Origin of the sequence: Fibrobacter sp. UBA7003 (assembly GCA_002449765.1) — a bacterium.
Lineage (GTDB): Bacteria > Fibrobacterota > Fibrobacteria > Fibrobacterales > Fibrobacteraceae > Fibrobacter.
In genome coordinates this window covers 346,029-403,699 of record DJXN01000002.1, presented here as the reverse complement: position 1 = coordinate 403,699, position 57,671 = coordinate 346,029, and the positions used below count along the sequence as shown (strand labels likewise).

Below are 57,671 nucleotides of genomic sequence, written 5' to 3'. Positions count from 1 at the left end.
CACCTGGGGCTGAACTATAAATAATCCTTACAAAAGATATATAATATTTAGGGCAAAAGAGGATTTACTATGAAAAATTTTGTTGCCTTGTGTGTTTGTGCCTTTGCGCTGCTTGCTTGTGAATCGGATGAGCCGCAGAAGGCCGATAAGCAGGCGGTCGAGGCTCAGGCTTCAGTCCGGGAAAATACGGCCCAGCCGCAGAATTCCGCAGTGGATACGACAACCGACATGCAAGTTTTTGCTTACATCCTGGGCTCGGTCTACGGGTTGCCGTCGTACATGAATACGCCCCAGCGGGTCGGCGCAATGCTTGAACTCGATGCTATGATTCAGGGAATCGCCGACAACGAGAGGGCTCTGAAGGATTCAAGTTGGAAACTCCAGCTTTCGGCGGAAGAACAAAATGCGGTCAACAAGCACTACGACAAGGTGGCAAAGGAACGCAGGGAGGCGGGTGAAAACGCGTCGCCGATTGCTATTGCAGGGCCGATCACGGGCAAGAAGGTTGTCCTTGCGGACACGGCGTCCATGATAGTCAAGTATTCCTACACGCAGGGCGTGACAATCGATATTCTCTTTGATGGGATGAGAAAAAATTTCGGTGAGGATTTCGAGGCGAGATTCTTTATCCAGGGCGTGCGTGAATCCATCTACGGGATGATGGATTCGTCTTTCAAGAAGGCTTTTACGGATGAGAGGCTCAACGCGGTAAACACGAAGTACAAGGCCCGCATGGAAAAAATTCGCGAAGAACAGCGCCGTCGGTAAGATTTTTGTATTATATTTTCGCAAAACTTTAAAGGAGTAATATGAAAAACATGAAAATTCTCGTCATGGCTCTGGCTGCGGCCTTGTGCACGTCCGCCTATGCCGATACCTATTATGTTAGCAAGGAAACCGGTTCCAATCGCAAGGACGGCCTTTCTGCCGACAAGCCGATGAAGAACCTCCAGAAGGCGCTCGATGCCGCTCCGGCTGGTTCTACCATCCTCGTTGCCGAGGGTAACTACTTCGGTACGCTCGACTGCGGCAATATCCTTGTCACCAAGCCGGTGACTATCGTTGGCGGTTATTCCACCGATTTCAAGACCCGCGACGTGCTCAAGTACAAGACCCTGATCGAACCCACTGCCGAGTCCAACGGAACGGCAAAGGGCAATGGCACCATGCAGATCAAGCTGGACGGAGGCAAGGTCGTCATTGACGGTCTCCTGTTCAACCGCGGCAACTCCATCGCCTATAACGGTGACAAGGATCCGAACCGTGCGGGCAAGCCTGAAGGCGTGGAAAGCGGTATGATGCAGCCGATCGGGGCTGCCGGTGTCGGTGGTCCGGACCTGACCGGCCGCGTCCTCACGACCGAGACTTCCGAAATCTACCTCGACAACCCGACCGTCGACTTGGTCATCAAGAACTGCGCCTTCGTGAACGCTCCCAACTACGCTATCCGCGGCATGTTCAAGGGGACGGCCGAAATTTCGAACAACATATTCGTTGCGCTCCGTATGGCAGGTCTTGAACTCCGTGGTTCCAGCGCCAAGGAAAATGCCGTTGTCAAGTTCCATCACAACACCCTGCTCTTTGCATGGTCTCGTCTCAAGGACCAGGGCGACATGGGCTACGGATACCGCTACATGCCGGGTCTCAACGCCTACATCGACCACAACATTATCGGTTGCACCATCATGGCCGCCCTTGATCGTGGCCATGTCGATAGCGACAAGAAGAAGGAAGCTGCCCGCGTGACGACCGCGACCAACAACATCTTCTTCCTGAACAAGCAGGCCGACCTCATGATTCCGGGCGGTGGACAGTTCATGCGTATCTGGGCCAAGGACTTCGAGGATGTGGAACAGCTCGCCGAGGTCGAAGGCAACAAGACTCTCAAGGATCCGTCCGTGTTCAAGGGCAAGCTTGACGAAGCCTACCTGAACGGCTTCCTCAACGCAAGCTACAAGGAAAAGACCGATTACGATCCGAATTCTCCGGCGAACACCTTCCGTGCTGCGATGGGCATGAACATGGTCGGCAAGATGGAATCTTCCGCCACGATGTTCATGAACCGCTATCCGTTTGCGAAGGCGCTCGAACTGTTCGGTGCCGTGGAAGGCACTGGCGCCCAGGTTCCCAAGAACTAGAACTGCGACGGCATCCCGTCCGGTTTGAATGTGTCCCCGATTCGTTCGGGGGCTTTTTTTTATATTTGTTCCGTTAAAAACCAAAGGTTCAACTATGGAAATCCCTGAATCCTCGAATTTTGTACAGGACATCATCGTCAACGACCTCAAGACGGGCAAGCGCACCAAGGTGCATACCCGTTTCCCGCCCGAACCCAACGGCTACATCCACATCGGGCACGCCAAGTCCATCTGCCTGAATTTCGGTACCGCCATCAAGTACAAGGATTTCGGCGGCATCACGAACCTGCGCTTTGACGACACGAACCCCTCCAAGGAAGACGTGGAATACGTGGACTCCATCCGCGAAGATGTGAAGTGGCTCGGTTTTGAATGGAAGGGCGGCGAATACTTTGCCAGCGACTACTACGACCAGATTTACGCTTTTGCCGAAAAGCTTATCGAGATGGGCAAGGCCTACGTGGAAGACCTGACTCGCGACGAGATGCAGGAATACCGCGGCAACGATGCCGGCAAGCCCAGCCGCCCGAGCCCTTACCGCGACCGCAGCATCGAAGAGAACATGAAGCTCTTCCGCGAAATGCGCGACGGCAAGTACGCCGATGGCGAGAAGTGCCTCCGTGCGAAGGTGGACCTCGCTAGCCCGAACATGAACATGCGTGACCCGGTCATCTACCGCATCAAGCACTGCACCCACCACCGCACCGGCGACAAGTGGTGCATCTACCCGATGTACGACTTTGCCCACCCGCTCAGCGACTGGATCGAAGGCATCACGCACTCCATCTGTACGCTGGAATTCGAGGCGCACCGCCCGCTGTACGACTGGTTCCTGATTGAACTTGGCCTCGACAACCGCCCGCAGCAGATTGAATTTGCCCGCCTGAACCTGACCTACACCATGATGAGCAAGCGCAAGCTCTTGGAACTGGTGGAAACGAAGGCCGTGATGGGTTGGAACGACCCGCGCATGCCGACGGTTTGCGGTTACCGCCGCCGTGGCTTTACGCCCAGTTCCATCCGCGAGTTCTGCGACCGCATTGGCGTGTCGAAGGCCGACTCCATGGTCGACGTGAACCTCTTGTACTTCTGCATCCGCGAAGAACTGAACAAGACGGCGAACCGCGTGATGGCGGTTATCGACCCGGTGAAGCTCGTGATTGACAACTGGGAAGACGGCAAGGTCGAGATGATCAAGGTGGAAAACAACCCGAACGATCCCGCTGCCGGTACCCGCGAAGTCCCCTTCGGTAAGGAACTCTACATCGAGGCCGACGACTTCATGGAAGAACCGCCCAAGAAGTACTTCCGCCTCAAGCCGGATGGCGAAGTCCGCCTGAAGGGCGCCTACTTCGTGACCTGCAAGAGCGTCGAGAAGGACGCCAACGGCAAGGTGACGGTGATTCACTGCGAATACGACCCGCAGAGCAAGGGTGGCGAGACTCCCGATGGCCGCAAGGTCAAGGGCACCATCCACTGGGTTTCTGCGGCCCATGCCGTGGACGCCGAAGTGCGCCTGATTAACAACCTCTTCACGCTCGAAGATCCGGCTGCGGTTCCCGAGGGCGAAGACTGGCACGACTACCTGAACCCGGAATCCATGGTGATCAAGCAGGCCAAGGTGGAACCGAGCCTCGCAAACGCGAAGCTGGAAGACCGTTTCCAGTTCATGCGCCAGGGCTACTTCTGCCTCGATAGCGAAGATTCCAAGCCGGGCCACCTGGTGTTCAACCGCACGGTGGATCTGAAGGATTCCTTCGCTAAACAAGTGAAGTAATTCGCCGATAAACTTCGCAATACTGTGTCACGCGAACTCTCGCTGTATGTCAATACAGCTTCGATTCGCGTTCCTTGTCTTGCTCGTTTCTAGGCGAATTACAGTTTGATTGATTACAATGTTTTTAATAAATTAAAGGGTGGCTTTTGTGTCACCTTTATCATTTTTTATATATACTTACAGTATGAAATTCAAGACACTTCTCATTTTCTGCATGTCTGCCGCAGTCGCCTTTGCGGAAGACGACAACCCCTTGAAGCGCGCAATGGAAACTTTGAACGCCTCCAAGATTGCCTATTCCGTGAAGGAACTCAAGAAACCCTTCCCGGAACCGGACCGCAGCAACTTGCTGAACATGCCCGCCTACCGCAGGTTTGTGGATGGAGGTTACAAGGTGACCGCCTTCGAGTTCAAGGGTGACGTGAAGAAGGCTTTAGACAAGGCGGAGGACCTCTTTTCCAAGAAGGAATACGCGAAGGCCCGCGATGCCTACAAGCGCGTGTTGCTGCTTGACCCGAATGCGACCATCGTGATGGCCTACATCGCGCAGACCTTCGGTATAGAGCAGAACTGGGACATGGCTGAGTCCTGGTACAAGAAGGCGATTGAGGCGAACTACATCGATTACCTTGCGCACTGGCTGCTTGCCGACGTTTACCGCAACAAGGGCGACAGGAAAAGGGCCCTCGAGGAGATTTCTATAGCGAAGGTGCTGAACCGTAATAACCCGCGGCTCGAATCCCTGCGCCAGAAAATCTATGCGGCCAACGGGCTCGATTCAAGCCACTGGGCGTTCAACCCGCAGGCACGTGTCCTCCAGACACCCGATGGTTCCGTGGTGGTGGAGGCCGATACCCTCTGGATGTATTACGCGTTTATCGAGGCCGCGTGGAAGTTCGAACCCGAGTACAAGAAGCGTGCCGAGGCAAACAAGGACATGGGCGAGGCGATGATCAAGGAATGCCTTGCCGGCCTGTTGCCGAAAATTGATGAACGCAAGGCGAATTCAAAGACTCTTACCCGCCTGAACAAGGCCCTTTCGGCAGGGAAGATCAATTCCTTTATCATGTACGAAATCATTCTTCCGAATAAACCCTCGCTGGCGTACTACCTTGATAAAAAGCAGATAGAAGCCCTCGGGGATTACGTCATCTGGTCAAATCAGAAATAACTGGCGGAATTCCTTAGTCTTTTACACAACGGATGTAGTTTCCTCGATCCTTTAATTCGATTCCAACTTTCGCTATCTGGGTGTAGTGATGGAATTCCAACACATGCCCGTAATACACGCCATCTTCTGTGGGACTCCAGTAGTTGACGATTATCCCGTCAGAGATGAAAATCCCGTTTTCCTCTAGGTACCCGTCAGGAGATGCATTGAACCCGTACAAATTCGTTCCATTAGAACTGTTTCCCTCGTGATTGATTGCCCAACCTTCGGTGGATTTGAGGGCGGTTACGGCATTTTCTGCGCCGCCAACGGCTTCAATTAGCGTGTTGAATTCGCTATTATCGGGAAGGTGCCAACCGTCGGGGCATATGCCCTGTGCCGGATATTTGGGGGAGCACTTGTGCATCCAACCGCACCCGGTTTTTGCGGTGTCCATTGCGGCTGACCACAGGTAAATGCGCCCGAACTTTTCGCAGTTTTCAGGAACATTGTCAAAGCAGTAGTTCCCGTAACTTAGGGAGTCTATCTTGTAGTCGTAATTCAAGTTCTCGGCCATCCACATCTGACTCTTTATGCCTACGGTCTTGTAGGTTTTCCCGTCCCTCTTGTCTGTAAGCGTACCGAAGTTCAGGTGCTCGAAATCGAATGCCCAGCCATCATCGGTACACTTGTAGTAGGAATACTGATTCTCGAGTAGAACGTTTTCGTTTTTCAGGTAACTCACGCACCCCTTGTTCCACTTGATTTCTTCCTTTGTTGCCTGGCGAAGCGTGTCCTTGTCAAATACGTACTTGCTCCCGGAAATCGGTCCCGTCAGTATTGCGCCATCCTTGCTATTTTTCGGTTTCCATTCCAGAGTATCTTTCTCGACATTTGTGGCGAGTCTCCATTTGGAGTCGCCCACGCAGGTAAAGCGTTCCTTGGACTTGGCTGTGTCGGCGTATGTCTTGGCGAAAAATCTGGAATCACTGTTCGTAACTCTCTTTACGGTTCCTTTGGGAATGCTGTCGCTACCGCATGCGCCGAGCCCGTTTTCGATGCTCCAGTACTGGCGAATGATTTTGGCGAATGTTGCGTTTGATTTCATAAGGGTTGTGTCGGTTGCGTCAAAATCTCGGGCCCAGTCGGCTATGGTGGCTAGTTTTTTGGCGTCGTTCCATTTTCCATCTTCGCGAAAGTCCGTGGAAAAGTCGGTTAAAAGAATGCTTAAGTCGGATTCGTTTCGTTCTCCCTGCAACAATACAGATACGGCCAGCAATGCCGCATCGGCATCTGTTTTGCCGGTTACGTCAAGTTTTTCGGACTTGTCGAATTTTTCTGCATCGATATGGAAAGTCTTGAATATTTCGGATTGCGCAATTGCCTTGGCGGAATCGACACTCATCTTTTTCTGCGTAACAAGATATTGTATACGGTCGTACTCCAAATGTGTCAGGAGGTTTATGTTTGCGGTTCTATCTTTGGAAATGTCTACAAGACTCTTTAACTTTATCGTGGAAACAGTCCCCTTTCCCGTGATTTCGTTCTTGTACCGTCCATCGGCAAGGAGCATGGCGTATTGGCATTCCAAGTCGATATCTGAAAACTTGAAACGACCGTCATCGGATTCGATGGTTGTGATGTAATTCCCCTTTGTCTGTTTTAGTGTCTTGCCGTCGGTTAGTTCGTACAGGTAAACGGAAGAACCTTTTTGGAAGGGACCCTTCTGCGCAAAGCCTGTCAGCGAATCGATAGATACGGGAATCTTGTCGGAACGCCCTACGTAGAACGTGATGGAATCCGAACCACAGATAATTCGGGCGTTGATTTCGTCAATCTTTGTGATGGAACAGCCTGCACCGTCCTTACCGTCTTTGCCGTCGCGACCGTTGTACACGACGCCGACGGAATCCTCGCCACATAGGATTTTTAATCCGGTCTTGTTTTGCAGGGGTTCTGCCGTGCAACTCTTGCCATCCTTGCCGTCGGAGCCGTCTTTCCCATTCAGTAGAGTGGCGACGGAATCACCGTCACACAGGACCTTTACGCCCGATTCATCGGCGAGGGACTCCATTGAGCAACCTTCAAGTTCTTCGTCCTCTGGCGGAAAATATACATTTGGATCATCGGAGGTGGCGTTTCCGCAGGCGAAAAGCCCGAGCGAACTGATTATGCCGAATGCGGCAAGGATTCTTTGTGAAGTCATATAGGCCCTGCATTCTGTTTTACGGTAATATACATTTAAAGAAAGCAGGTGTGTATATGTTTTCGTTCTTGAACCAGCTATGTATGGGGCATATCACATAAAAAAGGGCATCCTTGCGCTGAAGATGCCCGTGCCATTAATCCGCGATCTCCGCGTTTTGCCTATTATTTGTATGCTAACAAGGATTATGCGAGCATGAGTAAGAACGTGAAACTCTTCGGTTGTTACGTTCGCTGCATAAAGGACTGATTGCCGGTCTGCTATCGAGAGAATGTGGAGAATAAGGTGGCCTTGCGCCGCCTTTTTTTGTTTCGTACTGCTCAAGGGAAAAATGAGAACATTTTGTAAAAAGTGAGAACATTCTTTATTAAATAATGGTAAAATTTTATTTAAAAACAATATATTTTATTGTAAAGATGTTATATTTTTTCCTAAAAATTGAGAACATTGTAAATGATCTCAGGGATGGATGTTATGGTGAATTGGGTAGAAAAGGCCAGGATGCTGGCCGTGGCAGCCGTCTTGACGATGGGAACGGCTCATGCCGAAAAGACGGTCGTTTTCTTTACGCCGTGGTCGAACACAAACGCGGTACTGTTCGTGGGGGGCGATTCCGTAGCCACGATGACGCCTCTCGAAAATTACTGCGGCTGGTTCAAGGCGACGGTGGATGCGCCTGCCGAGGGCTTCGGGGTCTACTTCAAGCAGACTGTCGGCCTCAACTACGTGGGTGCGGAGGGCATGGTTGCCGAGGAACCTTCGGTATCTAGCGAGATGATGCTGGATTCCGTTGCCGCCCTCTCCGATACGGTTTGGGTGCAGGGGTACAAGGCTGATGTTCCCGCGCTGTTTTCCGGTTACCCCGGCGTGCTTGGCGACTGCCCGCTCAAGAAGATTCCCGTGACCGTCTACGACTGGCTGCACGGTACCGATGGCGATGGCGACGGAAGCGGAAAAAACGGTGACCCCGCAAACGGCGTCAGCGCGGACTTCGGTTCGGGCGGGTGCTCCGGCAAGGACAAGGCTATTACGGGTATGGTCGAATACAGGCTCGGTGCGAACGGGGTTCCCGTGCGTGCGGACCCCTTCCCGGAAAAGTGCAAGATTACGGAGCATCTTGACAGCTGGTTCCTGCCCGAGGTTGTCGCCAAGGACAGTGCGGGCAACGAATACACGAACATGACCTGCCGCGACCTGTATGTATCTATGGACGACGAGGGTTTCTGGCTTGCGGAAGTTTCGAAGGACCAGATATCGAAAGGGAACGAGGCCAATTCGGACGGTATGTTCCTGCTGGACGATTTCGAGTTTCTCGACGATGCGGAGAAGGTTCCGAACCCTTACTACGACCAACTGAAGGGAACGAAGATAGGCAAGCACAACTTCGGGTATGCCGCAAAAATACAGGCGACGTTCGAGTATGTCCCGGGCCAGTACTTCGACTTTTACGGCGACGACGACGTGTGGGTGTTTATCGACAATCGCCTTGCGGTGGATATCGGCGGGCAGCATGGCCAGGTGGCGGGTGCTGTAGATCTCGATACCATCGGGCAGAATACCGGCGACATGCTTGTTCCGGGAAAGACGTACGACTTCCATATCTTTTACGTGGAGCGCCATACCGGTTCGTCTAATTTCCGCATGCGCACTTCTATTGACTTGCAGGTCGAGGCGTCGCTGTTCCTGACTTCGGACAGGCGCGGCTCTGGAATGAGTTACGAGGTATGGCAGATCAACAAGAAGAGCAAACTTTCCTGCAATTTCGACGCGAATTCTGCCGAGCGCGATACGACCGGTGGCGCGTCGACCTTCAAGCTTACCGGCGGTAACCTCGCGGGGCCCGAGATACTCGGGGTCGGTACCCATTACGAGGGAATCAAGATTACGAGCGATTCCACGTTCTCGATAGATTCTGCAGCGATTGTTTCGAACTACGCGCTTGCTCCCGGGCACTACTTCCTGGAAATTACCCTGAAGGCTGACCCGAGCCAGGTGACGAAGGTGGAGATTACCGTGCCGTCCTATTCCGTGCCGAGCGTCGCGTTCGCGAAGGAAGACTGGACTGTCCTCGGTACGCAGGTCTCTGGCGATACGGCGCAGATTGGCCCCTGGGCGTATGCGACTTACCAGGTGAATATCACGTTCTTCGAGGAATGGGCCGTCGTCAACAATTACAACCGCAAGATAAACCTATCGTTCTCGAATGCGGCGATAGATATCCTGGATGCGCCGGGCGGAAAGAAAATCAGCGCGGTGAACCTGGACGAGGATGGGCGTGCGACATTCTACGTACATGCGAATGCTCCCGTGTCCGGAGCCGTGCTCACGGCGAAGGGCGCCGCGGCGGGCGTTTCGGTATGGACCGACCTGAAGTTTGCCGAACCTCCCGCACCGCGTGTGGAGAAGGCTATTGCGATGGACCGGAACGGGGACGGGCGTGCCGACAGCCTGTACGTTCACTTTGAGCGCGCAGTCAATGGCAAGAGCCGTCTGGATTCTATCCAGCTGACCTTCGGTGAAACGTTCGTGGCGACGTCGAAATTCAAGATTGTGAACGATACCGACATCGTGCTTACTGCCGAAGACCTTGGCGCGGAATGTACCGGGAAGGTTTGCGGTTTTGGTAGTAGGCAGTTTACCGGAGATGCGTCGGGAATCTATTCTGGAAGCCTGAACAACTGGTTTACCTACGAAAATGAGGGTGAGGTCAGCAACTTCTTTATCGAGAACGAGCAGGTCGCCGACGGAGTCGGGCCCATCGTGCTTTCGGCCTCGAAAAAGATAAGCAAGGACGGGAGCAGGCTTATAGACATTACCTTCAGCGAGGCGATTTCTGAAGAGTCCCGGCACCTGTTTACTGAGATTTTTGAATACACCTGCATGCGCTCGGGGATAAACGAGAAGCCCGAAAGGCCTCTGCAGCAGGGCGGAACGGGAGCGCGCATGACGCTCATCTATACTTCGGGCGGGAACGGGGCTGTACTGCCGACGGATGGTGACCTGGTGAGGTTCGCGCCCAAGGGCGGTGCGCAGGACCTTGCCGGGAATGTACCGCATAGGGACAATCCGTGGGTTGCCATTACGGGCGACCAGGAACTCGGTGTAGAGAATCCGGGCGTAGTCTCGCTGGGAGAAGACCCTTATGGCATTGTCAGGAACGACACGATTACGCAGGTGAAGCTTGTTACGGACATAAGCCAGGACGTCCAGCAGATAGCGGATTCGCTCGGCGTGCAGGGCTCGCTTGTCGATTTTGATATCGCGAAGATTATGGTAGAGCAGACGAAGGATGCCGTCGAGAAGTTCGATGCCTTCGTGAAGTCTCGCGTCGGGAGCGAAACTGATTACGACACGACGATGGTCGGCATCAGCGAGCAGGAAGCCTTGACGCAGTTGTTCAACGACATTCGCGTGAACCTGGTGGATACCTCGTACGGTTTTAGCGAGCAGGCCATTAACGGGATTTTGGACGGTTCCATTACCGAGGACAACTACAGGTCCGTTGTCGGCGAGGGCGACCTGGAGCTCTTCGCGAAAATGGCGGAGGCGAATATCGAGGCGAGCCGCGATACGGTAATCACCATAGGGAATGTCCAGACCGTGACGCAGGCCGACCTCTTTGACGCCATCCGTAGCGGCAAGCTGGATGCGGAACTTGCGGAAGCGGGCGTTGCGCATGAACTTGTCGATGCCGTAAAGGCGGGCGAGGTGACCGAATTCAATCTCGAGGAATACCGTAGCGGCGAAAGGACGATTGTATCTGACGATGCCGTGGAACTGCACTACCGCACGTTCTATTACAGTCAGTTCGGCGAGTACGTGGGCGGAACGTCCAATACGATAAGGTGCTCCGACAAGGGCGTGTACGGCGAAGAGGGCTGCCTCAAGAACAAGGGAAATATCTTCCTTGCATGGAACATGCGTTCCAATAGCGGCCGCCTGGTCGGCACAGGCGTCTACATCTCGCGCCTAGAAATAAAAATTGTCGTGAACGGTAAAAATACACTTCACCAAGTTCACGACAATTTCTGGGGCGTGCGCCGCGGTAAAAACATTAGCGGCTTAGCATCTTCCCGTTGAGCGTTGCAATCCAGTGCTGGTTCTGGGCCTTTTCCGGCACCTTCAGGGTCGTTACCCCTTTCTTGATTCTGGTCTTGAACAGCGTGACGCCGTTCAGGTCGATGAGCGCGAAGGTTCCGCCCAGATCGGTCTGGATTTCAATCTTGTCGCCGTTCACGTTGAAGAAGTTGGTCGGCGAGAGCCTACTGAAATCGTCCAGGGCATCGGGAGGGGGCTCGACTTTGGATATGGTATCCTGCGGCCAGTCGGGAACGTGGATTATGGGCTCGGTCACGATGGGCTGTGCAGGTTCGGTAAATCCGAGCTGCTGGTCCATCCACTTCATGCGTTCCTTCATCTTCTTGCGGAGGTGCTCGAACTCGCCGTCCCAGGTGTCGGCATTGTAGCCGCCCATGGGCATGTTCATGCCCCACATGCCTTGCTGACCACCGCCCTGGTTGCAGTATTTCATCGGCTGCGGGTCACTGTCACCCTGTCCACTGGATTGCCCGAGGTTCGGCCAACGCTTGAAGTTTCTGTCGGCCGCTTTGGTCAGGTACGTCTTCATGGAGTCGAGATACACGTCCATGGTCTTGGAGTGCCATACGCCGCTGCGGAGTTCCGCCCAGCGCTTCTTGAGTTCGCTCTGGTAATGACTGTCTTTCCACATGCCAAGCAGCCAGTTGGGGATCTTGAGCCCGCTCATGCCCGTTTTCATGGTACTTTCGATTTGCCAGCCGGTGGTTCCGGAACTTCCCATTCCGCCACCGCCCATGCCGCCACCGCCCCACATGTTCCAGTTGAAGCCGTTGTTGCCGCCGTTGTTGTTGCCGCCGTTTTCGGGCTGGCTTCCGTTGCTCATGGCGAGGTTAAAGTCCCAAGCCGGGCCAAGCGTCACCTTGCCGCCCTTGCTATCCTTGGGTTTGTGCAAGAAGAAGCTGCACCAGTAGGAGTCGGAGTTGTTGGTCACTTCTTCGTGCAGCACGTAGTCGAGCGCGGAAGTCATGTCCACATAGTTTTCGTACCCGCTACCGTTCTTGCCGTTCTTGAACAGGTTTTCGAGATCTTCCAGGTACTTTTTCAAGTAGGCCTGTTGCTGTTGCTGGAGGTTCTCCTTTTTGGGATAGTGCATGATGACGTTCAGACCGTCGGCGGTCTTGAAGCCTTCCTTGTTGATGTCTTCGTTGCCCATGCCGCCGGTATTGGTGCCGGTCTTGTCGAATGCCCAGATGTAGCCGCCGGTCACGTCGTCGCCGCTAATGTCGGTTTCTTTGAGCTTGCTTACATTCACGCGATATTTGCCGCGCTTGATTTTTTCGATGAGCACGTACACGCCGCGGTACACGCCGTTGATGTAGAGGTCAAAGTGCTTGGTACGGGGGCTGTAGTGGCCTGCCTGCCTAAAGAGCCAGTGGGCGAGCGCATTGCGCATCAGGCTTTTGTCCACGTAGGGGCCGTGGAAAACCCAGTCGTCGGCAGGGGGCAGCCCGAACATGCTCACGTCCATGCCTTCGCCTTTTTCGTCGCGGACTTCCACGCTGTAGCCGGGCTTGGGGAACTTGGCCGAGGATTGCCCGCGGACCTTGATGCCGATATTGTAGTGCGTGCCCTTGGCGCTGTCGGCTACGTTGTTCGTTGCCGCGTCCAGCACGCTCATCGTGGCGGGTATTTTCTCGGTGACGTTCTGGTCTAGACACTTGTTCTTGGTGTCGATGAATACGATTGGCAAATCGTAGGTCTGCGCGAAAGCGGCTGTCGCTATGCAGAAGAACAGTGCGGATGTGATTTTTTTACTGGACATGGGTGACTCCTTAACCATACCACCATAAAATAAATGTCGGAGATGTTTATATAATGTTAAATGTGTTTTACGTGTTGTTTTCGCTTACAACTTAATTTTTTGCTAAAAAACGATAATTTCATGTTTTTTTGCAACGTCACGATGGTTTCGAACATCAAAAAGTTGTAATTTGAAAAACAGAGGAGGTACTTTATGTTCCGTTTTTTGCGAAAACAGCCGAAAACGATCCGTGGAATCCTGATCCTAGCATCGGCGCTGCTATTCCTGCCGTCCCAGGGACTGGCGCAGGAATTTACGCCGTCGGAGCTGGATACGCTAGTTGCAAACATCGCTTTATACCCGGACCCGCTTCTGGTGCAGGTACTTGCTGCTTCCACATACGGAGATCAGATTGCCCCTGCGAATTCGTGGGCACAATCGCATCGTCACCTTTCAGGGAAGGATCTTTCAAACGCAATGGCGTGGGCGAAACTGCCCTACGATGCTAGCGTGCAGGCCCTGATTCCCTTCCCGTCTGTTCTTGCCATGATGGCGAAGTATCCGGCCTGGACCGACCAGCTCGGTGATGCGGTCTTCATGCAAAAAGACGACGTGATGTCTGCTATCCAGCGTTTGCGTCGTTCGGCCGCGAAGTACGGACACTTGAAGAGTGATGACCGAGTAAAGGTCTCGAAAGGAGACAACATAACGATTCTGCCGGTCCGTACGGAGTATGTTTACGTGCCTGTGTATAATCCGCATTACGTATACTACCGCTATTATGATGGCTACACGCGCATCACGTATGCACCGGGCATCTGGATAGGTGGTTTTACCTACTGGGGATGGGGCTCTTGCTGGTTCGATTGGGGGCCGCGCGTCATCTACGTGCGCGATACCCGTTGGCACGCGCCCAGGCGTCATTACCATCACCATCGCCATTACGCGCCTCCTCCGCGCAAGCCGCACCATGTTGGCCCGAACCTTGGCGATGGCCACCGCAACCCGCCTCCGCAGCCTAGGCATTCGCAGCCGAAGCAGTTGCGCAAGGACCCGCCTCCTCCGCCACCTTCTAGGACAAAGGCGGAACCCGCATCGGGCAATGTTCGCGTATACCCGCACAGGAGCCAGGAGGAAGAAGAACCTCGCAGGCTAGAAGACAGGCCCCGCTCCAGGGATGAACGCCGGGATGACCGCTCGTCGTTCGGAAGGGATGTACCGTCTCAGTCGGGAACTTCTTATCCGCCTCCGCGTAGGTCCGATGACGACGACCGCCGCGGAGGAAGCGTTGGCCATGGTTCTGGCATCAAGCCGTTCAACCGTCGCTAGAATGCGTTCAGGATTGTCTTGATTGCATCGGCTGGGTCTTTTCCGCTAAGGCTAGGGAACAGGTCGAGAACCTGCTGATGCGTTTCGGGGTAAGTTCCTGTTTGTATAAAGGACATCCCATAGAGAATGAAGAGAATTTCTTCGAAGGTTTCCTTTTGGGAAACCTTTTTTGCAGGTCCCTTTTGCAACTGTTCAAGGATGTTGCGGAGCTTGTGTTCGCATTCAGACTTGAGCGCATCCTTGCGGGGTTCAAATCCGTCGAGAGGCTTGATTCCGCAGAGGGGGGCGTTCCTGTTTGCGATGTGCAGGTATTCAAGCGCATTCGTATCGAGCGTGCGAACGATTTCAGCGGGGCTGTAGAAGTGTCCGAACTCAATGTTGTCCCTGCGGGCGCGTTTGTCATGAACGTGAATTTTGGCAACTTCCTCGGAAGAGTTGTCCTTGAGGATAAAGTTCACCGTCCAGGGCTTTGCGAGCGCGTCGAAGCCTTCCGTAAGGCACTTGCCGGAGATGAAGGCCGAAATGAGGTTGTCTCCAAACGTGTCCTCGAAAATTTTTGGCCACTGTGAATTCTCGACCTCGCGGACGCTGAGCAGTTTTTTCATGTTGTCGAAGAATCCGAACCTTCGCCCCTTGCTCCCGAATGCGATAAGCAGGCCGAAAACGGCCGCGATGAATATCCATCCGCGTATGGTTAAGCCTTCTTCGGAGGGTTGTTCCTGCATGTCGATGTCGAACTTTTTTCCGGTGCTGTCGCTGATGGCGAAAGTGAGCCACCCGGCAAGTGAAAGGATGCCGTCGCCGTAGTGTTCCATGCGAAAGGAGGGGACAAGGAGATCCTGTTCTGCCTTCCGGATGGAGACTCTGTCAAGAATTTCGCTTGCGGTTCCCTTGGTCACGACCAGTTTTCGTCTTTGCTTCTGGACGACAAAAATAAGGACCTCGCCCTTGACGCCTGCATCTGCTTGCCATTTGTCTGCAATATCTGAAGCGTATTGAGCGACATCCCTCTCTCCGGTGTCGTCTAGAAGGACCGCATCGATGCTGATGCCGGTTTCTTTTGCAACTTCATCCGAGAGACGGTCAAAAAATTCAAGCTGCTGGGCGGAAACCAGGCGGTTCTCGTCGTAAACGTGGCTCTTTTCGGGACGGGTGGGAAGCCCGAACGTAGCGGAATAAAAAACGAGAAAAAACGCAGAGAGTATTTTGGCGTGCGGAATCACCTATTCGACATCCATCAGGATGAATTTCCGGGTGACGTTCACTTTCTTGGTGTCCGCCTTTCCCTTGAGCATATTGCGGATAAAACTATAGACGCTCTGCGAGTCGGGGAATTCTGCAGGATCGGCGTAGACGATCATGTCGATGGTCTTTGCCGTCATCACGTTCACGTTCACCCGCTTGAAGGACTTTTTGAGCCCGGAGGCGATGTCGTCATGGAGGTCTTCGATCTGTTCTTCGTCGAAATCCCCTTTGAGGTTCATGACAATCTTGTATTGCGTTCCCTGGTTGAGGTCCTGCTGCCAGTAGGCGAGAATCTTCTTTTCGAGTAGGGGCATGCCGCGTTTAGCCGCGTCATGGAGACAGGTCTTGATCGTCGTCTGGTCGGAAGCGCCGCAGTCGGGATCCTGAATGGTTTCGCTGCCGAGAAGCCTTGCCGTGGAGGATTCGTAGGCGTTCAGTTCCACGGTGATGGATTTCATTTTTGCATTTCCGGCGAACTTGATGTAGACATCGGCACCGAGGGAGAGGCTGGCGAGATACGACAGGTCTTCGTCCGTTTCTGCAATGTCGTTTTGCATCTGGACCAGGTTGTCGAGATCGGCTTGGCCTTCAAGGGATTTTACGTCGTATTTCTTCTTGGTGAGGTATTCGTTGATGGATTCCATCAAGGCACGGGCGAAGGGGTTGTTCTGCACGACCTGGAATTCGGGAATCCCGTTTCCGTTGTGGGCGGGAGTGACGAGGATGGTCGGTTGCGGCAGCTCTGCTGTTGCGTCTTGCTCGGGGGCCGCCTGTTCGACAATCTCGACCGATTGTACCTGGGGCTCGGTTTCGGGGGCGTCTCCTCCGGCGCAGGCCACGAGGATGAACGGAATTGAGAGCAGGATAGAGGTATATCGCATAAAAACCGCCTATTTAGATTTTTTTCTGTTATTTTTACAAAAAAAATCAGAGATTACTATTCCAAAATATAGTATCTCGAAAAAATGTTTGTTTTTTTCTTTAAAAATGTTTCCTTTTTTTGATTTGCATATATACATTTAGACTTGAAGATGTAAAGAGGTGTGCTTTTTGATTTTGTGTTTGGAGTATTGTTATGAAGGAAAAATGGATTTGGTTGCCGGACTGGGCTTCGGACCTGTCCCTCTGGGAAGATGATTTGACGGATGCCTGCGCATCTGCCTCCCATACCTTTGTGCCTTACGAGAAAATGTCTCAGTCCCTCGAAGACGTCTATGCGATAGATGGGCTCTCGAAGGCCGACATGGTAGTTGGCTGGGGAATGGCTTGCCTCCTGCTCATGCTGGGTGCGTCGAAGCGCCCGAAAGGACAAAACTGGATTTTTCTTTCGCCCTACGCGGACTTTTGTGATGACGATGGCCCCTGGAATTCGGAAAACCTGCTGTTCAAGTCCCGCGAAATTTTCCAGACCCCGGATGTGGTTCTCGATGCCTTCAAGGAACAGTTTGGCGAGGAGTATAGCGAATGGCCCGACGAATGGGCCGATGCTGCGCGGAAAATGGACGCGGCAAGCCTCTCGGAGGGGTTAAAGTTCCTTGCTTCCCATCGGATTGAATGTCCGGTTGCAAGTGGTGAAGGTATCCAGGTCCTCTATGGTCGCATGGACCAGGACGTGACGCCCTCCATGACGCTCAAGCTAAGGGAACTTTTGCCGGGCGCGACATTCAAGGAGCGGCCCAAGTCGGGCCATTGGCCTCCGATGATGCTATTCTAGTTTTCTGTTCGACCCCGGTCTTTTTTTTGCTTCGCTAAATACTATATTAGCGGAGCGTTTTTAGTGTTTTTAGCGGAGCTTTTTGCGGAGCTTCCTTAATTGTCTGGAGATTTTGATGGCGCGCATTGTTGACGAAGAAGTTTTGGACAGGGAGCTGAATCCGGAGCAGGCGGCTGCCGCAAAGAAGATCGATGGCCCGATGCTTATTCTGGCTGGTGCAGGTTCGGGAAAGACCCGCGCTATAACCTACAAGATTGCGCATCTTGTGTCACGCCACCATGTTGAGCCGGGTCGCGTTCTTGCGGTGACGTTCACGAACAAGGCTGCCCGCGAGATGACCGGGCGTATCCAGAAGCTGCTCGATTGCGATATGCGGTTCCCTTGGATGGGGACGTTCCATTCGGTTTGCCTTCGATTGCTGAAACGTTGCCTGAACATGGAAGCGGTGCTCAGGGCTTTTGGTGGAAAGTGGTATGATGCAAATTTTTCTATCTACGATGACGACGACCAGAAGCGCATCCTGAAGCAGATTCTCAAGGAAGACCTGGGGGACGAATGTGATGCCGCCGAAATCAAGCGTGTGCATGGTGCGATTTCGCGCTACAAGAATACGGTGCTCTATGTGGGCGGCTGTGCAGAACTGCAAACTCCGGATGTGGCGCTCTCACGGGCCGAATTCGCAGATGAGGAACGCTACGCCCGCTATTATGCCGAATACCAGAAACGTCTCCTGGAATCGAATGCGATGGATTTCGACGACCTGCTGTTCAATACGGTTCTCATGCTCCAGAGAGTTTCGAACCTGGCTGAACAGCTCCAGTCGCATTTTGATTTTGTGGTGGTGGACGAATACCAGGATACGAACGATGTGCAGTATGAACTCTTGAAGTTGCTGATTAATGACCAGCGTAACGTGACCGTGGTCGGCGATGACGACCAGAGCATTTACGGTTGGCGTGGCGCGAATATCAAGATTATCCGCAACTTCCACCGCGACTTTGCGCCGGTGACGATTGTGAAACTCGAACGCAACTACCGTTCCACGTCTAATATTGTGAAGGGAGCGGGTTCCGTAATTGCACATAACATTCGACCCGCCGAAATGGAGAAGAACGTGTTCTCGAAAGAAGAAGCGGGCGACCCTATCCGCGTGCGGCATTTGGTGGATGACCGTTCGGAAGCGCAGCAGATTGCGGAAAATATCAGTGTAGCGGGCGAGGCGAACTTTTCGAAGACGGCAATCTTCTACCGCACTAATGCTCAATCCCGCGTGATAGAAAAGGCTTTGAATGACTTGCGTATTCCCTCGGTTATTTTCGGGGGAACGCGCTTCTGGGATAGAAAGGAAATCAAGGATATACTGGCCTACTTGCGTCTCCTTGCAAACGAGAAGGACGATGCAGCCCACTTGCGCGTTATCAATACGCCGCCACGCGCCATTGGTAAGACCACGGTGGAAACGGTGCTGGAACGAGTCCGTAATGGCGATGGTACATTCTGGCAGGTGCTTGTTTCCGAGGCGAACGGAACGGGTCGTTCTGCTCCGAAACTCAAGGGCTTTACGGATCTGGTCCAGGGCTGGAAGAATCTTGTTGCGGCGGGAGAGACTCCGCTTCCGATTCTTGCGGAACACATCATCGCCGATACGGGATACAAGGAATTTTTACGCAAGGAAGATGAGCTTACGGCGGACGAACGCATTGCGAACATCGACGAAATGGTGAACGCCATCCGCGAATTCGACGAGGAACATCCCGATGCGACCCTGGATGCGTTCTTGCAGGACATCTCGCTATTGACGGATGCCGACAAGAAGGTGGATGATTCGAAGGGCGCCGTGACGCTCATGACCATCCACATGGCGAAGGGACTTGAATTCAATACGGTTCACATTGCCGGTTGTGACGAAGAAATCTTCCCGCTGGTGCGAGGTTCATCGTTTGCGACGGACAAGGAAATGCGCGAGCAGATGGAAGAGGAACGCCGCCTGTTCTACGTGGGCTGCACCCGCGCCGAAAAGAAACTTTATCTGTACCACGCCGAAAGACGCTTCTACCAGGGAACCGTCAGGCCGTTTTTGCCGTCGAGGTTCCTCAAGGAGCTTGATTCGTCGGTGGTCGAGTTTACGCCGTGTGTTGATACGCGCCCGGCATTCGGCTCTGAATTTGGCTATTCGCCAGCCGCACCACGCTACAACAAGGCGCCCGATTTTGCCCTGAAGGGAGGGCGTCCTTCGCCATCGGGCTCTTTCGGTTCCGGATCCCGAGGTGGGTTCAGTCGTCCGGGCTCGGTTCCTGCTTCTGTCCGTAAGAACGACCAGCGTATTGTTTACCGCAATCCAATCAAGGTGACTCCTGTTGCAAAACCGGCAGCTCCGAGCGGTCCGCGCGTTGTCTACGATGAATATAGCGAGAATCCGTATCATCCGGGAGCCCGCGTGCGTCATTCCAAGTACGGGGTGGGCACGATAACCAAATGCTATGGCACGGGAGATAGCGCCCGTGTGGATGTCCGCTTCAACAGCGACAACGTGGTTCGGACCATCATTCTTAAGTATGCCGCGCTCGAAATTATGGGTTAGGGCGTATTTTGCAAACGATTGTTGCTCTCCTCGGGAAAATAAATTGCTATTTTAGGAATGAAAATAAAGAGGTCCTATGCTTGAACGTGAAGAAGTTCTGAAATTGGCGAAGCTTTCGAGGCTCGAAGTCGCGGAAGGCGACATCGATTCTGTGAAGGCGCATCTGGATGGAATGCTCGACCACATGGAAGCCCTCAAGGCGCTCGACTTGTCCAATGTGGAACCGATGACTGCCGTCGAAAACGGCGCTACGATTCTCCGCGAGGATGTCCCTGTGCAGGGATTCTCCCTGGACCAGGCTTTTGCGAACGCTCCGGCGGTGGAGAACGACCATTTCGCCATTCCGAAGGTTATCGGCGGCTAGACTCCCGAATTAGACTTCCATGACCCCAGTCCATTGCATCGTGCCGGCGCGCATGGGTTCTTCCCGTTTTCCTGGAAAACCGCTTTTTAAGCTCTGTGGAACGGAAATGATCGTGAGGACGCTCAAACGGGCTGCCCTTGCGGAATGTTTTGACCGTATCGTCTGCGCTACGGATTCCGAACAGATTGCCGAGGTCGTGTCTGGGGCGGGGTTCGAGTTCGTCTTGACGGGGAAGGCCGCTACCGGTTCCGACCGCGTTGCCGAGGCCGCGAGCGCCTTGGACCTTGACCTGGTCGTGAATCTCCAGGGGGACGAACCCCTTGTAGAGCCTTCCGTACTTGAAGATGTGGCCTGTGAATTGGCGGCCCATCCGGATTTCTGGGTGACTGTTGCGTGTCCGCTGTCGCCTTCGGATGCCGAGGTCGCGACTGTCGTCAAGGTCAAGGTCGAAAACGGTTTCGCTGTAGATTTTACCCGCCACGTGGAGCCTTCCGAGGCGCCCCGATGGTTCCAGCACCAGGGGATATATGCGTATTCCCGTGCTTCGCGGGATGAGTTTTCCAGGCTTCCCCAAAGCGGGGTCGAGCTGGAGCGCTCGCTGGAACAGATGCGGATATTGGGGAAACGCCCGATCCGCATCGTGCAGAGTCCTTTCCCGTCCGTTTCGGTGGATGTGCCCGCCGATGCGGCTGCGGTGGAGGCTCTCATAAGAAGACATATGTAAATACGCTTTCAACAAGGTGAGGGGACCGGATGAACGCTGCAGAAAAGAAAATTCTGTATATAGCAATGGCATTTTTCGTGGTTGGGGTTGCTGTTAGGGTCTTGCCCTGGGAGCCGCCGTCTATCGAGACTGTGGAGATTTCGGAGCGGGTCCGCCCTGAAGAAACTCCTGTCCCATATTCCAAGGTGGAATATGGGGCGCCGCGTCCGTCCGAAGAGTCGGTGACTTTGGATAAAGTAACGAAAAAGGAGCCGTCGGAAGGTGCCCGTAAGGGGCGCCCGAAGAAGCAAACGGTGCATTTGCCCCTAAAAATCAACGCAGCGACGGAGGAGGAGCTTTGTGCCCTGAAAGGGGTGGGGCCCAAGCTTGCACAGCGGATTGTCGCCTTCCGGGAGGCCCACGGCCCCTTCAAAACCCCCGCAAGTCTCGAAAAAGTGCCCGGAATCGGGAAGAAAAAGTTGGAAGGTATACTCCAGGGGGTGATTTTTGATTAGTTTTAGGGTATTAAAATCTTCATAAGTCGTTGAGTATATGAGTGATACGAAACTGTACCTAGGTATTGAGGTTGGCGATGTTTCCTTGAAAGTCGCCCTCTTGGACTCCGCCGAAAAGCGGGTGCTCAAGACTGCGGTCCTCCAGACGGAGACGAGTCCGATTGATGACATCTTCACCTTCGAGACCGTCCTGCAGGGGTGGATGGAAGAAAACGAACTCGATGGCATCGAGTCGATTTCGGTGACCGTCCCGGCATTCCGGTCCATTGTCCGGCAGGTGTTTGTGCCGGCGGAGGCGGTTCCCAACTTGGATGACTACCTCCAGTGGTATCTCGGCCTCATTACCAATGCCGACAAGGGCGCCTATATCGTAGACTACAAGATCTTGAGCGGCGACGAGAACCTCGGAAAGACCGTTCTGCTGATTGCGGTCCGCCGTGAATGGGTGGATGCCCTGCGCAAGGGCTTCCGTAGCAAGAGCCTCGTGCCGAAGTCCATGGAAGTGGATGTACTTTCGCTCATGAACCTTATGGATGTGGGGGATGGAATCAAGGACCTTGAATGTGTCATCAAGGCGGATTATGCCGGTGTCACCATGCTCTGGCTCAACAAGGACAACCTGCAGGCGCTCCGCTGCGTCTCGACTCTGTCTCTCGTGAATACTTCGACGGAACAGGCCTACGAGCTCCTTGCCAATGCCATCTGCGACCAGATGAAGGAAGCTCGCGAACAGAACACCATGCCCGAAATGAAGCAGGTGCATATCTGTGGCGAAATGGCTATGGATCCGCTTTTCGTGCAGAAACTGCGTGCTAAACTCACCGACGATTGCCAGCTTATTCTGATGGATTCGTTCTCTAAACTCAGGCTTCCTGTGGACGAGGTCGATTCTGCTGCCGTGCTCAACTGCGCGGGTGCCATCGGTACGGCGCTTAGCGTGATGGAGGGTGTATGATTCGTTTGAACCTTATTGAAGCTGCCGAACGTGCTTCGGTCGCGGACGAAACCGTAACTCCGGTCCACGTGACCGACGTTGCCGCCCAGGTAAAGACATCCAAGAAGAAAACTTTGGTTGGCCTGCTCGCCGCACTATTCGTGTTTGTGGCGTTCAGCTGCTTCTTGAGCGTATTTGGCGTTCCCAAGCCGTTGCAGGGGGTTCTGCCTGGACCGTATCTCTCGCTGATAGGCGCCGAGGACCCGAGCCGCACCGCGTTGACGCTCGCTTCCGGGCAGACGACCTCCGCCGGTGGTTCGCTCCAGGCCCAGGCCGCCGCTGCCGATGCCGCCATCAAGAAACGCGAATCACTGACGGTTCGCCAGGTGGTGGGCGAAATCAATCCGAAGGTGCTGTTCAACAACAAGCGTGATGACTACGCCTCGCTCCTCCCGATGGAAAAGGTGTCGTACCAGAGGTCGGCCATCAACCAGTTCTTCACCTTCCTTACTACGGCGACTCCCGATGATGTCGGTTTCTCCGACTGCGTGTTCCAGTCCCCGAACTACTTCTATGTCCGCGGTGTTTCGGTCAAGCCGACTTCGCAGCGCAGCTTCTTGGAAAGGGTCAAGTCCGTGAGTTCTGATTTCAGGACTCCTCCTCTGCCGGAAAACGCTCCCGCGACCGACATTACCGCGTTTGGTCAGTTCAACGTGAACAACGTGAACAAGGCGGCGGTGTCGAGGTTCGTGCCCGTGTCCGAGATGTCCGAAGAAATCAAGGCGTTCAAGTCTCTTGCTTCTTCGAACAAGGTGAACCTTTCCGGGCTCGACAAGCCTGTGGTCGAGGAATTCGGTGTCTACAAGCGCTTCACTTACCAGGTGACGACTTCTGCAGACTTCCCGGAACTTCAGTCCCTGATGGCAGCCCTGGATGCGTCTCCGGTGCGCATTGGCGTGACCAAGGCAGAACTTAAGTTCGCGAAGAAATCCCTTGCTGCGGCATTCACGCTTGTGATGTTCGTAGCTCCGTAATATGCCCATCCGCATTACTGGTGGTCTGTTGCGGGGGAGGAATGTCCCCTCTCCCGATTCATCGAAAACAAGGCCCACGGGCTCCCGCACGAGGGAAGCCCTCTTCAATATATTGCAGGGCGTTGAAGGTTTCCGGGTGCTCGACCTCTTTGCAGGAACGGGAATCATGGGAATCGAAGCTGTTAGTCGTGGCGCCTCTAGCGTCGTCGCCGTTGAAATGGCTCATTCCCAGGCGAGGCTCGTGTTTCAGGCCTACAAGGCTCTCTCGTTGGAATCGAAACTTACTTTGTTAGAAAAGAACGCGCTGACTCTTGAAAAAGAATTACTTTGTTCTGAATCTGGGTTCGACTTAATTTATGCAGACCCGCCGTTCAAGAACATGGACTATCCGGACCTGCGTCCTTTTTGGCAGTGGCTGAATCCGGGGGGAACGGCTGTGTTCGAAGCGCCGAGCCGGGACTTGCCGGCATGGGCCAAGGCCGCCGAAGAAGCGGGAACTGTGCAAATCCGCCGCTACGGCGAATCCTCCTTGGTGGTCTACAGGGGATAATTTCTATATTTGCGGCATGAAAAAAATCGCCGTATTCGCAGGGTCCTTCGATCCTTTCACTGTGGGGCACCTAGATGTTGTGAAGCGCGCCTCGGCGCTCTTTGATGAATTGTGGGTGCTCCTGGCGGTAAATGTTTCCAAGAAATACTTGTTGCCGGAATCGACTAGGGTCGAAATCGTCAAGACGGCGGTCAAGGACATTCCGAACGTGAAGGTGGATTGTTTTGACGGCTTGACTGTCGATTTCGCGAAACGCGTTGGCGCTAGGTTTCTGGTGCGCGGCATTCGCGGTGCAGGCGATATTGAATACGAGCAGACGGTTGCCTGGAATAACAAGATGCTTTATCCTGAATGCGAGACGGTTTTCTTGTCGAGCGCTCCCGAGCACCTGATGGTTTCCAGTACCGTGGTGCGCGAGCTCCTGAAGTGCGGAATCGTTCGCCACGTCCCCGAAGAAATTATCCCTCTGTTGAAGAAGTAAGTAGGAAAAACTATGCGTCCTTTTGCCTTTCTCCCTAAAGTTATAAGAGTGCTGCTGATTTCGAATGCGGTTGTCTTTTTGCTTGCTTTCGTGGTCGGTAGGTTGCTTGGCCTGCATCTGAACTTGCCGGGCCTTGGATATGGGAGCCTTGCCGAATACATTTCGTACTTCGGCGCTTTTTGGCCTTTTGCCCCGGAGCAGGCATGGCGTTTCGTGACGTACATGTTCGTGCATGTCGACTTCTGGCATTTCCTTTTTAACATGCTTATGCTCTGGATGTTCGGTTGCGACGTTGCCGACATGATGGGTTCTAAGCATTTCATGGGAATGTATTTCTTTTGCGGTATTTTTGCTGCCGTGTTCAGCATGGTCATGTACTGGTTCGGCATGACGAACGCCCCGATAATCGGTGCTTCGGGAGCTCTGATGGGGATTTTTGTTGCCTACTACAAGTTCTTCCCGAATCGCATGCTGTTGCTGTTCATGTTTTTCCCGATGCGCATAAAGTATGCCATGTGGTTCATGGTGGCAATCGATGTTTTTATGGCGGGATCGGGAGACCATGTAGCTCACCTTGCTCACTTGGGTGGCGTCGTGGGCGGATTCCTTTACATGCACTTGTTTGAACGGGGTTTTGGTGGTTTCGGCCATGCTTTTGAAAAAATGCGAGGCCCGAAATTCAAGGTGTATCCGGGAGGCCGTTCTGAGAGGGAATCTCGCGACGAGTCGGATAGGGATGCCGAAGATGCAAAGGCCCCTCTCGAAGGCGAAGTTTTCTATGTAGATGAACAAAAGCGCGTAGATGAAATCCTGAAAAAGGTAAATAGCGAAGGCATAGATTCGCTGACGGATTCTGAACGCAGATTTTTACTGCAGGCTAGCGACAAGTTGCGTCGCCGCAGGGGCGGCCTGTAGTTTTGGACATTTTTAGAGGAAGCATTATGAAGAAAGTTCTTGGTATGGGCGCGGCCCTCGTTGATATTCTCGCGAATGTGGATGACGCATGGATTGAATCTCAGGGCGTGCAGAAGGGCGGCATGAACATGGTGGACTGGCCGCAGATGGAAAAGTTCCTTGCGGCGCTCAAGAACCCGCTGCGCGTGCCGGGTGGCTCTACCTGCAATACGATGGTCGGGCTCTCACGCCTGGGCGGCAAGGCTGCGTTTATCTCGAAGGTCGGCGATGACGAACTCGGGAAGATTTTCCGCGAGCACCTGGAACGCAACGGCGTGGAATCGAAGCTCGGGATGAGCGATGCGGCTACGGGTTGCGTGTTCTCTGCGGTAACGCCCGATGCCCAGCGCTCCATGTGGACGTACCTCGGCGCTTCTGACTTCCTTGTGAGTGAGGACTTTGTGCCGGCGCTCTACGACGGCGTGGGCCTGCTCTATGCGGAAGGCTACCGCGCGTTCAATGCGGATTGCTTCAAGAAATCATTTACGCTGGCGCGTAGCCTGGGCGTGGAAACCGCGCTTGACTTCAGTAGCTTTGGTGTGGTGGAAGCCTGCCGCAAGCTGTTTGATGAACTCTTTGCCGAAAAGATGATTGATATCATCATCGCGAACGAGGACGAGGCGTATGCGTATGCGGGCGTGAAGGAAGAGGCTGCACTTGATGTTCTTGCACAGAAGGCGAAGGTTGCCGTGGTGAAGATTGGCAAGCGTGGCGCCCTCATTGCGAAGGACGGCAAGGTGACCCGCGTGCAGGCAGGCCCCGCGAAGGCCATCGATACGACTGGTGCCGGTGACCTGTGGGCATCGGGATTCCTGTATGGCTACATGAACGGCTGGGACATGGAACGCAGCGGCAACCTCGGGAGCGTAGTGAGCAACGAGGTGGTGCAGGTGATGGGCGCGCAGATTCCCGAAGACGGCTGGAAGCGCATTTTGGCGGCACGCGGGTAGTATGCCCGCTAACGATTCGCCCAAAAACGATATATATTTAGGAGAAAAGGGAGGCTTTATGAAATTATCCACTCTGAAGAACAGCCTGATGGCTCTCGCGGTTTTCGCAATGGCTTCGGTTGCCTATGCTCAGGATACGGCTTCTGTATTCATTCGCAATGCATGCGACTCGCTTCATTCCGAGATTGAACTCGTCCCTGCCTATATCGAAGAGACTAACTGGTACGGCAATCCGCATACAATGGCGAAGGATTCCTCGAACGTTACGCGGCACGAAACCTACGAGACGCTGAACATGAATTATTCCACGAGTCAAACCATGCAGATTCCCGTGTCCATCAAGGCTTCTTGCCGCGAGATGCAGGGGACGACTGTGGGTTATGCCAAGTGGACAACAAGCCAGACGTGGCAAAATGTTACGGAAGACGATTACTCGACGTATATTTACGACATTCACGCTTTGAAGATGAATGGTCATGATTCCTCGAATACTTATAACATTTTGGCGTATGTCTCGGGGTTGATTCCCGATGACTATTCGTTTACGGCCTCGAACCTGTTGTTCTCTACGACCTTTGAATTTGCTTTTGAGTGGTGGTTTGCTTCCGTAAAATACCAGTACAATAAAGATGCAACGCATATAGGTATTAGGTTTGGATCTGCGGCCAGCAATGATTCCCTGAAGGCAGTGAATGCCGCTGTTAAAGCGTTGACTGTTCCCGATACGATAAAGAGCGTCCGCCTTCAGGTGATCAAGGTGGTGCTTGGCGATTCCCGCAAGCCGCTGTCGAGTTCTTCGTTTGAGGCGTCTTCTTCAAGCGAAAATAGCTCTTCGAGCTTCTCTCCTGTATCCTGCTCGTCCGAAGAGGCTAGTTCCAGCTCGAGCGCCGCGACAAGTTCCTCGTCGCAGAAGGTCAGCAGTTCTTCTGCGGATCCCGTTTCTTGTTCTAGCGTAGAATCCAGCAGCACTGCCGAACAGTCGTCTTCGAGCAAGGAAGCCGAGTCTTCATCGAGCGGAATATCGTCTTCGAGTGAGGCATCCTCGTCCGCTTCCGCCGAGTCGAGTTCCGGCACGGAGGCAAGTTCTTCTTCTGATGCAGAAAGCAGCTCCTCCGATGTTGAAAGTTCTTCGTCCGAAGGCCCGACGCGTCTAGCTACGATGTCTGCTCCTGAAGCCGCAGTTCATGTGGTGCAGGTGCGTAGCCTTGATGGATCTGTCGTTAAGAATGCCGGCAATCTTGCTCCGGGCGTGTACTATATGAAGTATTCGAACGGAGTTTGGCGTAAAACGGCTGTCATGCCCAGGTAGGTTGTTCTTATAATGCGAGTGTTAAAGTCTTTTCTTGCCATTCTTTTTTGTTCGGTCGCGATTGCATTTGCGGCCGAGGACGCTCAGCCTGCGGATCCCGTCAGTACGGAAGCCGTAGGCCAGATTGCCGTTTCCGAAGTCCAGGCTGAACTTGCCATGCGCGATAGCGTGATGCAGGAACGTGATAGCCTTTGTGCTGTGGAAAAGGACTCGCTTCGCAAGGCTGTTGTCGTTGAAGAGGCGAAGTGTGCCAACTGGGAACAGAGCTACCAGACAATGAAGCAAAACAACGAAGTCTGCGCTCAGGCTCTGGGTATCGCACTTGAAGTGAACGAAAAAACCAAGGATAAGGCCGAAGAAGAACGTAAGAAGATGACCATGATGGGAGGCTCTTCTTTTTTGGGTGGAATTGGAATTGGCCTGCTGATAATGTGGCTGATAATGAAGTAGGAATTCGGTATGAAGTTTTTTGCCCCCGTTGCTCTTAGCCTGCTTTTGACGACAGGCTTTTGTTTTGCAAAGCAGAACGCCCAGTTGGCGGGCCCGTTCCAGCTGGGGAATGTGCTCTCTCCGCTTGCGACCTTGCCGATGAAGACTGCCGAGATTTCGGACTTTATGCCGGGCAAGAACATGCTGTTCGTGGTGGGGGGAGAAAAGATTGTCGAGGTGGTGGACATGAACAATCCGGGCCTCCCCAAGAAGGTTGCCGAGGTGCCGGTACCCGGGAATGCGTCTAGCGTTTCGGTATATGGCGACTTGGTGGCTGTATCCCTGCTCGAAGACGAAGAATGGCGCGACGGCCAGGTGCAGGTGATGCGCTATACGGATTGCCTTGAGGTCGTTGGGCTCTACAAGGTGTGCAGCCAGCCCGACATGATTAAGTTTACGCCCGACGGCAAGAACCTGCTGGTGGCCTGTGAGGGTTCTCCGAGCGCGGATTTTTCGGAAGACCCGGAAGGCGGCGTTGCTATTTTGTCCGTAGCGCAGGCGGGCGAGGCGGACTTGTGGAAGAATGCGGAATATACGGTGGCGCGCTTCGACCATCTTGATTCAAATGCTCTCAGGAAGACGGGGGTGCGCGCTCCGGGAACGCAGGGCTTCTTGAAGTCTCTGGAGCCGGAATACATCACTGTGTCTGCCGATTCCAGGTGGGCTTGGGTCTCGTTGCAAGAGAACAATGCCATCGCGAAGGTAGATATAAAGGCCCGCAAGGTGAAGGATGTTTTCGCTCTCGGGCACGTCGACTACGTGAAATCCGGTACCACGATTGATGCGGTGAGTGACGGCGTGATTGAAATGAAGAAATACCCGCTGCGTGGGCTCCGGCAGCCCGACGGTATCGCTTCCTTTTCTATCGGCGACAAGTATTACGTGCTGACGGCAAACGAGGGCGCTCCGGTCAACGATTACAAGGCGTGGACAGACGTGACGACCCCGATGATGCTTGCGGAACAAGGGCGGGTTGACCGTCGTGTGTTCACGGATTCGCTTTTGAACGAGCTGAAGGACTTGACCGTAAGCGGGCTCGAACGCACATGCGACGGGGAACGCGACAAGAGGGCTGCCTGCTCCTACATGTACACGTTCGGCACGCGTTCCATGAGCATTTTCAACGGCGAGACGGGAAGGCTTGTGTGGGATTCTTTCGATGCGTTCGAACGCATTCTCGCCAAAAGCGCACCGGACTACTTTAACTGGAATTCCAAGAAGAACAAGCTCAAGATGGACAAGCGCAGCAGCGACAAGGGCTGCGAACCCGAGAACGTGACTGTGGGCGAGGTCGGCTACAGGCGTTATGCGTTTGTCGGCCTGGAACGTACCAGCGGGATAATGGTTATCGACGTGACGGAAGCCGAAACGCCCCGTTACATCAAGGCTCCGAAACACGGAGAGTACAAGGGCCCCAAGGTGGTCGGTTTTTACCTGGACCCGCTGGATCGCGGCCCGGAAGGAGTCCTCTTTATTCCGGCGGAAAAAAGCCCGCTCGAAGGCCAGGCCTTGCTTGTTGTCGGTTACGAATACAGCAAGACGCTTACGATTTATACGGTGAAATAAGACTGCTGTTGGTTTTCACGTAAAAAACGCCGGGCTTTCGCTCGGCGTTTGAAATTTTTGGATCCCCGCTTCTCCCCAAAGAGGATAACTCTACTATGGCAACAAGTTGCCAAGTATCGTATAGCGGGGATGACAACTAAGGTCGCGGGGATGACAATCCGGGTTACCCCAGCAGTTCTTCCTTGCTGATGGCCTTGAAGTTCGTGGCCTTCAGGGCTTCGATGGCCTTGTCCGTGTCCTGGAAACGGAGAATCATGATGTTAGAGCCGTTCAGGGTGGAGGGGTAGGCGTACATGTAGTCAATCTGCTGGCTACCTACCGCAGTGGAGAGCAGTTCGGCGAGGCCACCGATGGCGGCGTTCACGGGGCAGGCGACCACGTCGGTGATGGTGGCGCTGAGGCCTGCCTTGGCGAGCACGTCTACGGCCTTTTCCGGGTCACTCACGATAAGGCGGATGAGCCCGAATTCGCCGGAGTCGGCAAGTGTGAGCGAAAGGAGGTTCACGCCCGCATCGGCAAGGGACTTGCAGACTGCATGAAGGCGGCCCGGGCGATTGGAAACGAAAACTGAAACCTGTGGAATTTTCATAGTGCATTCTCCTTACATCTTTTTCCTGTTGTCGACAACTCTCTTGGCTTTGCCTTCGCTACGCGGCAGCGAATCGGGTTCGCACAGCGTGACGATGACGGAAATGCCGAGAATCTGTTCGATGGAGTGCTTGAACTTCTTGTTCAGCTGTTCCATGTCGCTCATGGAGTCGCTCACCATATCGCGGGAGACTTCCACCTTGACCTCGAGCGTGTCCATGTTGTTCTTGGTGTCGAGCACAATCTGGTAGTGCGGCAGTGCCTTCTCTGCACGGAGGAGGGCCGTCTCGATTTGGCTCGGGAACACGTTCACGCCGCGCATGATAATCATGTCGTCGCTACGGCGGCCAATGCGGCGGATGCGGCGGATGGTGCGGCCGCACTTGCACTTGGTCTTCTCGATGGCGGTAATGTCGCGGGTGCGGTAGCGGATGATGGGCATGGCCTTCTTGCTGAGCGTAGAAAGCACGAGTTCGCCCTCTTCGCCGTCCGGCAGCGGTTCAAGCGTTTCGGGGTCGACGATTTCGGGGTAGAAGTGGTCTTCGAAGATGTGGATGCCGTCGCGGCAATCGCATTCGCAGCCCACGCCCGGGCCCACGATTTCGGAAAGGCCGTAGATGTCGTACGCCTTGATGCCGGTCTTTTCTTCGATGTAGTCGCGCATGCCGTCGCTCCACGGTTCAGCACCGAAGATGCCGCGCTTGACCTTGAGGTCGCGCAGGTCGACGCCCATCTTTTCGGCAACGTCGATGATGCGGACAAAGTAACTGGGCGTTCCCCCCACCGCGGTGACGCCGAAATCCTTCATGAGCATCACCTGGCGTTCGGTATTGCCGCCACTGATGGGGATGACGGTTGCACCGAGGGCTTCAAAGCCGCCGTGGATGCCGAGACCGCCGGTAAACAGGCCGTAGCCGAAGAAGTTTTGCACGATGTCTGTGCTCCTGAACCCGCAGGCGAGGAGGCCGCGCTTCACGACCTGGGCCCACACTTCCATGTCTTCCTTGGTGTAGCCGACCACGATGGGCTTGCCGGTGGTGCCCGAACTTGCGTGCAGGCGCACGACTTCGCTCAGGTCTACGGCGAACAGGCCATACGGGTAGGTGTCGCGCAGGTCCTTCTTCATGGTGAAGGGGAGTTTCGCCACGTCCTTGAGGGTCTTGATGTCTTCGGGCTTGAGTCCCTTCTCGTCCATGCGTTCACGGAAGAGCGGGACCTTCTCGTAGGCAAGTTTCACGGTGGCGCGCATACGCTGCAGCTGCAGGTCGCGGAGTTTTTCTTCGGGCATGAAGTCGAGTGCCATTTCGGGCAGGACTCTATTTTCTTCGTCATTCCAGGCGGTTGAACGCATATAATCCTCAGTTGCCGGTCTTTGGGACCGCGGTTAAAAAATTACAGCCTAGAATTTATCTTTTTTTCCGATGAAAAATCAGGGAAAAGACGAAAATTCTTTTCGAAAAAACACGTTTGCGAGTTTAACAAAAAGTGTAAAACCGTTGATTTGTTTTTCTAATTGCTTTTGGATGCGTTTTTGACTTTCTTTTGTGGGCTAATTGCCGTTTTTTTTGTATTTTTGGGCATGAATTTTGTTTTAAATGCAATTATAGGTAGGTTTATTCTGCGTCCTCGTTTGCTCTTTATCGTTTTAGCTTTGGTTGGACTTGTTCAGGCTCAGTTGTTGGACATGTCCCAGATGCCCACGGATTATATGGCTGAAAATAAGGTCCGCAAGGTTCTTGTGGAAGGTAACGTTCACATGGACCAGCGATCCGTGCTGGGTCGAATTGGTATTCGGGATGGCCAGACCTATTCTCCGGCCGCCCTTTCCGACAAGGTCCAGGAGGCCGTGACTGCTCTTTACAAGTCGGGACTTTTTGACGACGTGTCCGCCTGGGTGGATTATGTGGATAACTCGACCGAGGTTGACCTTATCTTCAAGATCAAGGAACTGCCCGCTCTTGATACGGCGATTATCGATGGCTGCGACGAAATCTCCGAAGATGACTTGCGCCTCAAGCTTCGCTTGATTCCGGGTCAGGTCTACAGCAAGAGCCAGCTTGAACGCGACCGCCAGGCTTTAATCGACTATTACCATTCGGAAGGTTTCCTGCTTGCCGAAGTGGGCTACCGTGAGACCGCCATCGACGAAAACAAGAACCAGGTGACGTTCATTATCCGAGAAGGCGAAAAAGTCAAGGTTCGCCGCATTGAAATCGAAGGTAACGACAATGTGCCCGCAATTGACATTACCGACCATATGCTCACGAAGGTGGATCAGTGGTATGGTGGCGGCGAGTTCAAGGAAAACGTTTTTGAGGCCGACCGCGATTCCGTGCTCAATGCCATCCGCCATTTTGGCTTCCTGGATGCGGAACTCACGGATTACCGTGCTGAATACTTGCCGGATTCCAGCTGCCTGTTCTACCTTGGACGTATGGTGCCGGTTGGGGAGAGCCTCCAGCCCCTTTACGACCAGTTGAACCGCGCCATGGGCGATTCTGCGACTGCAATCTACAAGATGGCAGGAAAGCCTACGATGCAGGTTTCCCATTATTTCCGCCAAAACCACAATGCGGCAAGCCATAACTACGTGACCCGTCCTAAACCGAAGGTCATGGACGAAGAAGAAGCGCTCAAGCTTTTGAACGACATCATCCGCTACGAGAATTCTCGCCGTGAATGGCTCAAGATTGTGGATGGTCGCAAGTTCAACAATCCTAAGATCGATTCGCTCAAGGCGCTCCCGAAACTTTCTGCCTACGACGAGAAACTCTTGGTCCGTTACATGCTCGAAGACATGTTCCCCGTGCTGAACAAGTACGATAATATCAAGACTTCTAGCGCCATTTGCATTCATATCGGCATGGTCGAGGGCCGTCGTTACTACATGGGTAGTGTCCACTTCTCCGGCAACGAGGTCCTGAACGATAAGATTCTGGGCTACGCATTCCGCCTCGACAGTGGCAAGGTCTTTGACCAGTACCTCTACGACGCATCCCGGAAGGCCCTGATCGAAGTGTACCGCGAAGACGGTTACCTGTTTGCCCAGTTTGACGAGGAACGCACGTTCGAAAACGATTCCGTGGTGAACCTCACGTACCGCATGCGCGAAGGCCTCCCGGCGTCCATTCACAAGGTCTATATCCATGGCAACACGAAGACCAACGAGAAGGTCATTCGCCGCGAGGTGCGCCTGTATCCGGGTGATACCTACCGCCAGTCCGCCCTGGAACGTAGCTTCCGCGATATCATGCAGCTCAACTACTTCGACATGGTCCTTCCGGATATCAAGGTTTACGGAGAACAGGAAGTCGACCTCGACTTTACGGTTCAGGAGAAGGAAGCGGGCACGGGGCAGTTCAGCCTGGGCGTCTCCTATAGCGAAAGCGACGGTCTCGTCGGAACGGCTAGCATTTCTATCCCGAACTGCTGTATGGGTGATGGCCAGGCGGCTAGCTTGAGTGTTGAGTACGGTGCCGACAAGAAGAGCGCCTCGATCAGTTTCCAGGAACCGTGGCTGCTGGACAAGCCGATTACCCTTGGTGCAAGCCTCAGCTACACCTGGTGGAACATGGAAGATTACGGAGATCCGGACATTACCCGTTACGGTGGCTCCGTCTACGTGGGTAAGCGTCTCAAGTGGCCCGACGACTACTTCTACGGTCAGGTGGGCTATAGCTGGCTCATGAATAAGCAGGGCCCGAACATCGATGGCAGCTACGTGGTTTATACCGGTAAGGAATCGGCAATCAACTTCCGCTTGCTGCGTGATGATAAGAACCTTCCGCAGTTCCCCACCGACGGTTCCCGCTATGTGCTTGACGTCCAGGTCGCAAACGACCTCCTGTTCAGTGACTTCAGCTTTGTGAAGACGGAACTGACCATCAAGTGGTGGTTCCCGCTGTTCCGCGATCGTCTGGCGATTGCCCTTACGAATGAATACGGCGTTATTTTCGGCGACCAGCTGCAATACCGCACGCTCTACACGATGGGTGGCGTGATGGGTTACGAAGGCACCATGCGCGGTTACAGCGCAGGTTCCATCGGCTACCGTCGCCTGGGGCGCAGTTTCCAGTATATTGGTGCTGAACTCCAGCTTGGTATTGTGCCGCAGACATTCTACCTGCTTCCGTTCTTCTTCGACGCAGGTAACGTGTTCGGCGAACGCTACGACCCCAAGACGAAGGTCGCGAAGCCGAGCAGGAACCCGCTTAGCGAATGGGATCCGACCAGTCTCAAGAAGGACATCGGTTTCGGATTCCGCGTAGTGGTGCCGATGCTCGGTATTATCGGATTCGACTTCGCTTGGCCGCTGGACGTGGGCGAGACCTACTCCGGCTTGAAGCGTAGCGAAGTGGGCGACATGGAATTCAACTTTGTCATTGGCCAGGGATTCTAACAGGAGGCTCTATGATGCGCAGACTTATACTTCTAGTGGTGATGGCTCTTGCTTGTGCCGGATTTGCCGAGGACGGCCTGCGCATTGCCCATGTGGATTCCAAGCTCATCTTTGACGGTTACAAGGGCACGAAGAAGGCCCAGGAAGAGTATGACCGCCAGGTGGCCAAGTGGGAACAGCAGGCGAACCTGTTGCAGAAGGAACTTTCCGCTATCAAGGAAAAACTTGACAAGCAGGTGCTGATGCTCAGCGATGAAAAGAAACGTGAGCTTGAAGCCGAATATAACAAGAAGGATACTGAACTCAAGACATTCATCGACCGTGTCTACGGGCGCAAGGGAGAACTCATCAGCGAAAACGAAAAAGTGAGTGCCCCGATTATTCAGCTCATCCGCAAGGCGATTAACGAAATTGCCTTGCAGGAAGGTTACGACATGGTTGTGGACCGTGCCACGGGTGCCGTTCTCTTCTGGAAGAAAGAAAACGACCTCACGAACAAAGTTCTGGACTACCTGAATAGCCGCTAGTGAATCGGGATTTCTCTCGGTCTAACTTACACCTTACACAACCTGAACGAGCAATCCCTTGAGGTACTGCCCTTCGGGGAATGCTGTATTCACGGGATGGTCGGCAGGTTGGCCGAAGCGTTCAATGATTTGAACGTGGCGCTTGGCATCGGCGGCGGCATCCGCGATAATCTTCTGGAACAGGTCCATTTCCATGAGCCCGGAGCAACTGAAGGTCGCAAGCATTCCGCCCTCGGCTAAAAGCTTCATGGCGAGCAGGTTGATGTCCTTGTAGCCGCGGGCTCCCTTTTGCAGGTTGTCCTTGCTTTCCACGAACTTGGGCGGGTCGAGCACGATGAGGTCAAAAGTTTCGGCCTTGTCGCGGCACTTGCGCAAGTACTGGAACACGTCCGCTTCTACATGGGTGGCGTGTGCGGTGCTGAGCTTGTTACGTATGATGCCTTCCTTGGCGAGCTTGAGCGCGTCCTTGGAAACATCCACCTGATAAACTTTTTCGCAACCGCCGCGGAGAGCGTAGAGCCCGAATCCGCCGGTATAGCAGAAGCAGTTTAGCACCTTCCTGCCCTTGGAAAGTTCTCCGATGCGGCGGCGGGCGTCGCGCTGGTCCAAATAGTAGCCGGTCTTGTGACCGTTCTTCACGTCGATGGGGAAGAGGATTCCGTTCTCGTTGATGATGACGGGCTCGTCGCCCACTTCGCCATAGACGACACCCGTGCGCAGTTGCAGGCCTTCCTTGCGGCGCACTTCGGAATCGCAGCGTTCGTAGATTCCCTTGCAGTGCGTCTTTTCGGCGAGCAGCTCGTAAATCGTTTTGCGGTGGACTTCCGCACCGGCTGCAAGGATTTCGACAGAATAGATGTCGGCGTACTTGTCGATGATGCAGCCCGGAATGCCGTCGTTCTCGGCGTTAATCAGGCGGAAAGCGGATTCCTTGTCTTCGATGTCAAAACCGCGGCTTTTGCGGGCCGCAATCGCGCGGTCAAGAATATCGCTGAAGAATTCGCGGTCGATGTTTGCCTTCTCGCCGAACGTCCAGAAACGCCCGCGGATCTGGGACTTGGGCGAGTACGCCGCAAGACCCAGAAAATCGCTCTTGTAGCTGTAAACTTCAACGGTGTCGCCAAGTTCCGGGTCGCCGATAACTTCGTCAACGGCTCCGCTAAAAATCCAAGGGTGGTAACGCAATGCGGACTTCTCGCGTCCGGCTTTCAGAGTAATCGCTTTCATGGGTGTAAATGTAGAAAAAGGGAATGCATTTTTCTACATTTGGCGTCGATATGTTCGAAAGCATTTTTGAAAAGTATCCGTTTTTCAGGTCTGTTCCTTGCATTCTCTGCATGGCCATTATTTTTAAACTGTCGTCGATGACGATGGAGCAGTTGGAGGGCTTGCCCCACGTTTGGGACAAGCTTGCCCATTTTTGCGAGTACGCGACCCTTGCTGGCTGCTATGCCATGCTCTGGAGCCGAAACGAATGGTCTAAGCGCCAGTGGTTGCGTGTGCTGGTAGTTGGCGGCCTTGCTCTTGCTTACGGATGTACCGATGAATATCACCAGAGTTTTACCGAGGGCCGTGACAGTAGCGTGTTGGATCTTGTGGCCGATTTGACCGGAGGTCTTTTTGGCGGTGTTGTATATGCGGTGATTACCTGCATCCTGAACCGATTTGATCCGGTACCCGAGAAGGTGGAATCCAAGGCTGAAGAATAAAACTAGAATTCTCCGAGCAAAATAATCTCGCGCTTTAGTTGAATACCGAATTTTTCGGCAACTTTTTTTTGCACGAGTTCGCTTAAATTCATGATGTCTGCGGCCGTTGCGCCACCCGCGTTCACGATGAAATTCGCATGCAACGTACTCACTTCGGCGCCACCGATGCGGAGACCCTTGAGCCCGGCCTGCTCGATGTAGTAGCCGGGGGCGACTTGTTGCGGCATGTCGGCGGAACCGTGTTCCAGACGCTTGAAGGTTGAGCCTGCGTTCGGCATGCTCAAGGGCTGGCTTGCTTTGCGTTTGGCCATGCATTCGGCAAGTTCCGCTTCGAGGTCGGCAACGGATTTACCTTGTGCATTGGCTGTGGGTAGCTGGAATGTTGCAGAAAGGATTGTGGCCTTGTCCTTCTGGAAGATACTTTGTCTGTACCCAAAGGCGCAGTCGGTGGATGAAACCGTGCGGATGTTGCCGTCGCAATCAAGGATGGTCACTTGTGTGCAGCAGGTTCCGATTTCTTGCCCGTAGGCGCCTGCATTCATGTAAATCGCGCCGCCCAAAGTTCCCGGGATTCCGGCGAGTTTATGGATGCCCGCGAAGCCAAGTTTCATTGCTGTCCGCGCGAACCTGCCGAGCGGGGTAGCCGCTCCGACTTTGAACGAACCATTTCCTGAATCCTCGATGGCCGAAAATACACCTGCAAGCGTAATGACAACACCGTCGTAGCCCTTGTCAGAAACAAGCAGGTTCGTCCCGTTTCCGAGAATGAAGTGGGGCAGCCTCTTTTCGCGGGCTTGAGCGATGGCCGTCTTTAGTTCTTCGTTGTCTTCGACTTTTATAAAATAACGTGCTGCACCGCCAACCTTGAAGGAGGTGTGCTTGCTCATAGGCTCGTTTTCATTGACAATCATAGTCAAAATATAGCTTAGCTTCAAACATTTTTCCTATTATTTCATTCGAAATGACCGACGACGAACTGAAACAATTCAAGGCTTCGCTTTCCATCACCGCGGTGGCCCAGGCTCTGGGAATCAAGGTCGAACGTGGAAAGTTCAAGTGCTTCTATCCGCAGCGCCATGTCCATGGCGACCGCACGCCGTCGGTCTCTATATCGGAAGAACGCGGAATGTTTCGCTGCTGGGTCTGCGACGATGTCCGTGGCGATGTGTTTTCGCTGGTGCAGCAGTATCGCGGATGCTCGTTTCCGGAGGCCTTGAACCTGCTCAAGGATATGTTCCCGTTCCTGGTTGCGGGAGGCAAGCGTGCCGTACCGACTTCGCCCGCCGTTTCGTCGTCGACGCTTCAACCGGTGATTTCGCGTGATGAACACCGCGAGGTCGTTGCTCCCCCCGAACGTGAAATTTTGTCGGAAGAACCTAAGGCGCTCATTCCTGACGAAGAACGAAAGAAAGTCGTGCTTTCTTTCTTGAAGATGCTTTCGCCCATAGACGGAACTCCTGCTGCAGCCTACCTTTCAAAACGAAGGATCTACAAGCCTGTTTGGGATCGGATGCTGCTTCGCTGCATTACGGATTACGATAGCCTGAACCGGCATTTGAGGGAATCCTTCAGCATGGACGTCCTTCGCTACGTTGGACTCTTCAATGACCGGGGAAACTTGCGTTATTACAAGCATCCGCTGATATTCCCGTATCTCGATACGCAGAATCGCGCGTTCCATTTTCAGGCGCGAGCCATCGATAGAACCGTCGAACCCAAGGAACTCCACCTGAAGGGGTCGGTTCCGTTCCCGTATAATTTATCTGCACTGAACCAAAAGACGGGATGGATTTACCTGTGCGAGGGGGTTGTCGATACGCTCACATTCTTGCAACAGAATATCGAGGCGGTTGGAATCCCGGGCGTTCGCAGCTTCAAGATTGAATGGCTCCCGCTTTTCAAGAACAAGAATATCGTGCTTTGCCTAGACCACGACGAGGCTGGGCGCAAGGGGATGGAATACCTTCAGGGTGTTTTTGGTAATGCTGGCGTCCGAACCATTATTTTAGGAGATGGTTTGGAGGGGCTTTCCTCAAATATCAAGGAAGGCGAAGATGTCAATGATTGGTTTGGAGGAAAAAAGTAATACGATTATGAAAAAATTTGCGATTGTAGGCCAGATTCTCTTGGTGGCCTTGCTGATTTATTCAGTGCTGTTCTCAATTGTGGGGACAATCTTTATCATTAAGGCACACTCGATTATCTTTGATCCTATTAACGATATCGGCTCGATGAAAGAGGAACCTCCGGCCATGAGCCGCTTTATGCAGGACTTGCTGGATTCCAATCCGAAGGTGCAGATGAAACATCGTTACGTGCCGCTGGATTCCATTAGTCGCAACCTCCAGAGGGCGGCGATTGCTGCCGAGGATCCGGGATTCTATTATCATCCAGGTTTTGATGTGAAAAGCATCGCGTGGGCGATGGATGCGAACGTGTCTGCCGGTAAAATCCTTTATGGCGGTTCGACAATCACGCAGCAGCTGGCGAAAAACCTTTTCTTGACGGGCGAACGCACTTGGGAACGCAAGGCGAAGGAATTGGGCTATGCGGTGGTGATGGAATGGAAATTGGGTAAAGACCGAATCCTCGAATTATACTTGAACTATGCCCAGTGGGGCAAGACCATTTTTGGATGCGAGGCGGCGAGCGAAGTCTATTATGGAATCCATTGCTCTGAACTCGACATGCAGCAGGCAATAAACCTGGCCGCGATGCTAGCGAGTCCGGGGAACCACATGCCGGACGAAGATTCTGAATTTATGCGTAACCGCCGGCGCAATATCAAGTTCCATCTGGAAAAACCACAGTAATCATGCCAGTACGCGGTTGACTTCGTCTAGGTCCGTGATTCCAGAATGAACGAGTGATTCTGCGTATTCGCGGATGTTTCCTTCGACGTAGCTGCCGTCTGGTTTCAGGATTTCGGTGGCGGCGATTCGCCCCCGGTAACCGCCTGAACCTGTTTTCTTCCGCAACAATCTTTGAGCGGCAACACCGAGGAGCACGTCTTCGAGAACGTTTGCCGAAATTCCCAAATCCAAAAGCCTGTCCCTTGCCGCTTTTGCGCTGTTCGTATGGAGTGTGGAAAGTACGAGGTGGCCCGTTTCTGCCGCCCTTACGGCTATGCGGGCGGTTTCCTCGTCGCGGATTTCGCCCACGAGGATTACGTCAGGGTCCTGGCGTAGAATCGAACGCAATGCAGCCGCGAAGGTGAGCCCACATTTTTCGTTCACCTGGACCTGGTTCGCTCCGTCGAGCGGATATTCCACCGGATCCTCGATGGTTGTCACGTTTACCTTTCGCTTGATGATCTCGCGAAGCCCGGCATAGAGCGTTGTCGTCTTTCCGCTGCCCGTGGGCCCCGTAACGAGGAAAAGTCCCTGTGGCTTGGCGAAGATGTTTCTCAGTTGCCTCAGGGTGGCTTCATGGAATCCGAGGGCGACGAGCCCGGTTCCGCCATCATGCGCAGGAAGCAGCCTCAGGACGCATTTCTCGCCCCGGTGTGTCGGAAGCGTACTCAACCGCACGTTCGATTCGTGGCATCCCTGAAAATGGAACGAACCGTCGTGGGGCAGGCGTTTTTCGGTAATGTCTACGTCGGCGAGCAGCTTGAAACGGATCAGTAGCGGGTCGCAAATCCACTCGGGCAGGGTGCGGTAGATTTCGAGCATCCCGTCGCGTCGAAATCTGATTCTCATGCCTTCTTTGCAGGGTTCTAGATGGATGTCCGTGGCGCCTCGTTCAAGGGCTGCTTCCAGAAGCGAGTCTGCGAGGTTGATGATGGGCTCTGATTCCCAGGAATGAGCCTTGCCGCTTGGCGGAGGTGCTGCTTCTAGCCCTGCAAGGGTGTCGCCGACATCCTTAACCGCGGCAGCTCGGATCATCTGCTGGATTTCTGTTTCGGTGTGCTGCTCGGGTTCTAGCCTGCAACCTGATTCCACCCGAATGCGTTCGAGCGAGAACTCATTGTAAATGTCGGGAACGGCTACGCGCAAGATATGGCCTTCGCGTGCCTCTCCCCAGTAAATATTTTCGGTCATGCCCCGCAATATACAAAAAAGGCGGGTTTGCAGACCATAAAAAAATCCCGCCGGTTTGGCGGGATTCCTGAAACATTGCTTGTGCGGGCTTATGCCTTCGCGTGCCTGTTCATCTTGTTCTTAACCTTCTTCACGCCCTTCTTGACCTTGTGGAACAAGGCGTTCGGGAGCCAGAATGCTGTCGGAATGAGGTACATCGTGAGGAACGCGGACACGGCGAGGCCGCCCACGCATGCGATACCCATGGGCTGGTTCATCTTCGCAACGTCACCACCGATGGCGAGAGCAAGCGGCATCTGGGCCACTATGGATGCGAATGTCGCAAGTACGATGGCCTGGAATTTTTCTTTTGCGGCCGTCAGCATGGCGCTGCGCCTGCCCATGGCTCCGCTTCGGAGCAGTCGGTTCGCTTCGTCGAGTAGCAAGATGGCGTTGTTCACCACCACACCGATAAGCATCACGATTGCCATGAGGGAAACCATCGAGAGCGAGGTGTTCGTAAACACGAGCGCGAGGATAACGCCAATGGCGCCCATCGGGATAGTGAACATGATGATGAAGGGCTGCAAGAAGCTTTCGAGCAGGGCCACCAGCAAGATGTAGGTGAGGAGAATGGCCATGAGGATAGCCGCGATGAATTCTTCCACCATGTCGTTCTGCATGTCGGCGTTTCCACCGAAACTGAACGTGATGCCGTCGGGCACCTCATCCTTCATGGAGTCAGTGATAACCTTAATCGAGTCCATGATTTCGCCGGTCGTGTGGCCGGGGAGAAGGTTCATGTAGACGTCTACATGGTTGTGTTTGCGCTTGCGCTCGATCTTGGTCGGGCCTGCGCCGTCGACAATGTCGAACAGCGTGCTTGCCGGGACAAAACCCTTGGGCGTGAGCATCGGCAGGTCTTCAATATCGGCGTGATCCTTGCGGTCTTTCTCTTCCATGCGGACAAACACCTTGTATTCTTCACCGTCTTCGGTGTAGGTGCTGGTTTCAAGGCCGCTTACAGCGATGTAGTTCATGACAGCCACGGACTGCAGGGCGACTCCGTAGTCGGCGAGCGCCTGGCGGTTGGGAACAAGCTTGATTTCGGGCTTGCCGGCTTCGTAGCTCAGCTTTACGTCGACGACGCCGGGAATGTCCTGAATCTTGTCCATGAGGATTTCTGCAGCCTTGAGGGCGGAATCGACAACGAGACTGTTCACTTCGAGCACGACGTCTCCACCCTGGCCGTTGCTCATTTCGGTGACAGAGGCCATCTTGATAGAGATGTATGCGTCGGGAATGTCGGCGAGGTAGGGGCGCAACGAGTCGACAATGTCTTCGGAACTGCGGTCACGGCCTTCGCCGCGCTTGAACAGTTTCAGACGAATTTTGGAGGTGTTCGTGCCCGTAAAGCCGTTTTCACCACCGACGGTAGCGTTGTAGCGCTCCATATCGGGAATGTCCTTGATGCGGCTTTCGATAATCTTCGTTACGCTATCCGTAGTTTCGATGTTCGTACCGATAGGCATTTCGACGGAAATGAGGATTTGACCCTGATCCTGCTTGGGCATGAGTTCGACGGAGAGGAAGTTGAATCCCATGAAGGCGACGAATGCAAGCAGTGCGCCCATGCCGAGCAGCTGCGCGAAAAACCCTGGCACGGAAAGGCAAAAGCCGAGAGTCTTTAGGTAGACAAAGCGGATGCCGTTGAGGACCCACGGGAAGAAGCTCGTGAGGCGTTCCACTATTCCGGGCTTTTCGTCGATAATGTTGCCGTTCTCGTCTTTCTTTTTGCCCTTGAACAGGTAGGCCGCCATGAGCGGGGTGAGCGTGAACGTCACCAACAGCGACACGACTGTCGCAAACACCATGGTCATACCGTAGGTCTTGAAGAAAATGCCTACGATGGACTTCATGAACGCGATAGGCACGAACACGCACACGTTGGTGAGGGTCGATGCCATGATGGCGACCATGATTTCGCTTGTGCCCTTGTAGGCCGCTTCCTTGGGATCGAGGCCATCCTGCAACTTGGAGTTGATATTCTCGAGCACCACGATGGAGTTAGTGACCAACAAGCCCACCGCCGAAGATAGCGCCATGAGAGACATCATGTTGATGCCGAAGTCGGCGAAGTACATGAACGTGAACGCACCGATGACGGAAATCGGCATCGTGAGAGCTGCGATAAGCGTGGTGGAAAGCTTGCCCAGGAAGAGGAGCAGGAGCACCGACGTAAGCACGATGGCAAGGAGGATGTTCTGGATAACGTTGTCTACGGATTCCTGAATTGCTTCGGACTTGTCGTAAATCAGGTGAATTTTGAAACCTTCGGGAAGCGTACTGTTGATCTGTTCCACGCGGGCGAGTGTACCCTTGGCGACGTCGACCACGTTAGCATCAGAACGCTTCTTGATGTCGAGCGAGACGGAGTTGATGCCGTTGTAGCGCGATGCGGAGGTGACTGTCTTGACGGTGTCCTTGACCTTCGCGATTTCGCCGAGCTTGATGACGCCTGTTGCAGTCGGGATATCCATGTCGCGCATCTGGTCCAGGTTCTCGAATTTGCCTGCGGTACGCACGGAGGTGTTCTTGCGGCTGCCGCGAACTTCACCGACGGGGTAGTTGATGTTCGACGCCTGGAAGACACCCATGATGGTCGATATGTCTACGCCGCGAGACTTGAGCATTTCCTTGTCGAGTTCGATGGAGATTTCGCGGGTTGTGCCACCGAAAATATCCACGCTTGCAACACCGGAAACAGAAGTAAGCAGGGGCTCGATCTCGTCTTCGGCCTTCTTACGCAGTTCGGTCGAACTGACCGGGCCGGTGAAGGAGAAGCTCATGATTGCCTGGGCGTTGATGTCTAGTTTCGAAATAATCGGCGCTTCGACGGCATCGGGGAAGGTTGCCGCCGTCTGCTCGATTTTCGCGCGCACGTCGTTTGCTGCCACGTCCACGTTCGTTCCCATGTTGAACATGGCAATGAGGATGCCGTAGTTCTCCATGCATATTGCCTGCACGTAGTCGATACCGTCAACGAGTTCGACGGCGTCTTCGACAGGCTTGATGACGGTTGTCTCGATTTCTTCGGGGTTTGCGCCCGAATAGACGATGACCGCCGTTACCACGGGCACTTCGAATTTCGGCAACAGGTCTACCACCATCATGCGGTAGGTGTAGATACCGAAAACCACCACGGTCAAGATGACCATGAGCATGGTAATCGGTTTATAGATACTCGCCTTAATCATTCAAAAATCTCCGTAGCCTTATTCGATGATGAGCACCTTGTCGCCATCGTTCATGCGGAACTGACCTTCAACCATGACCTGGTCGCCATCTTCAAGGCCCTCGAGAATCTGGACATCGCCCTTGGTCTGCACACCGAGTTTCACGACCTTGCGCTTTGCCTTGCCTTCGGCGGTAACGGTCCAGACGGTGTTTACGCCGTTGCGGTAGACGATTGCCTCGATGGGGACGATGATTCCCTTCACGTTGCGGGCGTCAAGTTCGGCAGTCACATACATGCCGGGCAACAGCTGCTTCTTCTTGTTCGGGAATGTCACTTCGACAGGGAAGAAACGCGTCATGGAATTGGCGGCGAGCGGGATGAGTGTCACCTTGCCCTTGACCTTTTCTCCGCCCACGTCGATGGTCGCGGTCGCACCCTTCTTGAAGAATCCGATATCCTTGCTCGTGACGTTCAGCTTGAGGATGACTTGGTCGAGTTTTGCGATGGTGCAGAAGACCCCGAGTCCGGGAGTCTGTCCTTCCTTGAAGTTCAGTTCCGTGACAACGCCTGCTGCCGGGGCAAGAATCTTCGATGCGCGGCGGACGGTTTCAAGGTTCATCTTCGCAACCTTGAGCTGCGTTTCCTGGGTGTCCATGTCCTGCTGGCTGATGCCGCCCTTGGCGTGCAGTTCGCGCATGCGTTCGGTCGCCTTTTCGAGGAGGGCGATTTGTTCTTGCGCCTGTTGGTACTGCGTGTTGTCGCCGGTGAAAAGGTACTCGGCAAGAACCTGGTCCTTCTTTACGCTAGAACCGACCTGCACGTGGATCTTGGCAAGCGGATCGCTCATCTTCGAAAGTGCGTATGTCTGCTGCATGCCTTCGATGGTGCCGCTGAACTTTCGCACGTCGGTGATTTCTGCCGTGGTGGCCTTTACGACCTTGGCGGGCTTGCCCTTTTCGGCCTGGATTTGTTCGATGGTGGCGGCCTTCTGTTCGGCGCCTTCATCTTTCTTCTTGAACATGTCGCAACCCGTGAGAAGAAGCGAGAATGCGGTTGCAGTGATGATTGCTTTGGTAATCTGGTTCATATCTTCTTCCTATTAATATTCTCCGGTGGCCTGCAGGAGCGCGTTGTAGGCCTTGTTCCATTCGACGATGGCCTTCATGTAGTCTATTTTTGCGGTGCGCAGGCTGTTTTCGGCGCTGAGCACGTGCAATTGCGTTTCGCGCCCGAGCTTGTAGGCTTCGTTCGTGAGGTCGTAGTTCTTTTGCGCGAGGTCGATCTGGCGCTTTGCGATTTCAATCTGGCTGTTCGCATCCTCGAGCGTATTCACGCACGACTCGATCTGCACGCGGAACCCGCGCTCGGCGGTTTCCTTCTGGATTTGCGTGCTGCGGAGGCTCGACCTGGCCTGGGCCACGCCTTCGCGGGTCTTCATGCCGTTGAAGAGGTTCATCGAGACGTTCAGCGCGATGTACTTGTTCAGCTTGTCCCACGTGGGGGCGTCCCAGTCGAAAAATTCGTTCTTGTTGTTTGCATACTTGATGCCGCCGAGGAGCACCACGGTCGGCTTGTAGCCGCCCTGCTCGATTTCGATGTTCAGGTTTTTCATGTTCTCGGTTTCCTCGAGCATCACGAGTTCCTTGCGGCGCTTCTTCACGTTCGCCATGGAGGTGTCGGGGAAGCTGTAGCCTGCGGCGGGGTCGCGGAGTTCGCCCTGGAACTGCACGTCGGTTTCCCATTCGAGGCCCATCGTGTTGAGGAGCGAGTTGCGGGCGAGGACGCGCATCTTTTCGGCGCTCGCAATGGTGGAGTTCAGCTGGTCCATCGAGAGCTGCACGCGGATAAGGTCAAGTTCGGTGGCCATTCCGCTCTTGAGCGACTGTTCGACGAAATTCAGGTTCTCCTGGAGCAGTTCCTTGGAGGCGTACATGATCTTGATGGCGGAATCGAGGTAGATGAGCTGGTCGAAGGCGTTTTCCACGTCGTAGCGGACCTGGGCCTTCGTGTTTTCGAGCTTCACTTCGTTGATGCGCTTGTAGGCCTTCGCGATTTCAATCCCGACGCCAACCTTGCCTTCGGCGTAAAGAATCTGGGTGGCGGTGATGCCTACGCTGGACTGCCAGCGGTAACCCTGGGATTTCATGCCGTAGATGAGCCCGTCGAGCGCGGGGCCGAGGACCTGCTGGTCGTAGGCGTTTGCCATGGGGTGGCCTTCCGCATCCTTTCCCATGGCCATCTGCGTGGCGGCATCGGTCAGGTCGGTGCTCTTTTCGACATCGTCGAGGCCGAAAATACGGGTCACGGTGGCGTTCAGGTCGATGGAGGGGTAGGCGTTGCCGTAGCCTGCCGTCACCTGGGAAGTAGCGCTTTTGAGGTCTTCTTCGGCGGATTTCACGTCGGAGGAGTTTTCGAGGGCTGTATTGACGGCTTCTTCGCGGGTATAGGTCTTCCCGGCCCAGCTAGGGGCTACAAGGAGCGTGGCGATAATCGTAGGGATTGCAAATTGCCTGAGCATCTGTTCTCCATAAAATTTGACCCGCCAAATGTAAAAATATATTATATGATGTTAAAGGTTCCCCGTGAAAAAAAGTGATGGAATGCACGAATCTATGGATGAGAGGAATCCTGGATTTTAGGTTGCTCCTTTTGGGGTGCAAAAAACACCCTTCCGCCGGGGGGCGGAAGGGTGTCAAAACAGGGGTCGGATTCTCATATCCGGGGCTACATCAGACCGGGGATTTTCATGCCGCCGGTGATGTTGGAAAGGCTTGATTGTGCCGCCTCGTCTTTTTTCTTGATGGCTGAATTGACGGCTGCCATGACGAGGTCTTCGAGGGCTTCAACGTCGTCCTTGTCCACGGCGTCCGGATTGATCTTGATCATCGTCAGCACACCCTGACCGTTGATGGCGACCTTGACCATGCCGCCGCCGGCTTCGGCGTCGAAACTTTGGGTTTTGAGGTCGTTCTGGGCCTTCAGCATCTTGCTCTGCATCTTCTGGAGGTCCTTAAGCATTTTACTCATGTCCATAGCGGTTTTTCCTTTTAGCGGTTTTCTTTATTAGTTGTCGTTCATTTCTTCGGGCTGTTCGCCAGCCGGGGCTTCGGTAACCTTTTCTAGCGACCTAGAATATACCAATTCTCCCATGAATTTTTCTACGAGTTCCTTCAATCCGCCTATGCTTTCGCAGTCCTTTTCGAAGGGGCTCTTGAGGGCGTTTTCCCTGGAAACTCGTTCTTCTTGCGTGTAGGCGCGGGTCTTTATCGAGAGGGAGACCTTCGTCTGCAACTTGTCTTCCAGGATAGTCTGTACGCGCTTCGCGAATTCCGGGTTCTCGCAAATCTGCTGGTAGCCCCAGGAGGTGTTGTTCTCCGTTTCGCCGATATAGGTGAGAAATAGCGGGAAGGGGTTCGCCTTGATGTCGCCCGCTTCCAGGATGGTCCCTGTGATGGCAGCGGAAAACTTGTAGTCTCCGCAGTCGGCGAGGCCAGCCACGATGGAGGGCCAGGCGGCGGTGATTTCGTAGCGCGAGAATGCGACCGGGCTGTCAAAGTCGGAGCTGCCGACGAAATCCATGCTTGCCCCCTGGGAAGATTCCTGGGTGTCGAGCATCTGCTGGACGTCAGCTACTTTTTTTTTTGTCGCCTCGTCTGAGGCGCTTTTCGGGTCGTTTATAGCGGCAAGTGCTCGCCGGAGGTCGGTGAGCCTGTCGAGCCAAGCCATGCGGGCGAATGTCGTCTCGACAAGGAGCCGCGGGTTGGAACTGTAGCGGATTTGCGCCTGCAGGTCGATGAGCATCTTGGATATGCGTAGCAGGTCCCCGTTGGAAAGGCCTGTCGCGGTTTCCTTGAGCTTCGTGTAGAGTTCCGTAGAGATGTTCAAAGCGTCAGGCGAAAACGCGTCGAGGCGGCCGTAAAGGAGGTTGCGGAGGAACTTGCCGAATCCGTCCAGGAGTGGCGCGAACTCGATGCCGCGGCTTACAGCCTTGTCGACCATCAGGAAGCAACCCTTGAGATTATGGCTTTCGATGGCGTTGATGAGGTCGAAGAAAAGCTCGACGGGCGGGATTCCCAGAACGGACCGGACAGATTCGTCCGTCATCTCGTTTCCCGTGAAGGCGTAGGCCTGGTCGAAGTAGGTGAGGCCGTCGCGCATGGAGCCGTCCGCCTTCTCGGCAAAGATGTTCAGGGCCTCGTCGCTTGCGTTGATGCCTTCCTGTTCGCAGATGTAGCGCAGGCGGCTGCGGATCTGGTCCATGGTCAGGCGTTTGAAGTCGAAACGCTGCACACGGCTGAGGATGGTCTGCGGGACCTTGTTGACCTCGGTGGTTGCGAAGATGAAAATCACGTGCGGAGGCGGTTCTTCGAGCGTCTTCAGGAGGGCGTTGAAGGCCCCGGTCGAAAGCATGTGGACTTCGTCGATGATGAAAATCTTGTACTTGCCGATGACGGGAGGGTACTGTACGCGGTCAATGACATCGCGAATGTTCTCGACTCCGGTGTTGGAGGCCGCGTCTATTTCGTACACGTCCATCGGGTTTCCGCCCGAAATGTCCTTGCAGCTTTCGCATTTGCCGCAGGGGTGCAGCGGGTCGCCGCCAGAACAGTTGAGCGTGCGGGCGAGGATTCTGGCACTGGTGGTCTTGCCTACACCGCGGGTGCCGGTAAAGAGGAATGCGTGATGGAGTCTGCCCCCCTCGATTGCGTTCTGGAGGGTTTTCGCGATATGTTCCTGCCCGACCATGTCGTCAAAGGACTGCGGGCGCCACTTGCGGGCCATTGCTACGTATGCCATGTCTTGGAATATAGCAAAAAAGTGTCGAATTCGGGCCAGTCCGGAAGTCGCTTTTGATTATATTTTGAAAAAAATTACGAGGTTCACGATGAATTCGAATATGGCGCTCTTGATTCTTTCTTGGCAGGTGGCATGCCTGTATCACGAAACCGAAACCGAGAAACTTCTGCCCGGTTCAGCCTCGGCGACCGAGGCCGAGAGCGACACGCTCGACGCGATTCACGACGAACTTGTACCGGATGTCTCGTGGGACGACTTCAATGACCTCTATGCGAAGTTCAAGTCGGCGAAGGAACGTGCGGGCGCCTGCATCGAAGCGCTGAAGGAATCTACGCCCGAATTCAAGAGCAAGGTGCTCGAATCCATGCTCCGCGTGGCGAACGCCTCCCGCGAAGATGACAACGAAAGCAACGTCTCGCCCGAGGAGATGAACTTTATACAGCAAATCCGCGAAGCACTCGAGTAGTTTTCTGTCGCATTCGCGCTTAACTTGTTTTTAATCCTTCAGGTAAAGGTTCTGGCTGTTGTCCAGCATCAGGATGACGGGCAAATTTTTTGCCGTAAACACGCCGTCATTCAAGATGCCGCTTTCGATCAGTTGGCCGTTCAGGCTGAATGCCTTGTACGCGGAACCGGGCTTCACGTTCGTGATACGGTAGCGCATCTGGCCGAGCCTTACGAAGCTGGCCTTCGCCTGCGGTAGTCCCGCGGCGGTGCGCGGATTGACTGTCGGGGATTCGGCAGGGAACTTGTAATCCGGACACGTATTCAGCGTATCGAGAAGGATGGTGAACTCGCCGGCAACGGCTGCGAGTGCAAGCGGCATGTCGACCATGTCGACGTCCTTCCCGCCGTTTCTTCCTCTCTGCTCGGGCGGGTTGAATACACAGCCGCCGTAACCGTAATCTTTGCTGTAGAATCGCTGGCACAATTCAAATACGTGTGTCACGAGGGAATCTGCCTGTTCCGCCGTCCCCTTGAAGACTCCCGCCTTCTGCAGGCGCGGAAACTCGTCCTTGTACACGTCTTTGTGCTTCACGGAGAAAAGTGAATCCATTCGTGAATTCTCGTCATCGGAGTAGGTGACTCGTGCGACCTTGACCACCTTCTCGGTGACGATTACGATCATGGTGGAATCCAGTTCGGACCTGTAGACCCATGCCGTATCGGTGCCGGAGGCGTTCTTGACCGCCGGTTCGCGCAGGCCCATCTTGGAGAGGTTCAGGTAGTCGCCTTCGAACAGGTAGAGCGCTGTTGCCGGATACCCCATGTAGATATCGGTGCTGCCGCCCCCGCCCTGATGGTGGGTGACGTTGCATTCCGCCGCATGTAGGCTTGTGGTGAAAAGGCTTGCGGAAAATACGCCCGCAAATAGAAATTTGGTGAATTTCATAATTTGTTCTCCTAACTTGATGATTTAATAATAATAAAAAAAGGAGGGATTGTTGAAATTTTCTGACGGAATGTGATTTTGGGGTGATTAGGGGCGTCTTTTTTTGAAAATAAATAGTTATTTTGTTGTAAAAACGTTCTAGTATAAAATAGGAGGTTATACATGAAGAAGGTTCTCTTAATACTTTGTCTTTTTGTCGGGGCTAGTTTTGCCCAGATAGGTGTTTCTCTCGGTTTCGGGCCGTCTCAGGGGATGGTCGGTGTCGGGTACACCATGCTGGACGGACATCTCTCCGCTAACGTTCATTTGGCTGCCTACAACTCCGACTACGATTTTATGGGAGGAATCGGGATTGCCTACCGCTTTACGGGCTTGACGGGCCCGTATGTATACCATTCTTCGGAATGGATAACCGGTGAAATGAACGGCTTTACGATAACGAATGTGGGTTCGGAAAATTCTGAACTCATCGAGCATACGAGGGACATCAATTATTGGCGACTGGTTTTTGGCTTGGGGTACCAGCACATGTTCCTGAACCATTTTGGAGCCTACTTTGAAATGGGCTTTGAGTTCTATGCCGGCAATGGCGGCTATTATACTCATTTCGATGCTGAGTATGGAACGCTTGATAACGACAAGCCGTTTTTCCCTGTCGGTCTCGGTATCGTAGCCGAGTTCTAAAAGGTGGATAAATCAAAAAAGAGGTGCTCCGTTAGGAACACCTCTTTAAAATGGATTCTCGTTCGTGTAGATTATCCCGACTACAATTGTTGTTCTTTTTTCTCAATCAAGGTCTCCAAATTGTTAAGGTGTTGCTTGATTGCTTCTACTTCATTTAGAAAATCTTTTTCTTTTGTTGTACTTTGCGGTTCTGATGATGTCGTTTCCCCAAAGGAATTGACGACAATTCCCACGAGAACATTCAGAACAACGAATGATGTTATGAGTATAAATGGGATGAAAAATGCCCAAGCATAAGGATATACTTCCATGACGGGTCGGCTGATCCCCATAGACCATGATTCCAATGTCATTATTTGGAATAAGGAATACATTGATTTTCCAATGGAACCAAACCATGCGGGAAAATTTTCTCCAAAGAGAGTTGTTCCTATTATTGCGAAGACATAGTAAATGATTAACAATAACAAAATTGTCCATGATATACTGGGAATAGACTTTCCTATAACAGAAACGATTGTTTGAAGAGGCTTCATCCCACTAATAAGTTTAAAAGCTCTGAATACACGGATGATTCTTAGAACGCGAAGTGAAGATAAGGCAGGGAAATCAGCTAAGAGTGAAAATACTACAATTAAGAAATCAAACCAATTCCATCCATCCTTGAAATAATTTAGCCGAAATGATGAAATTTTTAGTATGGCTTCTAAAACAAAGATGTATAAACAAACTTTGTCCAGGATGTTTAAAAGATAGCCAAAGTGTTCTGTAATAGAAGGAGATGTTTGTAGCCCTAGAACAGCCGAATTGACTAGGACTACAATAATTATGAAATTAGAAAACTTAGAGGATTGAAGGAAATTATTCAACGTCGTCCTCATCGTCTTCCTCTTCATCATCTGCTTCGTTATTGTTGCCAGGGATGTCGACGTAAACCGTATTTTCGTAAATTGTCACGATAACATTAATTTCATTCTCGTTGTCTAGGTAGGCTTTGGCGTTGTTGAAAATTGTACTGTCGCCATAATGAATAGCATTCCCTAATTCTATTTTTTCGCATTTGCCTCCATCTCCATTTTCTTGCAAAATTTCTGTCACAAGTTTGCAGGATAACTGCTCGTTTTCTTCCGTGTCGCTGCGCATAAAATAATATATGCATCCAGAAGCGATTAAAATAGCGCATAAACCGGCGATAATCTTCTTTTTTATGGATCCACTCTTTGAAAAAATGTCTGTTGTTATATCAATGACGGTTCCTAATGGGTCGTCTATGGCATTTTTTACATGTTCGAGTACAGAAAGAACTTTAGCTGAGGTGAGCTCGTTTGCGTCGCAATCCTCTATGATGAATGAGCGAATGTTCTCCCAAGCGTCATCATCCAAAGTTCCTGGAATTTCTGTAAAATGGATTTTTTTATCTTGCGTCGTTACGTATACTTCTATTCTGTCCGCTTTGTCTATTCCATATTTGAAAGAACATTCCTTGATAGGAGCGCATAGTTCCTGTCCGGACATGACAGAAATGAAGATTTTTTCATCTTCAAATTTTATTTCTTTCAATCGTCTTGATTTGGGAGTGAGCCAATACAAGCCTTTTAGTTTAGAAAAGAATGATGGCTCGGTTGTTTTGTATGAGAAATTTTCGATGTCAGTCATATTTTTCTCCTATGATTGGTTAGAAATCATCGTATTCAATGTCGCAGATTGATTTTAAATTTGGTGTGATGTTTTTGCAATCATCAGAAATGTTGCATTCACATTTTTCTGTATTGAGACATCTTATTGTCCAATGGCAGGTGATGCCAAGAATGTCTTCTTTTGCCTCTAATCCAAGTTGCCAATCAAAGCCTCCCATTTCAGTGCCATCTCGGAATACGAAGTATTCAGATTTTGGAGGCTTGAAATCAATGACCGCCCAATAAGGATATTCATCACATCCGTTGGGGCAGTTTGCTTTGTACGCATCCATTTTTTGTTTGTATATTTTCATTGCTGGAAGGATTTCTTTCATGGCATTTTGCCTTCGTTTTTCTTCCTCGGCTAAGCGCAATGTTTCTTCTTCTTCGGCTTTGCACTTTGCTTCTTCCTCCTCAAGACGTTTTTGCTCTGCAGCGGCTTTTGCAATTTCGTCTTTTCTTTTTAGAACTCTAGGGTCGCTGTTTACCGTATTGGCTATTAAAACCCCTTTTGTTTTTGAGTAGCTTGAAATTTTTTCTTTAAGCAGAGTGTCCGGCAGTTGATTTGCGGATTCCGCTTGATCAACGATTTCTTTGGCTATTTTTTTGAAATCAAAGACTTTGTATGTGTGATTTGAATAAACAAAATCGAGAAAGTCCTCTGTATCTACGAGTTCTTGAATATTGCAATTTGACCATTCTTCGCCTTCGAATCCATAATAACCCAATTCAAAATCGGAATTGTCGCTATCCGTAAAAACAAATTGGACCGTTAGTCGATTGGATTTATTTGCCAATGCAGAAACGAAGTCCGCTATAGTTCCTGCCTTAATCTTGTTTCCTATATCTCCGTCGAGAGCTATCAGCCCAAAAGATCCAATTGTCGCAGATATGAGAGCTTTCCATATCTCTTTTCTATATTGTTGAGCGTATGATTTCCCAAAACAAGCATCCATCGCATTTGTGGCTGCCATTGGATTTGCTAGATCATTGCCGACATCATCAACGATAGCGGTGGCTAACAATTCAAGGAAATCAATATCAACATCGCCTTTAAATTCGACAAAATCTTGTCCCTTAGATGTTGTGTTTTCCGTCCATTTGACATTGCCAAAAGACGCGTCGAATGCTTTACCTATAGTGGTCGTCGAATATGCATGGAATTTGCCTTCTTTTACCTGATCAACTTTGGAACAACCGCTAATGAGAATGCCGCACAATCCTGTAGCGATAACGGTCTTTAGGAAAAGAAATGTACTGTTTTTTTTCATCGGTTGCTCCGTTGTTAAAAACTCGGAGCTCGTCTTACCTCATGTGCCGACGATTTGCATTTCCAAAAAAGAAAAAGTGCGGAATCGTAAGCACTTATTGACCTGAGGTAACGACCAAGAAACCGTCCATCCGATAAGCACAAACGACCCACACCATTGGGGTGTGAGTGTCTGCCTTATTCTCGGATGGTTGAAATTTTGGTCGTTTTTCAGGTCCAGAATAAGAGCGAACTCTAAAACTATGTCATCATAAAAATAACTAAAAAAGTGAAAGAAGGCTGCGTAAGGGCTGAAAAATGGCTAAAAAACGTGATTTGACTGAATGTGTAGTGATTTGTCAATACATTTTCTTTGTGTTTTATTGACTTGTAGTTGAAAATAGTGTATATTTAGGGGGAAAGGAGTCTAATTATGGCTACGTTGCAGATGAGAGTTGATGATGACCTGAAAAAGAAGTCGGACGACTTGTTCCAGTCTCTCGGTATGGATACCTCTACGGCTATCCGTATTTTCTTGACTTTTGCCATCGAACATAACGGTATTCCTTTTGATGTTCGCCATGCCCCCGAAGACTTGTCTCTAGAAAAGGCTATTAGCGATAGCCGTACTCGCAAAAATCTCCATGGCTCTTATGCAACGGCGGCAGATGCCGTTGCCTCCATGCTGGAGGAATAGCCTTTGTAACCACTTCCGCCTAACAATCGAGATTATCAGCTAGTTCGTTTTTTTTTAAAAGTAGATTTATGCTATTTTGTAAAGACAAATCTGCACTCCAACTTGGAATGGTATTGGCAAATTTGGGGCAAATAATGTATATTAAACCCAAGAGAGGTCCAAACATGTCGGAAACAGCCTTTGCAGAACTTGAATCGCAGGTGGAAGGATTGCCCTATACCCAACTGGAAGAACTCCAGTGGAAAATAGGTCTTCTTCTCATGGAAAAAAAGTCACAGAAAGCGCACGACATTTCTGGTTTGAAGAAGTATCTTGGCAACACCGACCTGGATATCGATCTCGACGCCCTGCGAGGTAGAAATGACCCTCGTTGATACTTCCGTATGGATCGACGGTTTTCGCGGTGGCGAAAGCAAGGAAGTTCTCAAAAAACTGATTGACAACGGCAGTATCTGCATTAACGACATCATTCTTGCCGAATTGCTCCCATCTATAAGGAAACGGGGCGAGACAGAGCTTGAAAATCTGCTAAACCTCCTACCGAAGGTTCCAATACAGATTGATTGGAACGGCCTTATCTACATGCAGACGGAAAACCTGAAGCATGGTATAAATAAGGTCGGCTTGCCTGATTTGATGATTGCTCAAAATGTCTTGCAGAATGGATTGACACTGTTCTCGCTGGATAGGCATTTCGAACTTATTGGGAATCTACTTCCCCTGCAACTGTATAAATAAAAACGAATGTCAATAGCGTTGAATGTTTGAAAAAAGAGATGTTCTTTGAACATCTCTTTTAAAATAGATTGCCACGGCTCCTTGCGGAGCCTCGCAATGACATGCTAGGTTATCCAGCGCAGGAGCTTGCTCATGCATTGGATAACCGACGCTGTCATGGCTCACAGAGCAATGACGTGAGTTAGCGCAGTTCCTTCAGCGCCGCCTCATTTTTGGATATAATATCCATCTGCGTTGCGAGCTTGGTGCGTTCGGCGTTCACGACTGCTTCGGGAGCGCCGCTCACGAACTTTTCGTTTGAGAGCTTGCGTTCAATTGAAGCGGCGAATGCCTTGGCCTTCTCGATTTCTTTTTCGAGGCGGGCGATTTCTGCAGCCGGGTCTAGGATGCCTTCCAGCGGGATGTAGAGTTCGCCACCGGGAACCACGGCGCTGGCGCTGAACTTCGGCTTCACGGCCTTCACGGCGACACTCAGGTCAGAAAGACCCGAAAGTTCGGTGATGATTGCCATGCAGTCTTTCACGCTTGCTTCCGTCGCGGCGTCGTCCACGCTCACCACGGCGCTGAGCTTGGTGGCGGGGCTCACGTTGTAGCGGCCACGCACGCCACGCACGCTTTCCACCACGGCGAATGCCTGGTCGAATGCGGCTTCGATCTTTGCGTCGATGAGAGATTCGTCGGCCTTGGGCCATGCGCGGCTGATCACCATTTCGCTGCCCTGGAACAGGATGCTGTTGAGTTCTTCGGTAATGAACGGCATCACCGGGTGGAGCAAGTCAAGCACGTTCTTCAGCACGTAGCTGAGGATGGCCATCGCGTTCTTCTTTTCGGCGGTGAGCGTTTCGCTGTTGATCACGGCCTTCTTGATTTCAAGATAGCTGGAGCACACGTCGTCCCACACGAAGCGGTACAGGAACCCGGCGAGTTCAGCGAAGTGGTATTCTTCGAGCATTCGGGTGGCGTCCTTGATGGTCGTCTGCAGGCGGCTAAGAATCCACTTGTCTTCGAGTGCGAACAAGCTCTTGTCCATCGGGAGCTCGGCGGCGAGAGCGCCGGCCTGTTCGAGCTGCGGGTAAAGGAAGCGGCAGGCGTTCCACAGCTTGTTGCTGAAGTTACGGCCGATTTCGAACTTTTCGCTGGTGTTGATTTCGCGGCCATCCGGCTGCTTTTCCTTCTTCACCGGCAGGCGCACGTCCTGGTTGTCGGTGCAGAGGCTTGCCATCACAAAGCGTAGAGCGTCGGTACCGTACTTCTCTTCGATATCCATCGGGTCCACGCCGTTGCCCTTGGACTTGCTCATGGTCTGGCCATTGCCGTCCAGAATCTTCGGGTGGATGTACACCGTGTGGAACGGGACCGTGCCCATGTTCTCCTGGCTGAAGAGCACCATGCGGGCGACCCACAGCGTAATGATGTCGCGGCTCGTCACGAGCACGCTGGTGGGGTAGTAGCGCTTGAGCGTGTCGGTGTTTTCCGGCCAGCCCATGGTAGAATGCGGCCAGAGTCCACTGGAGAACCACGTGTCGAGCACGTCCTCTTCCTGCTTGAGTTCGTGACCCGGCACGGCGTTAGACTTCAGGTCTTCTTCCTGGCTGCACACCAGGTAGCCGCCGTTTTCGGCCTTGTAGAAGTAGATGTCGTCGCGGCCGGCAAATGCGGCCTTCAGTTCGTCTTCGCTAGCGTCCGTGTGCCAGATAGGAATGCGGTGGCCCCACCAGAGCTGACGGCTGATGCACCAGTCGCGCTTTTCGGCGAGCCAGTCCAGATACTTGTTGGCGTAGCGTTCGGGGATAATCTTGATTTCGCCCGACTTCACGGCGTTCATCGCGTTTTCGGCGAGCACGTCCATCTTCACGAACCACTGGTCGCTGAGGTACGGCTCGATCACAGTCTTGGAACGGTCAGAGTGACCCACGTCCATTTCGTGGTCTTCCACCTTGATCAAAAGTCCGAGTTCTTCGAGACCTGCCACCACGGCGTCCCGGGCGGCCTGGCCCTTGAGACCCTGGAACTTGCCGGCGTTCTCGTTCAGGCTGCCGTCATCGTTCATGATGTTAATCATCGGGAGCTTGTGACGCAGGCCCGTCGCATAGTCGTTGGGGTCGTGTGCGGGCGTCACCTTCACG

Annotated in this window: 49 protein-coding genes (1 of these 49 only partly in view); 30 read left to right on the top strand and 19 right to left on the bottom strand. The window is 52.9% G+C overall.

Features of this window, described 5'->3' with window-relative positions; translation table 11 throughout:
* Window positions 1-69 precede the first annotated feature (69 nt).
* The 4 genes from B2952_RS02225 (at window position 70) to B2952_RS02210 (ending at window position 5,086) form a co-directional block, all read left to right on the top strand.
* A complete protein-coding gene (locus B2952_RS02225) occupies window positions 70-768 on the top strand; it encodes a hypothetical protein (RefSeq protein ID WP_290726965.1) in 699 nt (232 codons plus the stop codon).
* A 41-nt stretch (window positions 769-809) separates the two neighbouring features.
* Window positions 810-2,138 carry a hypothetical protein gene (locus B2952_RS02220; protein WP_173381839.1) on the top strand — a complete coding sequence of 443 codons (1,329 nt, stop codon included), beginning with the start codon at window positions 810-812 and terminating at the stop codon, window positions 2,136-2,138.
* Window positions 2,139-2,232: 94 nt separating this feature from the next.
* Window positions 2,233-3,915: a glutamine--tRNA ligase/YqeY domain fusion protein gene (locus B2952_RS02215; RefSeq protein ID WP_290781472.1), complete on the top strand. Its 1,683-nt coding sequence runs from the start codon at window positions 2,233-2,235 to the stop codon at window positions 3,913-3,915.
* Window positions 3,916-4,099: 184 nt separating this feature from the next.
* Window positions 4,100-5,086 carry a tetratricopeptide repeat protein gene (locus B2952_RS02210; RefSeq protein WP_290735495.1) on the top strand — a complete coding sequence of 329 codons (987 nt, stop codon included), beginning with the start codon at window positions 4,100-4,102 and terminating at the stop codon, window positions 5,084-5,086.
* Window positions 5,087-5,099: 13 nt separating this feature from the next.
* On the opposite strand, the gene B2952_RS02205 is transcribed toward B2952_RS02210, so the two are convergent.
* On the bottom strand, window positions 5,100-7,271 hold the full coding sequence (locus B2952_RS02205) for a fibrobacter succinogenes major paralogous domain-containing protein (protein ID WP_290729124.1): 2,172 nt from the start codon (window positions 7,269-7,271) through the stop codon (window positions 5,100-5,102).
* A gap of 474 nt (window positions 7,272-7,745) precedes the next feature.
* Between B2952_RS02205 and B2952_RS02200 the strand changes: the two genes are divergently transcribed.
* Window positions 7,746-11,351 (top strand): fibro-slime domain-containing protein, encoded by a 3,606-nt coding sequence (locus B2952_RS02200; RefSeq protein WP_290735498.1) that lies wholly within the window; start codon window positions 7,746-7,748, stop codon window positions 11,349-11,351.
* On the opposite strand, the gene B2952_RS02195 is transcribed toward B2952_RS02200, so the two are convergent.
* Window positions 11,326-13,131 carry a CotH kinase family protein gene (locus tag B2952_RS02195; RefSeq protein WP_290735500.1) on the bottom strand — a complete coding sequence of 602 codons (1,806 nt, stop codon included), beginning with the start codon at window positions 13,129-13,131 and terminating at the stop codon, window positions 11,326-11,328. The two genes, B2952_RS02200 and B2952_RS02195, sit on opposite strands and share 26 nt — an antisense overlap.
* Before the next feature lie 192 nt (window positions 13,132-13,323).
* Between B2952_RS02195 and B2952_RS02190 the strand changes: the two genes are divergently transcribed.
* Window positions 13,324-14,439 (top strand): DUF3300 domain-containing protein, encoded by a 1,116-nt coding sequence (locus B2952_RS02190; protein ID WP_290735503.1) that lies wholly within the window; start codon window positions 13,324-13,326, stop codon window positions 14,437-14,439.
* Here the strand turns inward: B2952_RS02190 and B2952_RS02185 are convergent.
* Both B2952_RS02185 and B2952_RS02180 read right to left on the bottom strand, forming a co-directional pair.
* Window positions 14,436-15,662 (bottom strand): TPM domain-containing protein, encoded by a 1,227-nt coding sequence (locus tag B2952_RS02185; protein ID WP_290735506.1) that lies wholly within the window; start codon window positions 15,660-15,662, stop codon window positions 14,436-14,438. The two genes, B2952_RS02190 and B2952_RS02185, sit on opposite strands and share 4 nt — an antisense overlap.
* Window positions 15,663-16,565: a DUF6175 family protein gene (locus tag B2952_RS02180; protein ID WP_290735507.1), complete on the bottom strand. Its 903-nt coding sequence runs from the start codon at window positions 16,563-16,565 to the stop codon at window positions 15,663-15,665. It abuts the gene before it with no gap.
* Window positions 16,566-16,759: 194 nt separating this feature from the next.
* Here B2952_RS02180 and B2952_RS02175 point away from each other — a divergent pair, with 194 nt between their 5' ends.
* From B2952_RS02175 to B2952_RS02110, 14 genes are all read left to right on the top strand, one after another.
* Entirely contained in the window at window positions 16,760-17,398 is a 639-nt protein-coding gene (locus B2952_RS02175) for an alpha/beta fold hydrolase (RefSeq protein WP_290735509.1), read from the top strand.
* 115 nt (window positions 17,399-17,513) lie between these two features.
* Window positions 17,514-19,979: an ATP-dependent helicase gene (locus B2952_RS02170; protein ID WP_290729136.1), complete on the top strand. Its 2,466-nt coding sequence runs from the start codon at window positions 17,514-17,516 to the stop codon at window positions 19,977-19,979.
* Between the two features lie 76 nt (window positions 19,980-20,055).
* Window positions 20,056-20,343, top strand: a complete 288-nt coding sequence (gatC, locus tag B2952_RS02165) for an Asp-tRNA(Asn)/Glu-tRNA(Gln) amidotransferase subunit GatC (protein WP_173365816.1) — start codon at window positions 20,056-20,058, stop codon at window positions 20,341-20,343.
* A 19-nt stretch (window positions 20,344-20,362) separates the two neighbouring features.
* Entirely contained in the window at window positions 20,363-21,067 is a 705-nt protein-coding gene (locus tag B2952_RS02160) for a 3-deoxy-manno-octulosonate cytidylyltransferase (RefSeq protein ID WP_290726956.1), read from the top strand.
* 29 nt (window positions 21,068-21,096) lie between these two features.
* Window positions 21,097-21,561 (top strand): ComEA family DNA-binding protein, encoded by a 465-nt coding sequence (locus B2952_RS02155; protein WP_173381830.1) that lies wholly within the window; start codon window positions 21,097-21,099, stop codon window positions 21,559-21,561.
* A 37-nt stretch (window positions 21,562-21,598) separates the two neighbouring features.
* On the top strand, window positions 21,599-22,516 hold the full coding sequence (locus tag B2952_RS02150; protein WP_173365819.1) for a hypothetical protein: 918 nt from the start codon (window positions 21,599-21,601) through the stop codon (window positions 22,514-22,516).
* Complete coding sequence (locus B2952_RS02145) at window positions 22,513-23,529, top strand: hypothetical protein (RefSeq protein ID WP_290726954.1); 1,017 nt, start codon at window positions 22,513-22,515, stop codon at window positions 23,527-23,529. The genes B2952_RS02150 and B2952_RS02145 overlap by 4 nt, the downstream gene beginning before the upstream one ends.
* 1 nt (window position 23,530) lies before the next feature.
* On the top strand, window positions 23,531-24,079 hold the full coding sequence (gene rsmD / locus B2952_RS02140; protein WP_290726953.1) for a 16S rRNA (guanine(966)-N(2))-methyltransferase RsmD: 549 nt from the start codon (window positions 23,531-23,533) through the stop codon (window positions 24,077-24,079).
* A 16-nt stretch (window positions 24,080-24,095) separates the two neighbouring features.
* Window positions 24,096-24,560, top strand: a complete 465-nt coding sequence (gene coaD / locus B2952_RS02135) for a pantetheine-phosphate adenylyltransferase (RefSeq protein WP_290729140.1) — start codon at window positions 24,096-24,098, stop codon at window positions 24,558-24,560.
* Window positions 24,561-24,608: 48 nt separating this feature from the next.
* Window positions 24,609-25,475, top strand: coding sequence for a rhomboid family intramembrane serine protease (locus B2952_RS02130; protein WP_290726952.1), 867 nt, complete (start codon window positions 24,609-24,611; stop codon window positions 25,473-25,475).
* 26 nt (window positions 25,476-25,501) lie between these two features.
* Window positions 25,502-26,464, top strand: coding sequence for an adenosine kinase (locus tag B2952_RS02125; RefSeq protein WP_097036556.1), 963 nt, complete (start codon window positions 25,502-25,504; stop codon window positions 26,462-26,464).
* A gap of 58 nt (window positions 26,465-26,522) precedes the next feature.
* Window positions 26,523-27,773: a hypothetical protein gene (locus B2952_RS02120; protein ID WP_290735512.1), complete on the top strand. Its 1,251-nt coding sequence runs from the start codon at window positions 26,523-26,525 to the stop codon at window positions 27,771-27,773.
* Window positions 27,774-27,785: 12 nt separating this feature from the next.
* Window positions 27,786-28,223, top strand: coding sequence for a hypothetical protein (locus B2952_RS02115; protein ID WP_290781470.1), 438 nt, complete (start codon window positions 27,786-27,788; stop codon window positions 28,221-28,223).
* A gap of 9 nt (window positions 28,224-28,232) precedes the next feature.
* Window positions 28,233-29,828 (top strand): choice-of-anchor I family protein, encoded by a 1,596-nt coding sequence (locus B2952_RS02110; RefSeq protein ID WP_290735514.1) that lies wholly within the window; start codon window positions 28,233-28,235, stop codon window positions 29,826-29,828.
* Between the two features lie 163 nt (window positions 29,829-29,991).
* Here B2952_RS02110 and B2952_RS02105 read toward each other — a convergent pair whose 3' ends face one another.
* Both B2952_RS02105 and B2952_RS02100 read right to left on the bottom strand, forming a co-directional pair.
* Complete coding sequence (locus B2952_RS02105; RefSeq protein ID WP_173382230.1) at window positions 29,992-30,417, bottom strand: ACT domain-containing protein; 426 nt, start codon at window positions 30,415-30,417, stop codon at window positions 29,992-29,994.
* A 12-nt stretch (window positions 30,418-30,429) separates the two neighbouring features.
* Window positions 30,430-31,767 carry a phenylacetate--CoA ligase family protein gene (locus B2952_RS02100; protein WP_290729153.1) on the bottom strand — a complete coding sequence of 446 codons (1,338 nt, stop codon included), beginning with the start codon at window positions 31,765-31,767 and terminating at the stop codon, window positions 30,430-30,432.
* 300 nt (window positions 31,768-32,067) lie between these two features.
* On the opposite strand from B2952_RS02100, the gene B2952_RS02095 reads away from it, so the two are divergent.
* Both B2952_RS02095 and B2952_RS02090 read left to right on the top strand, forming a co-directional pair.
* Window positions 32,068-34,815, top strand: coding sequence for a BamA/OMP85 family outer membrane protein (locus B2952_RS02095; RefSeq protein ID WP_290726946.1), 2,748 nt, complete (start codon window positions 32,068-32,070; stop codon window positions 34,813-34,815).
* An 11-nt stretch (window positions 34,816-34,826) separates the two neighbouring features.
* Entirely contained in the window at window positions 34,827-35,342 is a 516-nt protein-coding gene (locus B2952_RS02090; RefSeq protein ID WP_173365831.1) for an OmpH family outer membrane protein, read from the top strand.
* Between the two features lie 33 nt (window positions 35,343-35,375).
* On the opposite strand, the gene B2952_RS02085 is transcribed toward B2952_RS02090, so the two are convergent.
* Window positions 35,376-36,569: a class I SAM-dependent rRNA methyltransferase gene (locus tag B2952_RS02085; protein ID WP_173382228.1), complete on the bottom strand. Its 1,194-nt coding sequence runs from the start codon at window positions 36,567-36,569 to the stop codon at window positions 35,376-35,378.
* A 50-nt stretch (window positions 36,570-36,619) separates the two neighbouring features.
* Between B2952_RS02085 and B2952_RS02080 the strand changes: the two genes are divergently transcribed.
* Complete coding sequence (locus B2952_RS02080; RefSeq protein WP_173382227.1) at window positions 36,620-37,051, top strand: VanZ family protein; 432 nt, start codon at window positions 36,620-36,622, stop codon at window positions 37,049-37,051.
* 2 nt (window positions 37,052-37,053) lie between these two features.
* On the opposite strand, the gene murB is transcribed toward B2952_RS02080, so the two are convergent.
* Window positions 37,054-37,962 carry a UDP-N-acetylmuramate dehydrogenase gene (gene murB, locus B2952_RS02075; protein ID WP_290735516.1) on the bottom strand — a complete coding sequence of 303 codons (909 nt, stop codon included), beginning with the start codon at window positions 37,960-37,962 and terminating at the stop codon, window positions 37,054-37,056.
* Between the two features lie 50 nt (window positions 37,963-38,012).
* Here murB and B2952_RS02070 point away from each other — a divergent pair, with 50 nt between their 5' ends.
* Together B2952_RS02070 and mtgA are read left to right on the top strand one after the other, a co-directional pair.
* Entirely contained in the window at window positions 38,013-39,137 is a 1,125-nt protein-coding gene (locus B2952_RS02070; protein WP_290735518.1) for a CHC2 zinc finger domain-containing protein, read from the top strand.
* Window positions 39,138-39,144: 7 nt separating this feature from the next.
* The gene (gene mtgA, locus B2952_RS02065; RefSeq protein ID WP_173365836.1) at window positions 39,145-39,864 is read left to right on the top strand and encodes a monofunctional biosynthetic peptidoglycan transglycosylase; all 720 of its coding nucleotides are present in this window, start codon (window positions 39,145-39,147) and stop codon (window positions 39,862-39,864) included.
* On the opposite strand, the gene B2952_RS02060 is transcribed toward mtgA, so the two are convergent.
* The 6 genes from B2952_RS02060 to dnaX form a co-directional block, all read right to left on the bottom strand.
* Window positions 39,865-41,094 carry a GspE/PulE family protein gene (locus B2952_RS02060; RefSeq protein ID WP_290726943.1) on the bottom strand — a complete coding sequence of 410 codons (1,230 nt, stop codon included), beginning with the start codon at window positions 41,092-41,094 and terminating at the stop codon, window positions 39,865-39,867.
* Window positions 41,095-41,183: 89 nt separating this feature from the next.
* On the bottom strand, window positions 41,184-44,330 hold the full coding sequence (locus B2952_RS02055) for an efflux RND transporter permease subunit (protein WP_290726942.1): 3,147 nt from the start codon (window positions 44,328-44,330) through the stop codon (window positions 41,184-41,186).
* Between the two features lie 18 nt (window positions 44,331-44,348).
* Window positions 44,349-45,398, bottom strand: a complete 1,050-nt coding sequence (locus tag B2952_RS02050) for an efflux RND transporter periplasmic adaptor subunit (RefSeq protein ID WP_290735521.1) — start codon at window positions 45,396-45,398, stop codon at window positions 44,349-44,351.
* A 12-nt stretch (window positions 45,399-45,410) separates the two neighbouring features.
* The gene (locus B2952_RS02045) at window positions 45,411-46,829 is read right to left on the bottom strand and encodes a TolC family protein (protein ID WP_290726940.1); all 1,419 of its coding nucleotides are present in this window, start codon (window positions 46,827-46,829) and stop codon (window positions 45,411-45,413) included.
* 206 nt (window positions 46,830-47,035) lie between these two features.
* Window positions 47,036-47,338 carry a YbaB/EbfC family nucleoid-associated protein gene (locus B2952_RS02040; protein WP_290726939.1) on the bottom strand — a complete coding sequence of 101 codons (303 nt, stop codon included), beginning with the start codon at window positions 47,336-47,338 and terminating at the stop codon, window positions 47,036-47,038.
* A gap of 36 nt (window positions 47,339-47,374) precedes the next feature.
* Window positions 47,375-49,108, bottom strand: a complete 1,734-nt coding sequence (gene dnaX / locus B2952_RS02035) for a DNA polymerase III subunit gamma/tau (protein WP_173366679.1) — start codon at window positions 49,106-49,108, stop codon at window positions 47,375-47,377.
* Window positions 49,109-49,196: 88 nt separating this feature from the next.
* Between dnaX and B2952_RS02030 the strand changes: the two genes are divergently transcribed.
* Window positions 49,197-49,574: a hypothetical protein gene (locus B2952_RS02030; protein ID WP_173366678.1), complete on the top strand. Its 378-nt coding sequence runs from the start codon at window positions 49,197-49,199 to the stop codon at window positions 49,572-49,574.
* 30 nt (window positions 49,575-49,604) lie between these two features.
* On the opposite strand, the gene B2952_RS02025 is transcribed toward B2952_RS02030, so the two are convergent.
* A complete protein-coding gene (locus B2952_RS02025; RefSeq protein ID WP_290735526.1) occupies window positions 49,605-50,501 on the bottom strand; it encodes a hypothetical protein in 897 nt (298 codons plus the stop codon).
* Window positions 50,502-50,663: 162 nt separating this feature from the next.
* On the opposite strand from B2952_RS02025, the gene B2952_RS02020 reads away from it, so the two are divergent.
* Window positions 50,664-51,185, top strand: a complete 522-nt coding sequence (locus tag B2952_RS02020; RefSeq protein ID WP_173382218.1) for a hypothetical protein — start codon at window positions 50,664-50,666, stop codon at window positions 51,183-51,185.
* Between the two features lie 80 nt (window positions 51,186-51,265).
* Here the strand turns inward: B2952_RS02020 and B2952_RS02015 are convergent, their stop codons facing one another.
* From B2952_RS02015 to B2952_RS02005, 3 genes are read right to left on the bottom strand one after another with little or no spacing between them, the layout of a single operon-like run.
* Window positions 51,266-52,054 carry an ion transporter gene (locus B2952_RS02015; RefSeq protein ID WP_290729174.1) on the bottom strand — a complete coding sequence of 263 codons (789 nt, stop codon included), beginning with the start codon at window positions 52,052-52,054 and terminating at the stop codon, window positions 51,266-51,268.
* Window positions 52,047-52,841 (bottom strand): hypothetical protein, encoded by a 795-nt coding sequence (locus B2952_RS02010; protein WP_290729176.1) that lies wholly within the window; start codon window positions 52,839-52,841, stop codon window positions 52,047-52,049. Before B2952_RS02010 ends, B2952_RS02015 begins: the two co-directional genes overlap by 8 nt.
* A gap of 19 nt (window positions 52,842-52,860) precedes the next feature.
* A complete protein-coding gene (locus tag B2952_RS02005; RefSeq protein ID WP_290729179.1) occupies window positions 52,861-54,132 on the bottom strand; it encodes a hypothetical protein in 1,272 nt (423 codons plus the stop codon).
* Between the two features lie 411 nt (window positions 54,133-54,543).
* On the opposite strand from B2952_RS02005, the gene B2952_RS02000 reads away from it, so the two are divergent.
* The 3 genes from B2952_RS02000 to B2952_RS01990 all read left to right on the top strand — a co-directional run bounded on the left by B2952_RS02000 (window position 54,544) and on the right by B2952_RS01990 (window position 55,545).
* Window positions 54,544-54,807, top strand: a complete 264-nt coding sequence (locus tag B2952_RS02000) for a type II toxin-antitoxin system RelB/DinJ family antitoxin (RefSeq protein ID WP_173382214.1) — start codon at window positions 54,544-54,546, stop codon at window positions 54,805-54,807.
* 164 nt (window positions 54,808-54,971) lie between these two features.
* Window positions 54,972-55,181 (top strand): hypothetical protein, encoded by a 210-nt coding sequence (locus B2952_RS01995; protein ID WP_143153091.1) that lies wholly within the window; start codon window positions 54,972-54,974, stop codon window positions 55,179-55,181.
* A complete protein-coding gene (locus B2952_RS01990; protein WP_173382213.1) occupies window positions 55,168-55,545 on the top strand; it encodes a PIN domain-containing protein in 378 nt (125 codons plus the stop codon). Before B2952_RS01995 ends, B2952_RS01990 begins: the two co-directional genes overlap by 14 nt.
* A 181-nt stretch (window positions 55,546-55,726) precedes the next feature.
* On the opposite strand, the gene B2952_RS01985 is transcribed toward B2952_RS01990, so the two are convergent.
* On the bottom strand, window positions 55,727-57,671 hold the 3' portion of the coding sequence (locus B2952_RS01985; RefSeq protein ID WP_290735530.1) for a valine--tRNA ligase. 803 nt of this gene lie beyond the right edge of the window; 1,945 of the gene's 2,748 nt are visible here — the last part of the coding sequence; the start codon falls outside the window, past its right edge — the gene reads right to left on this strand; the stop codon is at window positions 55,727-55,729.

Bases quoted from the DNA above. Each gene is read 5' to 3' on its own strand.
- B2952_RS02225 (WP_290726965.1), top strand. From the start codon at position 70: ATGAAAAATTTTGTTGCCTTGTGTGTTTGTGCCTTTGCGCTGCTTGCT.
- B2952_RS02220 (WP_173381839.1), top strand. From the start codon at position 810: ATGAAAAACATGAAAATTCTCGTCATGGCTCTGGCTGCGGCCTTGTGC.
- B2952_RS02215 (WP_290781472.1), top strand. From the start codon at position 2,233: ATGGAAATCCCTGAATCCTCGAATTTTGTACAGGACATCATCGTCAAC.
- B2952_RS02210 (WP_290735495.1), top strand. From the start codon at position 4,100: ATGAAATTCAAGACACTTCTCATTTTCTGCATGTCTGCCGCAGTCGCC.
- B2952_RS02205 (WP_290729124.1), bottom strand. From the start codon at position 7,271: ATGACTTCACAAAGAATCCTTGCCGCATTCGGCATAATCAGTTCGCTC.
- B2952_RS02200 (WP_290735498.1), top strand. From the start codon at position 7,746: ATGGTGAATTGGGTAGAAAAGGCCAGGATGCTGGCCGTGGCAGCCGTC.
- B2952_RS02195 (WP_290735500.1), bottom strand. From the start codon at position 13,131: ATGTCCAGTAAAAAAATCACATCCGCACTGTTCTTCTGCATAGCGACA.
- B2952_RS02190 (WP_290735503.1), top strand. From the start codon at position 13,324: ATGTTCCGTTTTTTGCGAAAACAGCCGAAAACGATCCGTGGAATCCTG.
- B2952_RS02180 (WP_290735507.1), bottom strand. From the start codon at position 16,565: ATGCGATATACCTCTATCCTGCTCTCAATTCCGTTCATCCTCGTGGCC.
- B2952_RS02175 (WP_290735509.1), top strand. From the start codon at position 16,760: ATGAAGGAAAAATGGATTTGGTTGCCGGACTGGGCTTCGGACCTGTCC.
- B2952_RS02170 (WP_290729136.1), top strand. From the start codon at position 17,514: ATGGCGCGCATTGTTGACGAAGAAGTTTTGGACAGGGAGCTGAATCCG.
- gatC (WP_173365816.1), top strand. From the start codon at position 20,056: ATGCTTGAACGTGAAGAAGTTCTGAAATTGGCGAAGCTTTCGAGGCTC.
- B2952_RS02160 (WP_290726956.1), top strand. From the start codon at position 20,363: ATGACCCCAGTCCATTGCATCGTGCCGGCGCGCATGGGTTCTTCCCGT.
- B2952_RS02155 (WP_173381830.1), top strand. From the start codon at position 21,097: ATGAACGCTGCAGAAAAGAAAATTCTGTATATAGCAATGGCATTTTTC.
- B2952_RS02150 (WP_173365819.1), top strand. From the start codon at position 21,599: ATGAGTGATACGAAACTGTACCTAGGTATTGAGGTTGGCGATGTTTCC.
- B2952_RS02145 (WP_290726954.1), top strand. From the start codon at position 22,513: ATGATTCGTTTGAACCTTATTGAAGCTGCCGAACGTGCTTCGGTCGCG.
- rsmD (WP_290726953.1), top strand. From the start codon at position 23,531: ATGCCCATCCGCATTACTGGTGGTCTGTTGCGGGGGAGGAATGTCCCC.
- coaD (WP_290729140.1), top strand. From the start codon at position 24,096: ATGAAAAAAATCGCCGTATTCGCAGGGTCCTTCGATCCTTTCACTGTG.
- B2952_RS02125 (WP_097036556.1), top strand. From the start codon at position 25,502: ATGAAGAAAGTTCTTGGTATGGGCGCGGCCCTCGTTGATATTCTCGCG.
- B2952_RS02120 (WP_290735512.1), top strand. From the start codon at position 26,523: ATGAAATTATCCACTCTGAAGAACAGCCTGATGGCTCTCGCGGTTTTC.
- B2952_RS02115 (WP_290781470.1), top strand. From the start codon at position 27,786: ATGCGAGTGTTAAAGTCTTTTCTTGCCATTCTTTTTTGTTCGGTCGCG.
- B2952_RS02110 (WP_290735514.1), top strand. From the start codon at position 28,233: ATGAAGTTTTTTGCCCCCGTTGCTCTTAGCCTGCTTTTGACGACAGGC.
- B2952_RS02105 (WP_173382230.1), bottom strand. From the start codon at position 30,417: ATGAAAATTCCACAGGTTTCAGTTTTCGTTTCCAATCGCCCGGGCCGC.
- B2952_RS02100 (WP_290729153.1), bottom strand. From the start codon at position 31,767: ATGCGTTCAACCGCCTGGAATGACGAAGAAAATAGAGTCCTGCCCGAA.
- B2952_RS02090 (WP_173365831.1), top strand. From the start codon at position 34,827: ATGATGCGCAGACTTATACTTCTAGTGGTGATGGCTCTTGCTTGTGCC.
- B2952_RS02085 (WP_173382228.1), bottom strand. From the start codon at position 36,569: ATGAAAGCGATTACTCTGAAAGCCGGACGCGAGAAGTCCGCATTGCGT.
- B2952_RS02080 (WP_173382227.1), top strand. From the start codon at position 36,620: ATGTTCGAAAGCATTTTTGAAAAGTATCCGTTTTTCAGGTCTGTTCCT.
- murB (WP_290735516.1), bottom strand. From the start codon at position 37,962: ATGATTGTCAATGAAAACGAGCCTATGAGCAAGCACACCTCCTTCAAG.
- B2952_RS02070 (WP_290735518.1), top strand. From the start codon at position 38,013: ATGACCGACGACGAACTGAAACAATTCAAGGCTTCGCTTTCCATCACC.
- mtgA (WP_173365836.1), top strand. From the start codon at position 39,145: ATGAAAAAATTTGCGATTGTAGGCCAGATTCTCTTGGTGGCCTTGCTG.
- B2952_RS02060 (WP_290726943.1), bottom strand. From the start codon at position 41,094: ATGACCGAAAATATTTACTGGGGAGAGGCACGCGAAGGCCATATCTTG.
- B2952_RS02055 (WP_290726942.1), bottom strand. From the start codon at position 44,330: ATGATTAAGGCGAGTATCTATAAACCGATTACCATGCTCATGGTCATC.
- B2952_RS02050 (WP_290735521.1), bottom strand. From the start codon at position 45,398: ATGAACCAGATTACCAAAGCAATCATCACTGCAACCGCATTCTCGCTT.
- B2952_RS02045 (WP_290726940.1), bottom strand. From the start codon at position 46,829: ATGCTCAGGCAATTTGCAATCCCTACGATTATCGCCACGCTCCTTGTA.
- B2952_RS02040 (WP_290726939.1), bottom strand. From the start codon at position 47,338: ATGAGTAAAATGCTTAAGGACCTCCAGAAGATGCAGAGCAAGATGCTG.
- dnaX (WP_173366679.1), bottom strand. From the start codon at position 49,108: ATGGCATACGTAGCAATGGCCCGCAAGTGGCGCCCGCAGTCCTTTGAC.
- B2952_RS02030 (WP_173366678.1), top strand. From the start codon at position 49,197: ATGAATTCGAATATGGCGCTCTTGATTCTTTCTTGGCAGGTGGCATGC.
- B2952_RS02025 (WP_290735526.1), bottom strand. From the start codon at position 50,501: ATGAAATTCACCAAATTTCTATTTGCGGGCGTATTTTCCGCAAGCCTT.
- B2952_RS02020 (WP_173382218.1), top strand. From the start codon at position 50,664: ATGAAGAAGGTTCTCTTAATACTTTGTCTTTTTGTCGGGGCTAGTTTT.
- B2952_RS02010 (WP_290729176.1), bottom strand. From the start codon at position 52,841: ATGACTGACATCGAAAATTTCTCATACAAAACAACCGAGCCATCATTC.
- B2952_RS02005 (WP_290729179.1), bottom strand. From the start codon at position 54,132: ATGAAAAAAAACAGTACATTTCTTTTCCTAAAGACCGTTATCGCTACA.
- B2952_RS02000 (WP_173382214.1), top strand. From the start codon at position 54,544: ATGGCTACGTTGCAGATGAGAGTTGATGATGACCTGAAAAAGAAGTCG.
- B2952_RS01995 (WP_143153091.1), top strand. From the start codon at position 54,972: ATGTCGGAAACAGCCTTTGCAGAACTTGAATCGCAGGTGGAAGGATTG.
- B2952_RS01990 (WP_173382213.1), top strand. From the start codon at position 55,168: ATGACCCTCGTTGATACTTCCGTATGGATCGACGGTTTTCGCGGTGGC.